General features: G+C 57.2%; 53 protein-coding genes and 1 other RNA gene (1 of these 54 running past the window's edge). 33 read left to right on the forward strand and 21 right to left on the reverse strand.

Features of this window, described 5'->3' with window-relative positions; translation table 11 throughout:
- The 6 genes from rpsI to ACIQYF_RS19995 form a co-directional block, all read left to right on the forward strand.
- A partial coding sequence (gene rpsI / locus ACIQYF_RS19970) for a 30S ribosomal protein S9 (protein ID WP_237501671.1) occupies positions 1 to 339 on the forward strand: 339 nt, incomplete at its 5' end.
- Between the two features lie 254 nt (positions 340 to 593).
- Positions 594 to 1187: a ubiquinol-cytochrome c reductase iron-sulfur subunit gene (gene petA / locus ACIQYF_RS19975; RefSeq protein ID WP_402865271.1), complete on the forward strand. Its 594-nt coding sequence runs from the start codon at positions 594 to 596 to the stop codon at positions 1185 to 1187.
- Positions 1187 to 2398, forward strand: coding sequence for a cytochrome bc complex cytochrome b subunit (locus ACIQYF_RS19980; protein ID WP_402865273.1), 1212 nt, complete (start codon positions 1187 to 1189; stop codon positions 2396 to 2398). The genes petA and ACIQYF_RS19980 overlap by 1 nt, the downstream gene beginning before the upstream one ends.
- Positions 2398 to 3177 carry a cytochrome c1 gene (locus tag ACIQYF_RS19985; protein WP_402865275.1) on the forward strand — a complete coding sequence of 260 codons (780 nt, stop codon included), beginning with the start codon at positions 2398 to 2400 and terminating at the stop codon, positions 3175 to 3177. Before ACIQYF_RS19980 ends, ACIQYF_RS19985 begins: the two co-directional genes overlap by 1 nt.
- Before the next feature lie 188 nt (positions 3178 to 3365).
- Positions 3366 to 3983, forward strand: coding sequence for a glutathione S-transferase N-terminal domain-containing protein (locus tag ACIQYF_RS19990; RefSeq protein ID WP_019408586.1), 618 nt, complete (start codon positions 3366 to 3368; stop codon positions 3981 to 3983).
- Positions 3984 to 4000: 17 nt separating this feature from the next.
- The gene (locus ACIQYF_RS19995; RefSeq protein ID WP_402865278.1) at positions 4001 to 4414 is read left to right on the forward strand and encodes a ClpXP protease specificity-enhancing factor; all 414 of its coding nucleotides are present in this window, start codon (positions 4001 to 4003) and stop codon (positions 4412 to 4414) included.
- 89 nt (positions 4415 to 4503) lie between these two features.
- On the opposite strand, the gene ACIQYF_RS20000 is transcribed toward ACIQYF_RS19995, so the two are convergent.
- The 4 genes from ACIQYF_RS20000 to ACIQYF_RS20015 form a co-directional block, all read right to left on the reverse strand.
- Positions 4504 to 5085, reverse strand: coding sequence for a BON domain-containing protein (locus ACIQYF_RS20000; RefSeq protein WP_402865280.1), 582 nt, complete (start codon positions 5083 to 5085; stop codon positions 4504 to 4506).
- Complete coding sequence (locus ACIQYF_RS20005) at positions 5082 to 5675, reverse strand: phosphoheptose isomerase (RefSeq protein ID WP_019408589.1); 594 nt, start codon at positions 5673 to 5675, stop codon at positions 5082 to 5084. The genes ACIQYF_RS20000 and ACIQYF_RS20005 overlap by 4 nt, the downstream gene beginning before the upstream one ends.
- A 139-nt stretch (positions 5676 to 5814) precedes the next feature.
- Entirely contained in the window at positions 5815 to 6177 is a 363-nt protein-coding gene (locus ACIQYF_RS20010) for a YraN family protein (RefSeq protein ID WP_402865283.1), read from the reverse strand.
- On the reverse strand, positions 6177 to 7949 hold the full coding sequence (locus ACIQYF_RS20015; protein WP_402865285.1) for a penicillin-binding protein activator: 1773 nt from the start codon (positions 7947 to 7949) through the stop codon (positions 6177 to 6179). Before ACIQYF_RS20015 ends, ACIQYF_RS20010 begins: the two co-directional genes overlap by 1 nt.
- A 233-nt stretch (positions 7950 to 8182) precedes the next feature.
- Here ACIQYF_RS20015 and rsmI point away from each other — a divergent pair, with 233 nt between their 5' ends.
- From rsmI to lpxC, 18 genes are all read left to right on the forward strand, one after another.
- On the forward strand, positions 8183 to 9037 hold the full coding sequence (rsmI, locus tag ACIQYF_RS20020) for a 16S rRNA (cytidine(1402)-2'-O)-methyltransferase (RefSeq protein WP_402865420.1): 855 nt from the start codon (positions 8183 to 8185) through the stop codon (positions 9035 to 9037).
- Positions 9038 to 9168: 131 nt separating this feature from the next.
- Positions 9169 to 9417, forward strand: an RNA gene (rnpB, locus tag ACIQYF_RS20025) — RNase P RNA component class A.
- Positions 9418 to 9779: 362 nt separating this feature from the next.
- Positions 9780 to 10235: a division/cell wall cluster transcriptional repressor MraZ gene (mraZ, locus tag ACIQYF_RS20030; RefSeq protein ID WP_019408593.1), complete on the forward strand. Its 456-nt coding sequence runs from the start codon at positions 9780 to 9782 to the stop codon at positions 10233 to 10235.
- The gene (rsmH, locus tag ACIQYF_RS20035) at positions 10232 to 11179 is read left to right on the forward strand and encodes a 16S rRNA (cytosine(1402)-N(4))-methyltransferase RsmH (RefSeq protein ID WP_402865287.1); all 948 of its coding nucleotides are present in this window, start codon (positions 10232 to 10234) and stop codon (positions 11177 to 11179) included. The genes mraZ and rsmH overlap by 4 nt, the downstream gene beginning before the upstream one ends.
- Complete coding sequence (gene ftsL / locus ACIQYF_RS20040) at positions 11176 to 11469, forward strand: cell division protein FtsL (RefSeq protein ID WP_402865289.1); 294 nt, start codon at positions 11176 to 11178, stop codon at positions 11467 to 11469. The genes rsmH and ftsL overlap by 4 nt, the downstream gene beginning before the upstream one ends.
- Entirely contained in the window at positions 11466 to 13214 is a 1749-nt protein-coding gene (locus ACIQYF_RS20045; RefSeq protein WP_402865291.1) for a peptidoglycan D,D-transpeptidase FtsI family protein, read from the forward strand. Before ftsL ends, ACIQYF_RS20045 begins: the two co-directional genes overlap by 4 nt.
- Positions 13214 to 14677 (forward strand): UDP-N-acetylmuramoyl-L-alanyl-D-glutamate--2,6-diaminopimelate ligase, encoded by a 1464-nt coding sequence (gene murE / locus ACIQYF_RS20050; protein WP_402865293.1) that lies wholly within the window; start codon positions 13214 to 13216, stop codon positions 14675 to 14677. Before ACIQYF_RS20045 ends, murE begins: the two co-directional genes overlap by 1 nt.
- On the forward strand, positions 14670 to 16037 hold the full coding sequence (gene murF / locus ACIQYF_RS20055; RefSeq protein WP_402865295.1) for a UDP-N-acetylmuramoyl-tripeptide--D-alanyl-D-alanine ligase: 1368 nt from the start codon (positions 14670 to 14672) through the stop codon (positions 16035 to 16037). Before murE ends, murF begins: the two co-directional genes overlap by 8 nt.
- Entirely contained in the window at positions 16037 to 17119 is a 1083-nt protein-coding gene (gene mraY / locus ACIQYF_RS20060) for a phospho-N-acetylmuramoyl-pentapeptide-transferase (RefSeq protein WP_019408599.1), read from the forward strand. The genes murF and mraY overlap by 1 nt, the downstream gene beginning before the upstream one ends.
- A 5-nt stretch (positions 17120 to 17124) precedes the next feature.
- Positions 17125 to 18471 (forward strand): UDP-N-acetylmuramoyl-L-alanine--D-glutamate ligase, encoded by a 1347-nt coding sequence (gene murD / locus ACIQYF_RS20065; protein WP_402865298.1) that lies wholly within the window; start codon positions 17125 to 17127, stop codon positions 18469 to 18471.
- Positions 18468 to 19682 (forward strand): putative lipid II flippase FtsW, encoded by a 1215-nt coding sequence (gene ftsW, locus ACIQYF_RS20070; protein ID WP_402865300.1) that lies wholly within the window; start codon positions 18468 to 18470, stop codon positions 19680 to 19682. The genes murD and ftsW overlap by 4 nt, the downstream gene beginning before the upstream one ends.
- Positions 19672 to 20742: an undecaprenyldiphospho-muramoylpentapeptide beta-N-acetylglucosaminyltransferase gene (gene murG / locus ACIQYF_RS20075; RefSeq protein ID WP_402865302.1), complete on the forward strand. Its 1071-nt coding sequence runs from the start codon at positions 19672 to 19674 to the stop codon at positions 20740 to 20742. Before ftsW ends, murG begins: the two co-directional genes overlap by 11 nt.
- Complete coding sequence (gene murC / locus ACIQYF_RS20080) at positions 20735 to 22195, forward strand: UDP-N-acetylmuramate--L-alanine ligase (protein ID WP_402865304.1); 1461 nt, start codon at positions 20735 to 20737, stop codon at positions 22193 to 22195. Before murG ends, murC begins: the two co-directional genes overlap by 8 nt.
- Complete coding sequence (locus tag ACIQYF_RS20085) at positions 22192 to 23148, forward strand: D-alanine--D-alanine ligase (protein ID WP_402865306.1); 957 nt, start codon at positions 22192 to 22194, stop codon at positions 23146 to 23148. The genes murC and ACIQYF_RS20085 overlap by 4 nt, the downstream gene beginning before the upstream one ends.
- A 4-nt stretch (positions 23149 to 23152) precedes the next feature.
- Positions 23153 to 24019 carry a cell division protein FtsQ/DivIB gene (locus tag ACIQYF_RS20090; RefSeq protein WP_402865308.1) on the forward strand — a complete coding sequence of 289 codons (867 nt, stop codon included), beginning with the start codon at positions 23153 to 23155 and terminating at the stop codon, positions 24017 to 24019.
- 15 nt (positions 24020 to 24034) lie between these two features.
- Positions 24035 to 25294, forward strand: coding sequence for a cell division protein FtsA (gene ftsA, locus ACIQYF_RS20095; RefSeq protein ID WP_019408606.1), 1260 nt, complete (start codon positions 24035 to 24037; stop codon positions 25292 to 25294).
- Between the two features lie 71 nt (positions 25295 to 25365).
- Positions 25366 to 26580: a cell division protein FtsZ gene (gene ftsZ / locus ACIQYF_RS20100; RefSeq protein WP_402865311.1), complete on the forward strand. Its 1215-nt coding sequence runs from the start codon at positions 25366 to 25368 to the stop codon at positions 26578 to 26580.
- Positions 26581 to 26692: 112 nt separating this feature from the next.
- On the forward strand, positions 26693 to 27604 hold the full coding sequence (gene lpxC, locus ACIQYF_RS20105; protein ID WP_402865313.1) for a UDP-3-O-acyl-N-acetylglucosamine deacetylase: 912 nt from the start codon (positions 26693 to 26695) through the stop codon (positions 27602 to 27604).
- 88 nt (positions 27605 to 27692) lie between these two features.
- Here lpxC and ACIQYF_RS20110 read toward each other — a convergent pair whose 3' ends face one another.
- The 12 genes from ACIQYF_RS20110 to ACIQYF_RS20165 all read right to left on the reverse strand — a co-directional run bounded on the left by ACIQYF_RS20110 (position 27693) and on the right by ACIQYF_RS20165 (position 42440).
- Positions 27693 to 28367, reverse strand: coding sequence for a DUF2931 family protein (locus ACIQYF_RS20110; RefSeq protein WP_402865315.1), 675 nt, complete (start codon positions 28365 to 28367; stop codon positions 27693 to 27695).
- Positions 28354 to 29028, reverse strand: coding sequence for a DUF2931 family protein (locus ACIQYF_RS20115; protein ID WP_402865317.1), 675 nt, complete (start codon positions 29026 to 29028; stop codon positions 28354 to 28356). The genes ACIQYF_RS20110 and ACIQYF_RS20115 overlap by 14 nt, the downstream gene beginning before the upstream one ends.
- Positions 29015 to 29677: a DUF2931 family protein gene (locus ACIQYF_RS20120; RefSeq protein ID WP_402865319.1), complete on the reverse strand. Its 663-nt coding sequence runs from the start codon at positions 29675 to 29677 to the stop codon at positions 29015 to 29017. Before ACIQYF_RS20120 ends, ACIQYF_RS20115 begins: the two co-directional genes overlap by 14 nt.
- Complete coding sequence (locus tag ACIQYF_RS20125) at positions 29674 to 31290, reverse strand: T6SS phospholipase effector Tle1-like catalytic domain-containing protein (RefSeq protein ID WP_402865321.1); 1617 nt, start codon at positions 31288 to 31290, stop codon at positions 29674 to 29676. The genes ACIQYF_RS20120 and ACIQYF_RS20125 overlap by 4 nt, the downstream gene beginning before the upstream one ends.
- Positions 31291 to 31423: 133 nt before the next feature.
- A complete protein-coding gene (locus ACIQYF_RS20130; RefSeq protein WP_402865323.1) occupies positions 31424 to 32929 on the reverse strand; it encodes a diguanylate cyclase in 1506 nt (501 codons plus the stop codon).
- 104 nt (positions 32930 to 33033) lie between these two features.
- Positions 33034 to 34353, reverse strand: a complete 1320-nt coding sequence (locus ACIQYF_RS20135) for an OprD family porin (RefSeq protein WP_402865422.1) — start codon at positions 34351 to 34353, stop codon at positions 33034 to 33036.
- Positions 34354 to 34545: 192 nt separating this feature from the next.
- A complete protein-coding gene (locus ACIQYF_RS20140; protein ID WP_402865326.1) occupies positions 34546 to 34770 on the reverse strand; it encodes a hypothetical protein in 225 nt (74 codons plus the stop codon).
- Between the two features lie 171 nt (positions 34771 to 34941).
- On the reverse strand, positions 34942 to 36123 hold the full coding sequence (locus tag ACIQYF_RS20145; RefSeq protein WP_402865328.1) for a hypothetical protein: 1182 nt from the start codon (positions 36121 to 36123) through the stop codon (positions 34942 to 34944).
- 6 nt (positions 36124 to 36129) lie between these two features.
- A complete protein-coding gene (locus ACIQYF_RS20150; protein WP_402865330.1) occupies positions 36130 to 37509 on the reverse strand; it encodes a heavy metal sensor histidine kinase in 1380 nt (459 codons plus the stop codon).
- A complete protein-coding gene (locus ACIQYF_RS20155) occupies positions 37502 to 38176 on the reverse strand; it encodes a heavy metal response regulator transcription factor (protein ID WP_402865332.1) in 675 nt (224 codons plus the stop codon). The genes ACIQYF_RS20150 and ACIQYF_RS20155 overlap by 8 nt, the downstream gene beginning before the upstream one ends.
- A gap of 8 nt (positions 38177 to 38184) precedes the next feature.
- Positions 38185 to 41280, reverse strand: coding sequence for a multidrug efflux RND transporter permease subunit (locus tag ACIQYF_RS20160; RefSeq protein WP_402865334.1), 3096 nt, complete (start codon positions 41278 to 41280; stop codon positions 38185 to 38187).
- A complete protein-coding gene (locus tag ACIQYF_RS20165) occupies positions 41277 to 42440 on the reverse strand; it encodes an efflux RND transporter periplasmic adaptor subunit (RefSeq protein ID WP_402865336.1) in 1164 nt (387 codons plus the stop codon). The genes ACIQYF_RS20160 and ACIQYF_RS20165 overlap by 4 nt, the downstream gene beginning before the upstream one ends.
- A gap of 113 nt (positions 42441 to 42553) precedes the next feature.
- Between ACIQYF_RS20165 and ACIQYF_RS20170 the strand changes: the two genes are divergently transcribed.
- On the forward strand, positions 42554 to 42964 hold the full coding sequence (locus tag ACIQYF_RS20170) for a hypothetical protein (RefSeq protein ID WP_402865338.1): 411 nt from the start codon (positions 42554 to 42556) through the stop codon (positions 42962 to 42964).
- A gap of 83 nt (positions 42965 to 43047) precedes the next feature.
- Positions 43048 to 43299, forward strand: a complete 252-nt coding sequence (locus ACIQYF_RS20175) for a hypothetical protein (protein WP_402865340.1) — start codon at positions 43048 to 43050, stop codon at positions 43297 to 43299.
- Between the two features lie 275 nt (positions 43300 to 43574).
- On the opposite strand, the gene ACIQYF_RS20180 is transcribed toward ACIQYF_RS20175, so the two are convergent.
- The 3 genes from ACIQYF_RS20180 to norR all read right to left on the reverse strand — a co-directional run bounded on the left by ACIQYF_RS20180 (position 43575) and on the right by norR (position 46583).
- Positions 43575 to 44048, reverse strand: coding sequence for a GNAT family N-acetyltransferase (locus tag ACIQYF_RS20180; protein WP_402865342.1), 474 nt, complete (start codon positions 44046 to 44048; stop codon positions 43575 to 43577).
- A 5-nt stretch (positions 44049 to 44053) separates the two neighbouring features.
- Positions 44054 to 44944 carry a chemotaxis protein CheW gene (locus tag ACIQYF_RS20185; protein WP_402865344.1) on the reverse strand — a complete coding sequence of 297 codons (891 nt, stop codon included), beginning with the start codon at positions 44942 to 44944 and terminating at the stop codon, positions 44054 to 44056.
- 94 nt (positions 44945 to 45038) lie between these two features.
- Positions 45039 to 46583, reverse strand: coding sequence for a nitric oxide reductase transcriptional regulator NorR (norR, locus tag ACIQYF_RS20190; protein ID WP_402865346.1), 1545 nt, complete (start codon positions 46581 to 46583; stop codon positions 45039 to 45041).
- Between the two features lie 156 nt (positions 46584 to 46739).
- On the opposite strand from norR, the gene hmpA reads away from it, so the two are divergent.
- From hmpA to cyoE, 7 genes are all read left to right on the forward strand, one after another.
- Complete coding sequence (hmpA, locus tag ACIQYF_RS20195; RefSeq protein ID WP_402865348.1) at positions 46740 to 47912, forward strand: NO-inducible flavohemoprotein; 1173 nt, start codon at positions 46740 to 46742, stop codon at positions 47910 to 47912.
- Positions 47913 to 48130: 218 nt separating this feature from the next.
- Positions 48131 to 48640, forward strand: a complete 510-nt coding sequence (locus ACIQYF_RS20200) for a disulfide bond formation protein B (protein WP_402865350.1) — start codon at positions 48131 to 48133, stop codon at positions 48638 to 48640.
- 803 nt (positions 48641 to 49443) lie between these two features.
- Complete coding sequence (cyoA, locus tag ACIQYF_RS20205; RefSeq protein ID WP_402865352.1) at positions 49444 to 50382, forward strand: ubiquinol oxidase subunit II; 939 nt, start codon at positions 49444 to 49446, stop codon at positions 50380 to 50382.
- A gap of 3 nt (positions 50383 to 50385) precedes the next feature.
- On the forward strand, positions 50386 to 52410 hold the full coding sequence (gene cyoB, locus ACIQYF_RS20210; RefSeq protein WP_402865354.1) for a cytochrome o ubiquinol oxidase subunit I: 2025 nt from the start codon (positions 50386 to 50388) through the stop codon (positions 52408 to 52410).
- Between the two features lie 3 nt (positions 52411 to 52413).
- Positions 52414 to 53040 (forward strand): cytochrome o ubiquinol oxidase subunit III, encoded by a 627-nt coding sequence (locus tag ACIQYF_RS20215; RefSeq protein ID WP_402865356.1) that lies wholly within the window; start codon positions 52414 to 52416, stop codon positions 53038 to 53040.
- The gene (gene cyoD / locus ACIQYF_RS20220) at positions 53041 to 53367 is read left to right on the forward strand and encodes a cytochrome o ubiquinol oxidase subunit IV (protein ID WP_402865358.1); all 327 of its coding nucleotides are present in this window, start codon (positions 53041 to 53043) and stop codon (positions 53365 to 53367) included.
- A gap of 10 nt (positions 53368 to 53377) precedes the next feature.
- Positions 53378 to 54265 carry a heme o synthase gene (gene cyoE, locus ACIQYF_RS20225; RefSeq protein WP_402865360.1) on the forward strand — a complete coding sequence of 296 codons (888 nt, stop codon included), beginning with the start codon at positions 53378 to 53380 and terminating at the stop codon, positions 54263 to 54265.
- 118 nt (positions 54266 to 54383) lie between these two features.
- Here cyoE and ACIQYF_RS20230 read toward each other — a convergent pair whose 3' ends face one another.
- Positions 54384 to 55736 (reverse strand): spinster family MFS transporter, encoded by a 1353-nt coding sequence (locus tag ACIQYF_RS20230; RefSeq protein WP_402865363.1) that lies wholly within the window; start codon positions 55734 to 55736, stop codon positions 54384 to 54386.
- A 52-nt stretch (positions 55737 to 55788) separates the two neighbouring features.
- Positions 55789 to 57083 carry the 3' portion of an amidase gene (locus ACIQYF_RS20235; RefSeq protein WP_402865365.1) on the reverse strand. It continues 166 nt past the right edge of the window, so 1295 of the gene's 1461 nt are visible here — the last part of the coding sequence; the start codon falls outside the window, past its right edge; the stop codon is at positions 55789 to 55791.

The following is a 57083-nucleotide window of genomic DNA, read 5'->3' on the forward strand; positions in this document are numbered from 1 at the left end:
GTTTTCCTGCGTCCGGGTACTGGTAACATCTCCATCAACAACCGCTCCCTGGATAACTTCTTCGGCCGCGAAACTGCCCGCATGGTAGTTCGTCAGCCGCTGGAATTGACCGAGACTGTCGAGAAATTCGACATCTACGTCACTGTTATAGGCGGTGGTGTAAGTGGTCAAGCTGGCGCAATCCGCCACGGTATCACTCGCGCTCTGATGCAGTACGACGAAACCCTGCGTGGCGCACTGCGCAAAGCTGGCTTCGTAACTCGCGATGCTCGTGAAGTTGAACGTAAGAAAGTCGGTCTGCGTAAAGCGCGTAAGCGTCCGCAGTACTCGAAGCGTTAATTCGCAGCTTCGTTCAAAAAAGCCCAGCTCCTCACGGAGTTGGGCTTTTTTTATGGGCGCAATATTATCGATGTGACAACGTGCCACATCCAGCAAATGCCTACGCTGCAAGGGCTGTAGCCGACTCAGAGCGGTAATTACCTTGTCTTAGTAGGGTCTTTTCATTAACATTCGGCAAAATTTTTATAAAGATAAGTTTGCAACTTAGTAGAGGCCTGATTTAACAGGCCACAAAGCTGATGGGAGAGGACGGAATGAGCAATGACGGCGTTAATGTCGGCCGGCGTCGCTTCCTCGTGGCAGCCACATCCGTGGTGGGTGCTGCAGGAGCGGTGGGGGCGGCGGTCCCGTTCGTGGGGTCGTGGTTTCCCAGTGCCAAGGCCAAGGCCGCTGGCGCACCGGTAAAGGTGAATATTGCGAAGGTCGAGCCAGGCCAGCAAATGATTGCTGAATGGCGTGGTCAGCCTGTATTCATCGTACGTCGCACCGATGAGATCCTGGCAAATCTGAAGAAGATTGAAGGTCAGCTAGCTGATCCTGACTCCAAGCAATCTGATCAACCTACCTATGTAAACCCAGAGCTGCGATCGATCAAACCAGAAATTTTGCTGCTGATCGGTATTTGCACCCACTTGGGCTGCTCGCCCACTTTCCGTCCTGAAGTTGCCCCTGCCGACCTTGGCAAGGATTGGGTCGGTGGCTATTTCTGTCCTTGTCATGGTTCGCACTATGATTTGGCTGGTCGTGTTTACAAGGCCCAGCCTGCTCCGCTGAACCTGCCCGTACCGCCTTATTATTATGAGTCGGACAATATTGTTGTCGTTGGCCTCGATGGGGAGAACGCGTAATGAGCAAGTTCATGGATTGGATTGATGCTCGCTTCCCTGCCACCAAAATGTGGGAAGACCACCTCAGCAAATATTACGCGCCGAAGAATTTCAACTTTTTCTACTTTTTCGGCTCCCTTGCCTTGTTGGTTCTGGTTAACCAGATCGTCACCGGTGTGTGGCTGACCATGAGCTACACGCCGTCGGCAGAAGAGGCGTTTGCTTCTGTCGAATACATCATGCGTGATGTCGAATACGGTTCGATTTTGCGTTTGCTGCACTCAACGGGTGCATCGGCGTTCTTTATTGTGGTTTACCTGCACATGTTCCGTGGCTTGCTTTACGGCTCATATCAGAAGCCGCGCGAGCTGGTCTGGCTGTTTGGCATGATGATTTACCTGGCTTTGATGGCAGAAGCGTTCATGGGGTACTTGCTGCCCTGGGGGCAAATGTCCTACTGGGGCGCGCAGGTCATTATTTCGTTGTTCGGCGCCATCCCAGTGATCGGCAACGACCTGACTCAGTGGATTCGTGGTGACTACCTGATCTCCGGGATTACCCTTAACCGCTTCTTTGCCCTGCACGTTGTGGCCCTGCCCATCGTGATTCTGGGACTGGTGGTGCTGCACATTCTGGCCCTGCACGAAGTCGGCTCCAACAACCCTGACGGCGTCGATATCAAGAAGTACAAAGACGAAAACGGCATCCCGCTAGACGGAATTCCGTTCCATCCGTACTACACCGTGAAAGACATTGTCGGTGTCGTGGTGTTCTTGTTCATCTTCTGTTCAATTGTGTTCTTCTTTCCGGAAATGGGCGGCTACTTCCTCGAAAAGCCTAACTTTGAGCAAGCCAACGCCTTCAAGACGCCAGAGCATATTGCCCCTGTCTGGTACTTCACGCCGTTCTACGCGATCTTGCGCGCAATCCCTGACAAGCTGATGGGCGTTATTGCGATGGGCGCTGCGATTGCCGTGCTGTTCGTGTTGCCATGGCTGGACCGCAGCCCTGTGAAATCCATGCGCTACAAAGGCTGGATGAGCAAAATCTGGCTGTGGGTGTTCTGCATTTCGTTCGTGATTCTGGGTGTGCTGGGTGTTCTGGCGCCGACCCCGGAGCGCACGTTGGTGTCGCAGGTGTGTACGTTCTTGTACTTCGCCTACTTCATTCTGATGCCGTTCTACACCAGGCTTGAGAAGACCAAACCGGTTCCGGAAAGGGTGACTGGCTGATGAAAAAGCTATTTGCTGTATTGATGCTCGCGCTGATGCCTGTGCTGTCCTTTGCGTCCGAACAGGGTGTGCCACTCGACAAAGTCGATATCGATGTCTCTGACAAGGCTGCGTTGCAAGATGGTGCGCGTACGTTCGCCAACTATTGCATGGGCTGTCACAGTGCCAAGTTCCAGCGCTATGAGCGCGTGGCGGACGATTTGGGTATCCCTCATGACGTCATGCTCAATAATCTGGTGTTCACGGGTGCCAAGATTGGCGATCACATGAGCATCGGCATGCAGCCTGAAGACGCCAAGGCCTGGTTCGGTGCTGCACCGCCAGACTTGACCCTGGTGGCGCGTGTGCGTGGCACAGACTGGCTCTACAGTTACTTGCGTTCGTTCTACGAAGACCCATCGCGCCCTTGGGGGGTGAACAACACCGTCTTCCCCAATGTGGGCATGCCAAACGTGCTTGCGCCGCTGCAAGGGCGTCAAGTTATCGGTTGCAAGCAAGTACAGATCGTCGAAGACGGCAAGAAGCAGTATGATCCGCTCACCGGCACACCTTTGACACATGAAGCGTGCGACCAGCTGACAGTATTGCCAAAGACCGGCACGCTGACTGAAGAGCAGTTCGATGAGAAGATCAAGAACCTTGTGACCTTCCTGGCCTACTCGGCTAACCCGGTGAAGCTGGAGCATCAGCGCATCGGTACTTACGTATTGCTCTATCTGGCCTTCTTCTTCGTATTCGCTTATCTGCTCAAGCGCGAATACTGGAAGGATGTGCACTGATACCGTTACAAGCATTGCTGTTAATCGTGCGCGCCCAAGGGTGTCTCTGAAAAGGTAACAGTGCAGGACAGGGGGGAGGGCAAGGTCAAGATGATCTGTTCTCCCCGGGTTCTGCTGTTATTGGAGGCGCTTCTTGGGCGCGTTCGTTTTTCTGCTTCTGATAATTTCTACAAGCGAGGAGGACCGCCATGGGCGTGACCAATCGGTTGGCCTGTTACTCCGACCCCGCCGACCACTATTCCCACCGAGTACGCATTGTGCTCGCCGAGAAAGGTGTCAGCGCCGAGATCATTAGCGTGGAGGCGGGTCGTCATCCGCCGAAGCTGATCGAAGTGAACCCCTACGCCAGCCTGCCAACCCTGGTCGATCGTGATCTGGCGTTGTGGGAGTCGACAGTGGTAATGGAGTATCTGGATGAGCGTTACCCGCATCCGCCGTTGTTGCCGGTCTATCCGGTAGCGCGAGCCAATAGCCGTTTGCTGATTCACCGTATCCAGCGTGACTGGTGTGCTCTGGTCGACTTGATTCTCGACTCGCGCACCAAGGAACCTGCACGTGTGCAGGCGCGCAAAGAGTTGCGAGAGAGCCTGACAGGCGTGTCTGCATTATTTGCAGACAAACCTTTTTTCCTCAGTGACGAGCAAAGTCTGGTCGACTGCTGTCTATTGCCGATACTCTGGCGTTTGCCTGTATTGGGTATTGAATTGCCGCGGCCTGCCAAGCCGCTGCTTGACTATATGGAGCGTCAGTTTGCGCGTGAGGCTTTCCAGGCAAGCTTGTCTGGTGTCGAACGCGATATGCGCTAAGGCTTTAGGAGCCCTTGATGAATTCGAGTCGACCTTATCTGGTGCGTGCGCTGTATGAGTGGATTGTTGATAACGATTGCACTCCGCACTTGCTGGTTAAATCTGACTACCCGAAGGTCCAGGTGCCTCAGGGTTTTGCCAGTGATGGACAAATAGTCCTCAATGTATCGCCAAGCGCCGTGCGCAATCTGCACATGGACAACGAAGCCGTTAGCTTTGACGGGCGTTTTGGTGGTGTGCCACACACGCTGTACGTGCCGATTGCGGCCATTCTGGGTATTTACGCTCGGGAGAATGGCCAGGGCATGATGTTTGACCTTGAAGACGCATTTGAAGCGGATGACGAGGTTGAGCCGGATGATGATGGACCGCCATCGGGTACTGAGCCGCCACGACCTAGTGGTCGGCCAAGCCTGAAAGTGGTGAAGTAACCAAAAAGGCGACCTGAAGAGGTCGCCTTTTTTGTGGGTATTTGAGACCTGTGGGAGCCGGGCTTGCCTGCGGCAGCTCCTGCAGGGGGTTAGTCGATGTATTCGAAGAGTTTGACGATTTTTTGCACGCCGGAAACGCTTTGAACCAGGTTGGTGGCGCGGGCGGCTTCTTGTTTGGTAACCAGACCAAGCAGGTAAACAATGCCATTTTCAGTCACAACTTTGATGCGTGAACCCGGAATGCCATTGTCAGTCAGCATTTGGGTCTTGATCTTGGTGGTCAGCCACGCATCGTTGTTGCGCGCCAGAATCGAGGAGGGCGCCATGACTTGCAGTTCGTTGTTGACCTTTTTTACTCGTTGCACAGCCGCAGCTGCTTGTTCAGCCTGCGCCTTGAGGTCGGCGCGCGGGGTTTGCCCGGCCAGGAGTACGATGCCGTTGTAGCTGGTGACAACGATGTGCGAGCCGTTATCAAGGTCCGGATTAGCTTTGGCGACGTTGACGGCCACTTTGGTTTCAATCAGGGAGTCGTCGATCTTGCTGCCGAACGTGCGAGTGCCGCGATCATCTTCAATCGGTGTGTCGCGGGTGGCGGTCAATACCGAGCTGCAACCAGCGGTCAGGCCGAGGCACAGCGTCAATGCCACTAGGCTAAAGCGATTAAAAGTCATTCTTCACTCCCGAACAGTTGGCTGTCGATCAGATCGCACAAGCAGTGGATCGCCAGCAGGTGGACTTCTTGAATACGTGCGGTGACATTGGACGGGACGCGAATTTCCACGTCTTCAGGCAGCAGTAGCGATGCCATGCCGCCGCCATCGCGACCGGTCATGGCAACCACGATCATCTCGCGATCGTGAGCCGCCTGAATGGCCTGGATGATGTTGGCCGAGTTACCGCTGGTAGAGATTGCCAGCAGCACGTCGCCAGGTTGACCAAGGGCGCGGATCTGCTTGGAAAAAATCTCGTTGAAGCTGTAGTCATTGGCGATCGAGGTAATCGTCGAGCTGTCTGTGGTCAGTGCAATGGCAGGCAGGCTCGGGCGCTCGCGCTCAAAGCGGTTCAGCAGCTCGGACGAGAAGTGCTGGGCGTCGCCTGCGGAACCGCCGTTACCGCACGAAAGCATTTTGCCTTCGTTGAGCAGGGCGTTAACCATCACTTGGCTGGCTTGCTCGATGTGAGGGGCAAGAACCTCCATCGCCTGCTGCTTGGTATCGATGCTGGCCTGAAAAAGCTGGCGAATTCGGGATTGCATGTCCATCTATGTGACCTTAAGTAGGGCGGCTGGTCGGGCGTGAACCAGGTGTTCCTGGGTGACTCCCCGGCACAAAAATGTGCAGCCCGCAAAGCAAAGCAAAATCGTTGAGTAAAAAGGGTGCTGGAATAGGCCAGGCAGCGCTTTAGCTGTCAAAGGCATTCCGTAGCCAGTTCAAATGGGGTGCCGCGCTATCCATGGCTACGACGTCAAATCGACAGGGGTGGTTGGCCCAGCGCGATTCGCGTTGCAAGAAATACTGAGCGGCCAGTATCAGCTTTTGACGCTTGCGTGCGTCAACGCTGGCTAGTGCGCCGCCCCATTGCGCATGTTGTCGGTAACGAACTTCGACGAATACTACTGTATCGCCGTCGAGCATGACCAGATCCAGCTCGCCGCGCTTGCATAGCCAGTTCTGCGCCAGCAAGCGTAAACCGTGTTGCTCAAGATGCCGCAGCGCAGTGCGCTCGGCATCTTTGCCTGTTTGCTGGCTTGAGCGTTCGGGCATCAGTTTGGGGTGTCGGGCAGGCGTTGAACCTGACCATTAACGAACTCAGCCCATGGCAACTGGCGTTGAATATGTTGCTGTTGGCTCATGCTCAGGCTGCCTGACAGGCCGTCAATCCGGTTGTCGGGCAGGGCCTTGAGTTGCTCCAGTCTAGAAGTCAGTCGATAAGCGTCTACACCCATGGCGTACAGGCGGCCCAGGCTACCACCGGCTTGTGGCCATTGTGCGGTCACTTGTTGGCGCAACGGGTTTGCAGTGTCGAGCAGCCAAGGGGTTTCGCAAAAACGGATGCCGTTCATGTCTTTGTACTGGTTTTGGTCGCCGCTGGCACTGAACACGTGAGATGTGGCGTAAACCGGAACGTCACCCGCGTACTGATAGTTGAGCGTTGGCTTGATCTGTTGGGCTTGCTGGGGCGTTGCAGCCAGGAAGATGAACTCCATGTCCTGACGACGCGAAGGCTGGCCAGAACCACCGGCATTTCGCAGTTGCACCAGATCGGCGACTTGCTGGGCCAGTGCAACAGGCTTGTCGATGTGTTCGATGCCAACGACGGTGCCGCCATTGGCTTCCCATTCCTGACGGAACGCCTTGAGTACCCGATCGCCCCATTCGCCTTGCGGCACAATGGCGCCAGCGCGGGTCAGGCCGTCAGCGTGTGCGCGGCGTGCAACTTCGCGTGCTTCGTCTTCAGCGGCCAGGCCAAATTGAAACAATTGCGCAGGGCCTTGTGCGCCTTCGCTGTAGTTAAGGGCCAAGGTAGGAATCGGCAGTTGGGAGCGAGTGTTCAATTGCTTGACCAGTGACTTTTCCAGTGGGCCAACCACCAGTTGCACGCCATCGGCTTGAGCCTTGCGATAGAAGTCGTCCAGCGAGGTCAGGCGTGAGCTGTCATAGAACTGAATGCTCGGCGGGTTCTGGCCGGCTTGCTGTGCTTGATAGTGCGCAGCCATAAAGCCATCGCGCAGTGCTTTGCTCACAGAGGCCAGTTGGCCGTCCTGGGGGAGCAGCAGGGCGATTTTGTTCAGCGGCTGGCTGGCCAGTTCTTTGAGCTTGAGCAAAGGCGCGGGCAACTGGGTAGCTGCCGGGTGCGTCGGGTTTTGCGCGCGCCATTGATCAATAGCGTTTTGTTGATCTTGCAGGCTGGAGGCGCTTTTGACAGCGAGGGCCAAGGACATCCAGCCGCCCATCACGCCTGTATCAGGCGTACGCAGTTGTTCAGCCGGCAGTGCAGCGACCAGTGCCCAAATGGCTTCGTTATTGCTGTTGGCAGCATCGCCGGTCAGGATCTGGCTCATGGCGGCGCGTTCGCGGGCGGCGGCCAGGTTCTGACCGTCGGCCTCCAGAGCGCGTGCATGAACCACATGTGTGCGCACTTGCAAGTCGGCTGGCATCTCATTGAGGCGCGATACGCTTGGGTGGTTCAGGGCGGTCAGCGCGTCTTTGGGCTGGTTACGGCTCATCGCCAGTTCTGCGGCCAGGGTGCTGGCAAAAACCTGTTGTGCAGGTTTGAGTGTGTCCAGCGGGACCTGCGCCAGGATTTGCGCTGCGCGCTGGTTGTCTTTTTGGCGCATTGCAAGGTCGGTTGCGGATAGGCGCAGCAGTGCCGCCTTTTCCGGGTCCTTGCTCGCAGAGGCCTGTTGCAGCAGCTGCTCAAGGCTGGCATCGGGCGTACGTGGGAGTTCGCCAAGGCTGGATGAGGGCGAGCTGGCGCAAGCCGCCAACAAGGCAGCGAGGCAGAGGGCAGTGAACAGCCGCAGGCAAGCGATCATGTAGTGTTCCTGATACTCGATCAAATGAGGGGGGAAGTGTACCCAAGCGCTGGCCGGGGCGCGATGTTACTGGTGATAAAGCTTAAATTTAGATGACTTCTGTCCATTGTGGCGCGGTGTTTTCCAGATTGACGCTTTTGAGCGTGTCTGGAGGGTGCGTTCAGCAGGGTTCTACGCGCTACAATGGCGCCTTTAACTCTAATGAGGTGCGCGTTTTGACTGCTCCAGGTGCTTTGAATTCCGTTGTCGGCTCACTTTATGTGGTGGCCACGCCCATCGGTAACCTGGACGACATCAGTGCGCGTGCGCTTAAAGTGTTGCGCGAGGTGTCGTTGATCGCGGCCGAAGACACGCGTCACTCCCTGCGTTTGATGCAGCATTTTGGCATCACTACCCCGCTGGGTGCTTGTCACGAACATAACGAGCGTGATGAAGGCAGTCGCTTTATTCAGCGATTACTGGCCGGTGAAGATGTGGCGTTGATTTCTGATGCGGGTACGCCGCTGATCTCTGATCCGGGTTACCACCTGGTGCGGCAGGCGCGAGCAGCCGGGGTCAAGGTAGTGCCTGTGCCAGGCGCTTGCGCCTTGATCGCTGCGTTGTCGGCCGCCGGGTTGCCTTCTGATCGCTTTATCTTTGAAGGCTTCTTGCCGGCTAAGGCCGTGGGTCGCCGTTCGCGTCTTGAGCGATTAAAGGAAGAGCCGCGCACCCTGATTTTCTACGAGGCGCCGCATCGCATCCTTGAATGCCTGCAAGACCTGGAGCTGGTGTTTGGCGCAGATCGCCCGGCATTGCTGGCGCGGGAGCTGACCAAGACCTTCGAAACACTCAAGGGCTTGCCGTTGTCCGAGCTGCGCGCTTTTGTAGAATCTGACAGCAATCAACAGCGCGGCGAGTGTGTCGTGCTGGTTGCAGGCTGGACCGCGCCCGACACCGATGAGGTGGTGAGCAGTGAAGCAATGCGCATTCTTGATCTGCTGCTTAAAGAAATGCCACTCAAGCGCGCTGCTGCATTGGCTGCTGAAATAACTGGCGAGCGCAAAAATGTGTTGTACCAAGTTGCACTTGGGAAGCAGAAAACAGAGTAAGCAGTAGTGGCACTTAGCCCTTATTGTTGCAGTCAGGCCTATATGTAAAGGCGCCGAGGTTAGATGTTGAACGTAGTGTGCCGCTTTTAAAGCTTGTTCTATACGCTCTGTACAGTTAATCTTCGCGCCGGAGAGTCGATTGGACAGTCGCTGCCCTCTATGAAAATTAGGGGGGGGAGGAAAGTCCGGGCTCCATAGGGCGAAGTGCCAGGTAATGCCTGGGAGGCGTGAGCCTACGGAAAGTGCCACAGCAAGACCAAATAGGGTCCCAAGGCGTGGCCCGCGCTGGGACCGGGTAGGTTGCTAAAGATGTCCAGTGATGGCCATCGTAGACGAATGACTGTTCAAGACAGAACCCGGCTTACAGATCGACTCTCCACCTTTTTTCTCCTGCTTGTTTCGCAAGCAGATAGGCATTCTTGAAATGCTCGCTCCAATCCCCCCCCCTCGCTTTATTTGCAAGAAGAACGGCAACCTAATGCCAAAAAGTTCTTACTCTTAACAGATCACTTTAAGTTTGAACTCCGAAGCATTGAATTAGCAGCTTATGGCACGTGATCGAACACCTCCGCTTATTGCTGTACGTCTATTTACTCTCCTAAATCTCAGTAATGTAAGGATTTTCCTTGGGGCCGCGCCTTGACGGTGTGGTGGGCGCATTCCTATAGTGTGCACAAGTGGCGAAAAGTGGCAGAAAGTGGGTTTTTTAAACGTAAAACGCTAATTTTTGGAGTGACGCCTCGTGTTTCGCGGAGCCAACGCAATCAGTCTCGATGCCAAGGGCCGTCTCGCAATGCCGAGCCGGTACCGCGACGAGCTGATTTCGAGAAGCTCCGGGCAACTGATCGTGACCATTGATGCGGTGGATCCCTGCTTATGTGTGTACCCGCTCGATGAGTGGGAATTGATTGAAACCAAGCTGCGGGCGTTGCCTTCGTTGCGTGAAGAAAACCGCCGTTTGCAACGTCTGTTGATTGGTAATGCCGTCGACCTCGAACTCGATGGCAGTGGTCGTTTTCTGGTGCCGCCGCGTTTGCGTGAGTATGCCAAGTTGGACAAGCGCGCGATGTTGGTGGGCCAACTGAACAAGTTTCAACTGTGGGACGAGGATGCCTGGGAAGCTGTTTCTGCCGCTGACCTTGCAGCCATTCAACAACCGGGCGCGATGCCTGATGAACTGCGTGATTTAATCCTGTGACTATTGATAGCGACTTCAACCACATCACCGTATTGCTCGATGAAGCCGTAGAGGCTCTCGCCGTACGTCCTGATGGATGCTATCTGGATGGCACCTTCGGTCGCGGCGGACATAGCCGCTTGATACTCCAGAAGCTGGGTCCTGAGGGGCGTCTTCTCGGGTTTGATAAAGATCCACAAGCGATTGCCACGGGGCAAGCGCTAGCGGCCGAAGACGGCCGCTTTGTCATTGTGCAGCGTAGTTTTGCAGAAATGGGAGCCGAAATTTCCGGGCGCGGCCTGGCCGGTAAAGTCAGCGGTGTCCTGCTCGACCTGGGCGTGTCTTCGCCTCAGCTCGACGACCCGCAGCGCGGCTTCAGTTTCATGAACGACGGCCCGTTAGACATGCGAATGAACCCTGCCCAAGGTGTAAGCGCGGCTGAATTCGTTAACACTGCGTCCCGTGAAGAAATAGCCCGAGTCTTCAAAGAATATGGCGAAGAGCGTCACGCATGGCGTATGGCGGGCGCAGTTGTGGATCGGCGTGAAAGCAAGCCATTCGAGCGTACGGCTGACCTTGCAGAAGTCCTGAAGGTAGCCAACCCTGCGTGGGAAAAGGGCAAGAACCCGGCAACCCGTACGTTCCAGGGCTTACGCATTCACGTCAATAACGAATTGGGTGATCTGGAAGCGGGCCTTGAAGCTGCATTGGAATCGCTGGAAATCGGCGGCCGTCTGGTTGTCATCAGTTTTCATTCCCTGGAAGACCGTATCGTCAAGCAGTTCATGCGCAAACTGGTCAAGGGCGAGTCAGACAACCTTCCTCGCGACCTGCCGATTCAGCACGTTGCGTTTGTTCCGAAAATCAAAATTCATGGCAAGGCACTGACTGCCTCCGATAAAGAGCTTAAAGCCAACCCGCGCTCGCGCAGCGCTGTCATGCGCGTCGCGGAGAAGCTTCGTTGAACAAGCTTTACGCTAAACCACTTCCCGGCGGAAGTTTCTTCATGCTGCTGCTGTTTATTGCCGTGCTGATTTCGGCTGTGGGCGTTGCTTACAGCGCGCACTGGAACCGTCAATTGCTCAACACCCTGTACGGGGAGCTGAGTGTACGTGACAAGGCTCAGGCCGAATGGGGGCGTTTGATCCTGGAGCAAAGCACCTGGACCGCGCATAGCCGTATCGAAACCCTGGCCAGCGAACAGCTGAAAATGCACATCCCGGGTGCAGCAGAAGTTCGGATGGTGGCGCCATGATCAAACTCGAAGGCGCACTTTATCCGTGGCGTTTTCGCGTGGTGCTGGCACTGCTGGCACTGCTGGTGGGCGCGATCGCCTGCCAAATTGTCTACTTGCAGGTCATCGACCACGACTTCCTCAAAGGTCAGGGCGATGCCCGTAGCTTGCGTCACATCACTATTCCGGCACACCGCGGGTTGATTACCGATCGTAATGGCGAGCCGTTAGCGGTCAGTACGCCGGTTACCACGCTGTGGGCTAATGCCAAGGAAATGCAGGCCGCTAAAGACCGCTGGCCAGCGTTGGCGCACGCGCTCGGGCAAGACCCGAAGGTGCTGACTGCGCGCCTTGAGCAGCAAGCCAATAAAGAATTCATCTACCTTGTTCGGGGGCTGACCCCTGAGCAGGGCCAAGTCGTGCTCGACCTCAAGGTGCCGGGCGTTTATGGCATTGAAGAGTTCCGCCGCTTCTACCCAGCGGGTGAAGTGACCGCGCACATGGTTGGCTTTACCGACATTGACGACAAAGGGCGCGAAGGCGTCGAACTGGCCTATGACGAGTGGCTGGCCGGCGTGCCGGGCAAGCGACAGGTCATCAAGGACCGACGTGGGCGTCTGATCAAAGACATCCAGGTGACCAAAAACGCCAAGGCAGGGAAGACCTTGGCGTTGTCAATTGACCTGCGCCTGCAATACCTGGCCAACCGTGAGCTGCGCAATGCGCTGGTCGAAAACGGTGCAAAGGCTGGCAGCCTGGTGATCATGGACGTGAAGACCGGCGAAATTCTGGCCATGGTCAACCAACCGACCTACAACCCGAACAACCGTCGTAACCTGCAACCGGCGATGATGCGTAACCGCGCCATGATTGACGTGTTTGAGCCGGGTTCAACGGTAAAGCCGATTTCGATGAGTGCGGCGCTGGAAACCGGCCGCTGGAAACCGACCGACAAAGTCGAGGTGTACCCGGGCACCCTGCAACTGGGCAAATACACCATTCGTGACGTATCGCGTACCGAAGGTCCGGTCCTCGACCTGACTGGCATTTTGATCAACTCCAGTAACGTGGGCATGAGTAAAGTCGCCTTCGATATCGGTGGCGAAGCGATTTTTCGTCAGATGGCCAAAATGGGCCTGGGCCAAGACACCGGTCTGGGGTTCCCGGGCGAGCGCGTCGGTAACCTGCCTAACTACCGTGAGTGGCGCAAGGCCGAAACCGCCACCTTGTCTTACGGCTACGGTGTTTCTGTGACGGCGATCCAATTGGTTCACGCGTTCTCGGCGTTGGCCAACAACGGCAAGTTGGCGCCGCTGACCTTGCTCAAGACGGATAAGGACAAGCCCGTCCAGGCCACGCAAGTCATGCCGGAGCAGGTCGCCAAGACCTTGCAGGGCATGCTTCAGGAAGTGATCGAAAACCCGCGTGGCGTTTGGCGAGCCAAGGTTCCGGCTTACCACGTCGGTGGCAAGTCCGGTACTGCGCGTAAAACATCGTCCGGCGGCGTCAAAGGCTACGCCGTTAACTCTTACCGCTCCCTGTTCGCCGGCTTTGGTCCGATGAGCGACCCGCGTTACGCGATCGTGGTCGTGATTGATGAACCGAGCAAAGCGGGCTACTTCGGTGGTCTGGTATCGGCGCCAGTGTTCAGCAAGGTGATGTCAGGAACTTTGCGCCTGATGAACGTCACACCCGACAACCTGCCAACGGCAGCTGAGCAACAAGCGGCGGCAACAGCTGCCGCAGCCAAAGGAGGGCGCGGCTAATGTCCCTGAGCCTGAACAAGATTTTCCCTCACGCAGGTCACGACTTGCTGATCCGTGAAATGACCCTCGACAGCCGCAATGTACGCGCGGGTGATCTGTTCCTCGCAGTACCGGGTGGCAAGCTTGACGGTCGTGAACACATCAGCGACGCCTTGAAACGCGGTGCTGCAGCCGTTGCCTATGAAGTAGACGGCGCCTCTGTGCTGCCTATTACTCCTGTGCCCTTAATTCCGGTCAAAGGTCTGGCGGCCCAGCTTTCAGACATCGCCGGACGCTTTTATGGCGAGCCGAGCCATCACCTGAACCTCGTGGGCGTCACCGGAACCAACGGTAAAACCAGCGTGACCCAACTGGTCGCCCAAGCGCTGGATTTGCTCGGTCAGCACTGCGGCATCGTCGGCACCCTGGGTACCGGTTTTTATGGTGCGTTGCAAAGCGGTCGCCACACCACGCCAGACCCGATTGCCGTGCAGGCCATGTTGGCCGACCTGAAAAAGGCCGGTGCCAAAGCCGTGGCCATGGAAGTGTCGTCCCACGGTCTGGATCAGGGTCGAGTCAGTGCGCTGGCGTTTGACGTGGCCGTGCTGACCAACTTGTCCCGCGATCACCTGGACTATCACGGCACCATGGAGGCTTACGCCGCGGCCAAGGCCAAGCTGTTTGCCTGGCCAAACCTGCGTTGCCGGGTGCTCAATCTGGACGATGAGTTCGGTCGCCAACTGGCTGCTGAAAAACTCGAATCGCGCCTGATCAGTTACAGCCTCGAAGACAGCAGCGCCTATCTCTATTGCCGCGAAGCGAGCTTTGATGACGAGGGTGTGCGCGCCACCCTGGTGACGCCACAAGGCGAACACCATTTGCGCAGCACCTTGCTAGGCCGTTTTAACCTGAGCAATGTGCTGGCCGCCGTTGGCGCGTTGCTCGGTCTTGACTACGCGCTCGACGAAATTCTTAACGTGCTGCCCAAGCTGGAAGGCCCGGTCGGACGTATGCAACGTTTGGGCGGCGGTGCCAAGCCGTTGGTGGTGGTCGATTACGCCCATACCCCGGATGCGCTGGAAAAAGTGCTGCTCGCACTGCGCCCTCACGCAAAAGGCCAATTGCACTGCCTGTTCGGCTGCGGCGGCGACCGTGATCGCGGTAAGCGCCCATTAATGGCTGAGGTGGTTGAGCGTTTGGCTGACGCGGTGCTGGTAACCGACGACAACCCGCGCACCGAAGACCCAGCGCAGATTTTTACTGATATTCGTGCCGGTTTTACGGATGCCGACAAGGTGGTTTTCGTTGCCGGTCGTGGCGCAGCCATTGCGCAGATCATCGCCAATGCCCGCGCTGAAGACGTCATCGTGCTGGCTGGTAAAGGTCACGAGGACTATCAGGAAATCAACGGCGAGCGCCATGACTTCTCTGACCTGGTCGAAGCCGCCAAAGCCCTGTCTGCCTGGGAGGTTACTCATGCTTAAGCCTCTTCTATTAAGCGAAATCGCTGCCACCCTGAACGGTCGTCTGGTCAGCGCAGACAGCCGATTCAATGGCGTCAGCATCGACAGCCGCGCCATTACTCAGAACCAGTTGTTTATCGCCCTGACAGGTCCGCGTTTTGATGGTCATGACTACTTGAATGAAGTCGCAGCCAAAGGTGCTGTTGCCGCGCTGGTTGAGCGCGAAGTGCCTGAGTCAACGTTGCCACAATTGGTGGTCAAGAATACCCGTGAAGCCTTGGGCCAATTGGGCGCACTGAACCGTCGCGGCTTCGACAAGCCTGTCGCGGCGATTACCGGCTCCAGCGGCAAGACCACCGTTAAAGAAATGCTGGCCTGCATCCTGCGCACCCGTGGCCCGGTGCTGGCGACCAAAGGCAATTTGAATAACGATCTGGGCGTGCCGCTTACCCTGCTCGAACTGACGCTGGAACACACTGCGGCCGTGATTGAACTGGGTGCGTCGCGCATCGGCGAAATCGCGTACACCGTTGCCATGACCCAGCCGCGTGTCGCCGTGCTGAACAATGCCGGCACTGCACACGTGGGTGAGTTCGGCGGGCCTGAGAAAATCGTCGAGGCCAAAGGTGAAATTATCGAAGGGCTGGATGCCGATGGCATCGCCGTTCTGAATCTGGACGACAAGGCATTTGGCATCTGGCAGGCCCGTGCCGCAGGGCGCAAGGTGCTGAGTTTCTCGCTGGACAATGCCCAGGCTGACTTTTACGCCAGCGATCTGGCCCGTGATGCGCGCGGCTGCCAAGGCTTCAAAATGCACACCCCGCTGGGTGTCGAGCAGGTTCAATTGAACCTGCTGGGCAGTCATAACGTGGCCAACGCTCTGGCTGCAGCAGCAGCTGCTTATGCGCTGGGTGTGTCCTTGTTCGGGATCAAAACCGGCCTCGAAGCTGTGTTGCCGGTTAAAGGGCGTGCCGTTGCGCAACTGACTGTCACAGGTTTGCGAATTATTGATGACACTTACAACGCAAACCCCACCTCAATGTGCGCTGCCGTTGATATACTCGCCGGCTTTTCCGGTCGTACCGTCCTGGTGCTCGGAGATATCGGCGAGCTGGGTGAGTGGGCAGAGCAAGGGCATCGTGAAGTAGGCGCTTACGCCGCCGACAAGGTTTCAGCGCTCTACGCGGTGGGGCCACTGATGGCTCATGCCGTCGCAGCATTTGGACACCAAGCTCGTCACTTCGCCAATCAGGCTGACCTGATCAAGGCGCTTCGCACCGAGCAAGAAACAAACACCACTATTTTGATCAAGGGTTCGCGCAGCGCAGCGATGGAAAACGTCGTTGCGGCGCTGTGCGGTTCCAGCGGGGAGAAACATTAATGCTGCTGCTTCTAGCGGAGTATCTACAACAGTTCTACAAGGGCTTTGCAGTCTTCCAGTACTTGTCCCTGCGCGGGATTCTTGGGGTACTGACTGCGTTGTCGTTGTCGCTGTGCCTTGGGCCGTGGATGATCCGCACCCTGCAAAACCGTCAAATCGGTCAATCGGTTCGTAACGACGGCCCGCAATCGCACCTGTCCAAATCCGGCACCCCAACCATGGGCGGTGCACTGATCCTGTCGGCCATTACCGTCAGCACCTTGTTGTGGGCTGACCTGAGCAACCGCTACGTGTGGGTGGTGATGCTGGTGACCCTGCTGTTCGGCGCCATTGGCTGGGTAGACGACTACCGCAAGGTGATCGAAAAGAACTCTCGCGGCCTTCCAAGCCGCTGGAAGTATTTCTGGCAGTCGGTGTTCGGCCTCGCTGCTGCGATCTTCTTGTACATGACGGCGCCCAGCGCAGTCGAAACCACGTTGATCCTGCCGTTCCTTAAAGGCGCCAGCATTCCGTTGGGCATCGGTTTCGTGGTGCTGACCTATTTCGTGATTGTGGGCTCGAGCAACGCAGTCAACCTGACTGACGGTCTCGACGGCCTGGCCATCATGCCAACCGTGATGGTCGGCGGTGCGCTGGGTATTTTCTGCTACTTGTCGGGTAACCTGAAATTCGCTGACTACCTGCTGATCCCGTATGTCCCGGGCGCAGGTGAACTGATTGTGTTCTGCGGCGCACTGATTGGCGCCGGTCTTGGCTTTCTGTGGTTCAACACCTACCCCGCACAAGTATTTATGGGTGACGTCGGCGCACTGGCGCTGGGCGCAGCCTTGGGCACCATCGCGGTCATCGTGCGTCAGGAAATCGTGCTGTTCATCATGGGCGGTGTGTTCGTGATGGAAACCCTGTCGGTGGTTATTCAGGTCGCTTCGTTCAAGTTGACCGGTAAGCGGGTGTTTCGCATGGCGCCGATTCATCACCACTTTGAACTCAAGGGCTGGCCCGAGCCACGCGTGATTGTCCGTTTCTGGATTATCACCGTCATCCTCGTGTTGATCGGTCTTGCCACCCTGAAGCTGAGGTAGAACCTGTGTCTCTGATCGCTTCTGACCACTTCCGCATCGTTGTAGGCCTCGGCAAGAGCGGCATGTCCCTGGTTCGCTTTCTAGCGCGCCAGGGTGTGTCGTTTGCTGTGGCTGATACGCGGGAAAATCCACCGGAGCTGGCCACGCTGCGTCGTGACTACCCGCAAGTGGATGTGCGTTGTGGCGAGCTGGATGTCGAGTTCCTGTGCCGTGCCGATGAGCTCTACGTGAGCCCTGGTCTGGCATTGGCGACCCCGGCGCTGCAAGCGGCGGCTGCCCGTGGCGTGAAGCTGTCGGGTGACATCGACCTGTTCGCGCGTAACGCGAAAGCGCCCATCGTGGCAATCAGTGGCTCCAACGCCAAAAGCACCGTGACCACTCTGGTCGGTGAAATGGCTGCGGCCGCTGGCAAGCGTGTAGCGGTCGGTGGCAACCTCGGTACGCCAGCGTTGGACCTGCTCAGCGATGACGTCGAGCTGTACGTGATGGAACTGTCGAGCTTTCAGCTCGAAACCACCAACCACCTGGGCGCTGAAGTTGCCACAGTGCTCAACGTCAGCGAAGACCACATGGATCGCTACAGCGGCCTGCCAGCGTATCACCTGGCCAAGCACCGGATTTTCCGGGGGGCGCGGCAAGTGGTGGTCAACCGTCAGGATGCGCTGACCCGTCCGTTGATGGGCGAAGGCCTTCCGTGCTGGACCTTCGGCCTCAACGCGCCAGATTTCAAGGCATTCGGCCTGCGTGAAGAACAGGGTGAAAAATACCTCGCCTTCGAATTCCAGAACCTGATGCCTGTACGCGAATTGAAAATACGTGGCGCCCACAATCAGGCCAATGCTCTGGCTGCTCTGGCGCTGGGGCATGCTGTGGGCCTGCCGTTCGACGCCATGTTATCGAGCCTGCGCAATTTCGCAGGCCTTGAGCATCGCTGCCAGTGGGTACGTGAACTCGATGGCGTGAGCTACTACAACGACTCCAAAGCCACCAACGTCGGCGCAGCCCTGGCGGCCATTGACGGCTTGGGCTCAGACATGGACGGAAAGCTGATCCTGATCGCGGGCGGTGACGGCAAGGGCGCTGACTTCAGCGGTCTGCGCGACTCGGTGGCCAAGCATTGCCGCGCGGTGGTGTTGATAGGCCGTGATGCCGACCTGATCAGCGCCGCTTTGGGCGATACCGTTGCGCAAATTCGTGTGGCTTCGCTGGACGACGCCGTTGCCCGCAGCCGTTCGTTGGCCTATAGCGGTGACGCTGTATTGCTGTCGCCTGCATGTGCAAGCTTCGACATGTTCAAGAACTACGAAGAGCGCGGTCACCTGTTTGCTCGCGCAGTGGAGGCCTTGGCATGATCTTCGGCTTCCTGAAACCTTACCCTTCACCGCTGATTACGGGCCGTGGGATTGACCTCGACTTCCCGTTGCTGGCCGGTTGCCTGGCGCTGCTTGGCCTCGGTCTGGTGATGATCACGTCGGCCTCGTCCGAAGTGGCCGCCTTGCAGTCGGGTAACACGCTGTACCACATGATTCGCCACCTGTTTTACATCGTGCTCGGCCTGGGCGCTTGCATCATGACCATGATGGTGCCGATTGCTACCTGGCAGCGTTTGGGCTGGATGTTGCTGCTCGGCGCATTTGCTTTGCTGGTGATGGTGTTGCTGCCAGGCATTGGCCGTGAGGTTAACGGCTCGATGCGCTGGATCGGCTTCAGCTTCTTTAACGTGCAGCCTTCGGAAATCGCCAAAGTCTTCGTGGTGATTTACCTGGCCGGTTACCTGGTGCGTCAGCAGAAGGAAGTTCGCGAAAGCTGGATGGGCTTCTTCAAACCTTTCATCGTGCTGCTGCCAATGGCCGGTCTGTTGCTGATGGAGCCCGACTTCGGTGCCACCGTTGTCATGATGGGCGCGGCGGCGGCCATGTTGTTCCTTGGCGGTGTTGGCCTGTTTCGTTTCGCCCTGATGGTGGCCTTGGCAGTGGGCGCAGTGTTTGTACTGGTACAAGCGCAGCCTTACCGGATGGCGCGTCTGATCACGTTTACCGACCCGTGGTCCGATCAATTCGGCTCTGGCTACCAGTTGACCCAGGCACTGATCGCGTTTGGTCGCGGCGAGTGGTTCGGAGTGGGCTTGGGCAACAGCGTACAAAAGCAGTTCTATCTTCCAGAGGCCCACACCGACTTCGTGTTCTCGGTGTTGGCTGAAGAGTTGGGCGTGGTCGGCTCGCTGCTGACGGTGGCGCTATTCGTGTTCGTCTGTGTGCGCGGTATGTATATCGGCCTGTGGGCTGAGCGCGCCAAACAGTATTTTGCGGCCTACATGGCGTACGGCTTGTCGTTCCTGTGGATCGGCCAGTTCCTGATCAACATCGGGGTAAACGTCGGTTTGCTGCCGACCAAAGGCCTGACCTTGCCGTTCCTCAGTTATGGCGGCAGTTCGTTGGTGATTTGCTGTGTGTGCATGGGGCTGTTGCTGCGCATCGAGTGGGAGAGTCGGACCCACCTGGGCAGCGAAGAGACCGATTTCAAAGAAAGCGACTTCGCAGAGGAGCCGAACCATGGGCGCTAATGTGCTGATCATGGCGGGCGGCACCGGCGGACACGTGTTCCCTGCGTTGGCGTGTGCCCGAGAGTTTGAAGCGCGTGGCTACACCGTGCACTGGCTCGGTACACCGCGTGGTATCGAGAACGAACTGGTTGAACCGGCGGGCTTTACCTTGCACCGGATCAACGTCGCCGGCCTGCGCGGCAAAAGCAAACTGTCGCTGCTCAAGGCGCCGTTTGTATTGCTCAATGCCTTATTCCAGGCGCGCAAGATTATCCGTCAGCTCAAGCCCGTGTGCGTGCTTGGGTTTGGTGGCTACGTTACCGGGCCTGGCGGCCTGGCAGCCAAGATCTGCGGCGTCCCGGTAATCATTCATGAGCAAAACGCGGTGGCCGGTACGGCTAACCGCTTGCTGGTGCCGATGACCCGTCGTGTGTGTGAAGCCTTCCCGCAGACCTTTGCGGCCAGCGAAAAACTGCGCACCACCGGCAATCCGGTGCGTGCCGAGTTGTTCACCCTGGCGCCACGCGCGGCACTCCAAGGGCGCAAGGCGCGCCTGCTGGTGTTGGGCGGCAGCCTTGGGGCCGAGCCGTTGAACACGTTACTGCCGCAAGCCCTGGCCAAAGTACCGGCCGAGGTGCGCCCTGAGGTGTTTCATCAGGCAGGCAGGCAGCACGATCAGATTACCGCCGAGCGCTACACCGCAGCCGGCGTCGAGGCTGACGTACAGCCTTTTATCAAAGACATGGCTCACGCCTATGGCTGGGCCGACCTGGTGGTTTGTCGCGCAGGCGCGCTGACTGTCAGTGAACTGGCTGCGGCCGGTCTGCCTTCGTTGCTGGTGCCATTGCCCCACGCGATTGACGACCATCAGAGCCGTAATGCTGAATTTTTGGCACGTGAAGGCGCGGCCTTTGTGATGCCACAAGCGACAACTGGCGCAGCCGAACTGGCTGCACGCCTGACAGAGGTTTTGATGCAACCGGAACGACTGAACAGCATGGCGACCCATGCTCGCCGCCTGGCTAAACCCGATGCCACCCGTAACGTCGTAGACATCTGCCTGGAGGTGGCCAATGGTTGAGAATCAGAAAGCCATGCCACAACCTGAAATGCGCCGCATCCGTCGTATCCACTTCGTCGGTATCGGCGGTGTGGGCATGTGCGGTATTGCTGAAGTGCTGCTCAACCTGGGTTACCAGGTGTCGGGTTCTGACCTGAATGCATCGGCGGTGACTGAACGTCTTGAATCATTCGGCGCGCACATCTTTATTGGTCACCGCGCCGAAAACGCGGCCAATGCCGATGTACTGGTGGTGTCGAGCGCAGTGAACACTTCCAACCCGGAAGTGGCCAATGCGCTGGAACGCCGTATTCCGGTCGTCCCGCGGGCCGAGATGCTCGCTGAACTGATGCGCTACCGACACGGTATCGCCGTTGCCGGTACTCACGGTAAAACCACCACCACCAGCCTATTGGCTTCGGTGTTCGCGGCCGGTGGCCTGGACCCGACGTTCGTGATCGGTGGCCGACTGAATGCAGCGGGCACCAATGCACAGCTGGGCACCAGCCGTTACCTGATTGCCGAAGCAGACGAAAGCGATGCCAGCTTCCTGCACCTGCAGCCGATGGTTGCGGTGGTCACCAATATCGACGCCGACCACATGGCGACCTACGAAGGTGACTTCAACAAACTGAAGAAAACCTTCGTTGAGTTCCTTCACAACCTGCCGTTCTACGGCTTGGCTGTGCTGTGTCTGGACGATCCGGTGGTGCGTGAAATTCTGCCACTGGTCAAGCGTCCGACCGTGACGTACGGCTTCAACGAAGACGCTGACGTGCGCGCAATCAATGTGCGTCAGCAGGGCATGCAAACCTTCTTCACGGTTCTGCGCCCTGACCGCGAGCCGCTGGATGTGTCGGTGAACATGCCGGGCAATCACAACGTGCTGAACGCCTTGGCCACCCTCTGCATTGCTTCGGATGAAGGCATCAGCGATGAAGCGATCGTTCAGGGCCTGTCGGGCTTCCAGGGTGTGGGCCGCCGCTTCCAGGTCTATGGCGAGCTGCCAGTAGAAGGCGGCAGCGTGATGCTGGTTGATGACTACGGTCATCACCCGACCGAAGTCGCAGCCGTGATCAAAGCGGTACGCGGAGGCTGGCCGGATCGTCGTCTGGTCATGGTTTACCAGCCACACCGTTTCAGCCGCACCCGTGATCTGTACGACGATTTCGTGCAGGTCCTGGCCGATGCCAACGTGCTGTTGCTGATGGAAGTCTACCCGGCGGGTGAAGAGCCCATCCCGGGTGCTGACAGCCGTCAGCTGTGCCACAGCATTCGTCAGCGCGGCCAATTGGACCCGATCTACATTGAGCGCGGCGTTGAGCTGGCGCCGATCGTCAAGCCGCTGCTGCGCGCTGGCGACATTCTGCTGTGCCAGGGAGCGGGCGACATCGGCCGCCTGGCGCCACAACTTATCAAGAGTCCGTTGTTCGCCGGCGCTGTGATGGCCGCCAGCGAGGGGAAGTTGAAATGACTGCTGCCTACGCCAATCTGTTCTCGACCATCGCCCCAGCCGACTTCGGCCGTGTGGCGGTATTGTTCGGTGGTAAAAGCGCCGAGCGTGAAGTGTCTTTGAAGTCGGGCAATGCCGTACTCAAGGCCTTGCAGGATGCGGGCGTCAACGCGTTCGGTATCGATGTGGGCGATGACTTTATCAGCCGCATCACCTGCGAAAAAATTGACCGCGCCTTCATCATTCTTCATGGCCGTGGCGGCGAAGACGGCAGCATGCAGGGCCTGCTGGAATGCCTGGGCATTCCTTACACGGGCAGTGGCATTCTGGCTTCGGCGTTGGCCATGGACAAACTGCGCACCAAACAGGTGTGGCACAGCCTCGGGATTCCAACCCCGCGTCACGCGGTGTTGAGCAGCGAAGCCGATTGTATTTCTGCAGCGAAGGAACTGAGCTTCCCTTTGATCGTCAAACCGGCGCATGAAGGTTCAAGTATCGGTATGGCCAAAGTGAACAGCGCAGACGAGTTGATCGTCGCCTGGACTGACGCCAGTAAGTACGACTCGCAAGTGTTGGTTGAGCAATGGATCCACGGTCCTGAGTTCACCATCGCCACCCTGCGTGACCAAGTGCTGCCGCCGATCGCACTGGGCACGCCGCATACGTTCTACGACTACGACGCCAAGTACGTATCAGACGATACCCAGTATCGGATTCCGTGCGGCCTTGATAGCGACAAGGAACAAGAACTCATGGACCTCACGGCGAAAGCCTGTGAGGCGATTGGTATTGCCGGTTGGGGCCGTCTGGACGTGATGCAAGACACCGATGGCCAGTTCTGGCTGCTCGAAGTCAACACCGCGCCAGGCATGACCGACCATAGCCTGGTGCCGATGGCGGCCAAGGCTGCCGGTCTGGATTTCCAGCAACTGGTGCTGTCGATTTTGGCAGCCAGTGTTGAGCCGCGAGGTTAAGACCATGCAAGGCGCATCGCTTCGTCATCAGCAACCCGTACCCGGCCGCAAGCCGGCGCCACGGGGTGCAAGCCGGATGGTGGCTAAAGAGCCGATGTCGGTGCGTGTGCCAAAAGCCAACTTTGGCTTTTTGAAAGTGCTGTTCTGGCCCGTGTTGCTGGTGGTGCTGGGATTCGCTACGTACGAAGGCGCACAACGCCTGATGCCGTACGCGGATCGCCCGATCACCAACATCAATGTGCAGGGTGATTTGACCTACATCAGCCAGCAGGCCGTACAACAGCGTATTGCGCCGTATATGGCCGCGAGTTTTTTCACGGTCGATCTCGAAGGCATGCGCACCGAGCTTGAACAAATGCCATGGATTGCCCACGCCGAAGTCCGTCGGGTGTGGCCGGACCAAGTGGTGATTCGCCTTGAAGAGCAACTGCCGGTGGCGCGTTGGGGCGATGAAGCACTGTTGAACAACCAGGGCCAGGCGTTCACCCCGCGTGAGCTGGCCAACTACGAACATTTGCCGCAGCTGTTTGGCCCACAACGGGCTCAACAACAAGTGATGCAGCAGTATCAGGTGCTGAGCCAGATGCTGCGTCCAATGGGCTTTTCGATTGCCCGTCTGGAATTGCGTGAGCGCGGTAGCTGGTTCCTGACCACCGGAGCTGGCAGTGCAGGGCCTGGAATCGAGCTGCTGTTGGGGCGCGATCACTTGGTAGAGAAAATGCGTCGTTTCATAGCCATCTATGACAAGACGCTGAAAGATCAGATTACAAACATAGCGCGCATTGATTTGCGTTATGCCAACGGATTGGCCGTCGGCTGGCGGGAACCTGTGGCACCCACGGCAGCCCAACCCGCTGTCGCGAAGAATTAAGAAGAGGCAGGACCCATGGCAAACGTGCAAAGCGGAAAAATGATCGTCGGTCTCGATATCGGCACCTCCAAAGTGGTGGCGCTGGTGGGCGAGGTCGGGGAAGACGGCACGATCGAGATCGTCGGAATTGGCACGCATCCGTCCCGTGGCCTGAAGAAGGGCGTGGTGGTGAACATCGAGTCCACCGTGCAATCGATCCAACGCGCTATCGAAGAAGCGCAGTTGATGGCCGGTTGCCGGATTCACTCGGCGTTCGTTGGCGTTGCGGGCAATCACATCCGCAGCCTGAACTCCCACGGCATTGTTGCGATCCGCGACCGTGAAGTCAGCACAGCCGACCTTGAGCGCGTTCTCGACGCTGCCCAGGCGGTTGCGATTCCGGCTGACCAGCGCGTATTGCACACCCTGGCGCAAGACTACGTGATCGACAACCAAGAGGGTGTTCGTGAGCCTCTGGGCATGTCGGGCGTGCGTCTGGAAGCCAAAGTGCACGTGGTTACGTGTGCGGTAAATGCTGCGCAGAACATTGAAAAATGCGTGCGCCGCTGCGGTCTGGAAGTCGATGACATCATCCTCGAACAACTGGCGTCGGCGTATTCGGTACTGACCGATGACGAGAAAGAATTGGGCGTGTGCCTGGTCGACATCGGTGGTGGCACCACCGACATCGCGATCTTCACCGAAGGCGCGATTCGTCACACGGCCGTGATCCCGATTGCCGGTGATCAAGTGACCAACGACATTGCGATGGCGTTGCGGACACCGACCCAATACGCCGAAGAAATCAAAATCCGTTACGCCTGTGCACTGGCCAAACTGGCCGGCGCCGGTGAAACCATCAAAGTACCGAGCGTGGGCGATCGTCCTCCGCGCGAGCTGTCCCGCCAGGCCTTGGCCGAAGTGGTCGAGCCGCGTTACGACGAACTGTTCACCCTGATCCAGGCGGAGCTGCGTCGCAGCGGCTACGAAGATCTGATCCCGGCCGGCATCGTGCTGACGGGCGGTACTTCGAAAATGGAAGGCGCCGTCGAGCTGGCAGAGGAAATCTTCCACATGCCGGTTCGCCTGGGCGTGCCGCACAGCTTCAAAGGCTTGACCGACGTTGTGCGCAATCCGATTTACTCCACCGCTGTGGGCTTGTTGCTGTACGGGCTGCAAAAGCAGTCAGACGGTATTTCCATATCGGGTATCAGCAACCGCGACAACTACAGCAGTGATGAACAAAAAGCCCCTGTGTTCGAGCGCCTCAAGCGTTGGGTTCAGGGCAATTTTTAAAGCTTGAGCTGTAACAGATTCAAAAGCAGTAGAAGTAGGCGAAAAACTAGAGAACTGAAAGGAGAGGGACCATGTTCGAACTCGTAGACAACATCCCGCAAAGCCCGGTAATTAAAGTTATCGGTGTTGGTGGTGGCGGTGGCAATGCTGTTAACCACATGGTTAAGAGCAACATCGAAGGCGTGGAATTCATCTGCGCCAACACTGACGCGCAAGCGCTGAAAAGCATTGGCGCGCGTACCATCCTGCAATTGGGCACTGGCGTGACCAAAGGCCTGGGTGCCGGCGCAAACCCTGAGGTCGGTCGTCAGGCCGCTCTGGAAGACCGCGAGCGCATCGCAGAAGTGTTGCAGGGCACCAACATGGTGTTCATCACCACGGGCATGGGCGGAGGTACCGGTACCGGTGCTGCGCCGATCATTGCCGAAGTGGCCAAGGAAATGGGGATCCTCACCGTTGCGGTGGTGACTCGTCCGTTCCCGTTCGAAGGTCGCAAGCGCATGCAGATCGCTGACGAAGGTATTCGTCTGTTGTCCGAAAGCGTCGATTCGTTGATCACGATTCCGAACGAAAAACTGCTGACCATCCTCGGTAAAGACGCAAGCCTGCTGTCGGCTTTCGCCAAGGCCGATGACGTACTGGCCGGTGCCGTTCGCGGTATCTCCGACATCATCAAGCGTCCGGGCATGATCAACGTCGACTTTGCCGACGTACGCACCGTAATGAGCGAAATGGGCATGGCGATGATGGGCACTGGCTGCGCCAGCGGTCCGAACCGTGCACGTGAAGCGACTGAAGCAGCGATTCGCAACCCGTTGCTCGAAGATGTGAACCTGGAAGGTGCTCGTGGCATCCTGGTCAACATCACCGCTGGTCCTGACCTGTCTCTGGGTGAGTACTCCGACGTGGGTAGCATCATCGAAGCCTTCGCTTCGGAACACGCGATGGTCAAGGTCGGTACTGTCATCGATCCGGACATGCGCGACGAACTGCACGTGACCGTGGTTGCTACCGGTCTGGGCGCGAAAATCGAGAAGCCGGTCAAGGTGATCGATAACACCGTACAGGCGTCGTACTCGGCTCAATCGGCCCAGTCGGCTCCATCGCGTCAAGAAACTCGTGTAGAGCGTCAGGAGCTACCAGCGGTTAACTACCGTGACCTGGATCGCCCGACCGTGATGCGTAATCAGGCTCAGCATGGCGCTACTGCGGCTGCCAAACTGAATCCACAGGATGACTTGGACTACCTGGACATCCCGGCATTCCTGCGTCGTCAGGCTGATTAATGAAATCAATCAGGGGGATTAAGGTGATTGGTGTTCAGCAAAGGCTCGGTCTGCTATTATCGCCAGCCTTTGTTGATACCAGTTCGCAATTTGCGCTGAAGCGGCCAATGCCATGATTAAACAACGCACCCTGAAAAATATTATCCGTGCCACAGGTGTCGGCCTGCACTCCGGTGAGAAGGTCTATCTGACCCTCAAGCCTGCGCCTGTGGACGCCGGCATCGTGTTTTGTCGTGCAGACCTTGACCCTGTTGTGCAGATTCCTGCCCGCGCGGAAAACGTCGGCGAGACAACGATGTCGACCACGTTGGTCAACGGCGATGTAAAAGTAGACACGGTAGAGCACTTGCTCTCGGCCATGGCTGGCCTGGGGATCGATAACGCCTACGTCGAACTCTCCGCGTCTGAAGTCCCGATTATGGACGGTAGCGCCGGACCTTTCGTGTTTCTGATTCAATCTGCCGGCCTGGAAGAACAGGACGCGCCGAAGAAGTTCATCCGTATCCTGCGTGAAGTGACAGTGGAAGATGGCGACAAGCGCGCCACTTTCGTCCCTTTCGAAGGCTTCAAGGTGAGCTTCGAGATCGATTTCGATCACCCGGTTTTCCGTAATCGCACCCAAAGTGCAACCGTGGATTTCTCAAGCACTTCGTTTGTAAAAGAAGTCAGCCGCGCGCGTACCTTTGGCTTCATGAGTGACATCGAGTACCTGCGCAAGCACAACCTCGCACTCGGCGGCAGCGTGGAAAACGCGATCGTAGTCGATTCCGATGGTGTACTGAACGAAGACGGTCTTCGCTACGAAGACGAATTCGTGAAGCACAAAATCCTCGACGCCATTGGCGATCTCTACCTGTTGGGCAATAGCCTGATTGGTGAGTTCAAAGGCTTCAAGTCAGGCCATGCACTGAACAACCAGCTGCTTCGCAAGCTGATTGAGCAAAAAGATGCGTGGGAAGTCGTGACCTTTGAAGACGCCAGCACTGCACCGATCTCGTACATGCGTCCGGTTGCGGCAGTTTAAGTAAAACTTCTTTCTCTAGTTTTTGAAGGCCACCCTCGGGTGGTCTTTTTTTGTTCGAAAATTTTGTAATGAGGCGCTGCTCTGAGCGCTACCAACTGCCATAGGGAATACCCCAGCGTTCGACGTAGCGTTTGGCGTTTTCATCGATCGGGTAGGCGTAACGCCCTTGATTGCGCCCTTGATATGGACCTAACGGTTCCACTTGGGCTTGGCCATGGTCGACTAAAACATTGTTCAAGCAGTTGTCCTGCACCCAGACCCGAATCACCCCTCCAGGTGCCAACCCTAACGTGAGGGATTGAGAAAAACTGGCTTGCCGCTCAGGTCTGGCCGGGCATCGACGCGCTGTGGAGCCGCGCATGATACTGCGAGCGTCTTCGGAGATAGTGACCCAGCCGGTGTAGGTGATTTGTTCAATGATGGACTGCCAGCGCACGTAAATGCGTTTGGGTAGATCAGCTCCGGTCATAGAGTAGTAGTTGCCTATTTCGCGCTCCCAACCTCTTGCATACTCCTTGTCCAGCCCTTCGTGGTTGGCGCCTAGTCCCCCGCCACTCGGGCCCCCGAGTAATCGGCCTTTCATGTCTTCCACGACAATTAGCTCAAGCCAGCCTTGCATGAAAGACGGCCCCACAAAGTCAATGCTCCAGGTATCACTTTTGGGGTCGTTTGCACCCGACAGAGGGTCGTTTTCACAGGCCGACAGCATCAATAGGCTTAGCAGCACAAACGCTGTTTTGAGCCGTTGCTTACCAACTGCCATAGGGAATGCCCCAGCGTTCGACGTAGCGTTTGGCGTTTTCATCGATCGGGTAGGCGTAACGCCCTTGAGTGCGCCCTTGATCCGGACCTAACGGTTCCACTTGGGCTTGGCCATGGTCGACTAAAACATTGTTCAAGCAGTTGTCCTGCACCCAGACCCGAATCACCCCTCCAGGTGCCAACCCTAACGTGAGGGATTGAGAAAAACTGGCTTGCCGCTCAGGCCAGTCCGGGCATCGGCGCGCCGTGGAGCCGCGCATGATACTGCGAGCGTCTTCGGAGATAGTGACCCAGCCGGTGTAGGTGATTTGTTCAATGATGGACTGCCAGCGCACGTAAATACGTTTGGGTAGATCAGCTCCGGTCATAGAGTAGTAGTTGCCTATTCTCGGGCGCCAGCCTCTTGCGTATTCCTTGTCCAGCTCCAAGTTTCTGGATCCTAGCCCTCCGCCACTCGGGCCCCCGAGTAATCGGCCTTTCATGTCTTCCACGACAATTAGCTCAAGCCAGCCTTGCATGAAAGACGGCCCCACGAAGTCAATGCTCCAAGTATCACTTTTGGGGTCGTTTGCACCCGACAGAGGGTCGTTTTCACAGGCCGACAGCATCAATAGGCTTAGCAGCACAAACGCTGTTTTGAGCCGTTGCTTACCAACTGCCATAGGGAATACCCCAGCGTTCGACGTAGCGTTTGGCGTTCTCATCGACCGGGTAGGCGTAACGCCCTTGATTGCGCCCTTGATATGGACCTAACGGTTCCACTTGGGCTTGGCCGTGGTCGACCAAAACATTGTTCGAGCAATTGTCCTGCACCCAGACCCGTATCACCCCTCCAGGTGCCAACCCTAACGTGAGGGATTGATAAAATCTGGCTGGTTGCTCAGGTCTGTCCGGGCATCGGCGCGCCGTGGAGCCGCGCATGATACTGCGGGTTTCTTCGGAGATAGTGACCCAGCCGGTGTAGGTGATTTGTTCAATGATGGACTGCCATCGCACGTAAATACGTTTGGGTAGATCAGCTCCGGTCATAGAGTAGTAGTTGCTCATTCTCGGGCGCCAACCTCTTGCGTACTCCTTGTCCAGCTCCAAGTTTCTGGATCCTAGCCCCCCGCCACTCGGGCCCCTGAGTAATCGGCCTTTCATATCTTCCACGACAATTAGCTCAAGCCAGCCTTGCATGAAAGACGGCCCCACGAAGTCAATGCTCCAGGTATCATCTTTTGGGTCGTTTGCACCCGACAGCGGGTCTTTTTCACAGGCCGACAGCATCAATAGGCTTAGCAGCACAAACGCTGTTTTGAGCCGTTTCATAACGCACTTCCTGTGCTCACATGGGGGTGGCGAACACGTATTCCGTCCTCCATGGGGGAGTGGAGGTAAAGCAGCTTGATGGCCTGGCCCCTGGCTTTAGCCTTGGGGTGGTTCCAATGGGCCGAGGTGTGGATGTAATGGCGTCGCAGCAATCTCTCTTCTACTGGGGGGATGCTGTAATCGCCCGCGACAAACCTGTTGCACAGCGGTTGAAGTTCCTCGGGTATCTGGAATTCAGTTTTTTCCGGAATGTCTTCAAAGGGCACTTTTTTTGCGCGTGCGAGCGCATGCATGACTCGGCAATAAACCCGTGATAACTCACCTCGCACTTCTCTGCGGATTTGCAGTCCGGCATAGACCCTTTTTCTTGGAGCGGCCAGACGGTCCTCACTGTCGGGTGGGAGTTGTTCTGCCTCGGGGGTGACAATATGCAGCGCGTCAGCGGGCCAGCCCTCGGCGATCCACTGTGCTTTGGCGTCGATGGCATCACGATAAATCGACGTTGCAGTGACGTCCTGATCAAGCGCTACATCGAGCGATTGCAGGGGCGTGACCATCAGTGCCTCTTGCATCAGTGCTCGATACCCCCCGCCGATGTCCGAGTGCACGCCTGGCAGGGTTATTTCCAGATGGTCGGGGCTGACCCGGCTTAAGGCGAAGTTAAAGCGCTTTTCATCTCGGGCGGCCAACTGCACCACGTTGCCTATTACATTTCGATTTAAGTAGAGCTGCAGGTTGGGGATATGCCTGCTGCTTAAATTGCCAAAATTGTCCCACCCAACGATTGATGCGACGGTGTCAAACAGGCCGACAAATCCCAGCTGAACATCCTTATAAGGCGCAAAGGAAGGGCTGAGTTTGAGTGCGGAGCGGTCTATCAATTCACGCCAGTAACCCCGAGTGCCGCTGGTGACATGATTGGCAAAGTGGCGGGCAGCGGCTGCGCCACGGCTAAAGCCGAACACGTCGAAGGTCACGGAGCTGATCTCGGCATCCAGATGTAACTCACTAAGACCTTGCATCCATTTGAGGAGCTCTTGAAACATTTTCCCAACCCGCTCCTCGACTCCGGTTTCGCCGCGACCTGTACCAGAGCCGAACCTGCTGTCCTTTTCACCGCGCACCGTGCCTATGCCATCCATGTAAAAGCTACGTTGCAGGCTTCTGCTCTTTCCGCTGCCCTTTAGCTCGTCATCAGACGTATACAAACGCGATAACTTGGCCACATTACTTAGATCATTCCCATAACTGCTCTCAGGATCGGCCATGTACTCCTTGCAGCTACCGTCCAGATCTTCCGCCCGCACGGGGTGATGGGCACCGCAGCGCATGCCGTCGAAGGTGTTGCTGGCGTTGTTGCCGGTGCCGTCGAAGAAAACGCCGATGCGCAGGCTCAGGTCGAACTTTCTGGCGCGTTCTTCGCGCTGTTGTTGCTCGTAATACTCGAACCCCCTTTGATAGCTGGCCGCATCGGCCGCCGCAATACGCTCGTATCTGCGGTGTTCTGCCTCTTGGTCGGCCAGCTCTTTAGCGGTCATGTCGTCGAGGTATGTGTAGCCCCCTTCGCCACCCACATGGCGCCAGATTTGGGTGGGCACGTTTTTGTTAGCCATGTGAGTCCTTTCGCAGATGAAAAGTCTGGACTCTAGGCAGGTGAGGCGAAGATGGCTGTAGGAGGGAACAGGCAAGTTTCGAAGGATGAAGATGGTTTTGTCGTAGGAGCTGCTGAAGGCTCCTACAGCGGGATTAGCTGGCAGACTTGGGCTTCAGCGCATTCAGCCCCGTTTCATTGATGTTCACCACCCTGTTTCGTCCGGCTTTCTTGGCCTGATACAGCGCTTTATCGGCAGCACTGAGCAGGGTGTCCTGATGCTCCCCCGGTTTGGCATAACGGGTGCAGGTGCCCACGCTGACAGTCAGTGTTCGATGGCCTGGCATTACGGGCGCCATGTGCTCAACCGCCAGGCGAATCTTCTCTGATAGCTGCCGTGTGCCAGGCGCGTCAGTTTCCGTCAGCACCAGCGCGAACTCTTCACCCCCGTAACGGGCGGTAAGGTCTGCTGGACGGCGTACGTGGGCTTTGATGACCTGGGCCACTTGGCGTATCGCCTCATCACCTGCTTGATGCCCGTAGCTGTCATTGAAGGATTTGAAGTGGTCTATATCAATCATGATCAGCGAAACCGGGTGGCCCGTGCGTTGTGCTCTGCGCCACTCCAAATCAAGGGTCCGGTCCAGGGTGCGGCGGTTAGCCAGCCCGGTCATCGGGTCGGTCGATGCCAGGGCTGCGAGTTCTCGCTCTGCAGAATGGCGCAGATGCAATTCGCGAAGCAGCAGCCAGGTCAGCCATAGCAAACCGAGGCACAACAGCAGCGTTGCGCTGCCGATCAGCAGGGCGGTGTGCTGCCAGTTGTTGAAAATGCTGGAGGCCGAAATGGCCGCCACCACGATGAGGGGCAGATCGTGGACCTTCGCGAAATTAAACAGGCGCTCATGGTGATAGATTCCGGACATGGCCATAAAGCTGCCAAACGGCTCATTCAGGATCCGAATAAAGTTGGGCGCCTGGCTGAGGTCCTGGCCGATGGAAATCTTGCTCGTTGGCGGGTATTGCATCACGAGTGTGCCGTCAGTCCCGAGCAGGCTGATATTGCCGCTCGGACCAATGTCCAGGCCTCGGAACAGGCTCTGGAAGTAGGCCAGTTTTAATTGCCCGACAGCCACGCCAGCAAAAGTGCCGTCCGGCGCCGATATTCTGCGGCTGAGGATGAGCACCCAGTCTTGGCTGTGCGGGTTCGCGAGATAAGGCTGGCTGATATACAGCTCATCGTTGATCGGATTTATCTGCGCCGTGAACCAGGGTTGCAGGCTGGCGTTGTCTGGAGCGCGCACGTGGGGGGTGGAGCGGCTAATCAGTTTGCCTTGAGCGTCCAGTACATAGAATCCGGCATTGGAGGGGGTCTCATTGGACCTGTCAAAGAGCAATGCCTGCTGGATCTGCGGCGTTAGCGTGGACAAGGCCTGGGTTTGCAGCAATTCGATCAGGTTGCTGAGCGCCGAATCATAGATCGAGAACGTGTTGCGAATATCACGATTGATTAACTGCACGATGTTCAGCGTTGAGCGCTTGGCATCTTCTTCGGTATTACGGTACTCGCGGACCAGTAAATAGCTGACGATGCTGAGAATGACAACCACCGAGCACGCAGTCGCCCAAATCAGCATGCCCCGGGTAATGATGGGTGTACGCAAAGAATATTTAATGGCATTACCCTCGCGGCTGTAAATCGTACACGCCCTAAGGTAGAGCCCTCTAGGCATAAGGCCAGCTTAAAAGCTGGCCTTATGGTCACGATTTAAAATACATCGAGAGGATAGTCAATAATTACTCGGTACTCGTCGACATCGTGGTCGACTGTTTGATAAACCGCATTGCCCCGGTTGGTTGCCCAGCGCAGTGTCAGGCCCAGGTCTTTGGCCTTACCTTCCTGAACCACATACTTAAGCCCCAGGTCACGTTCCCAGTGATGGGCGTTTTTGCCGTCCGGGTTGTACCAGTTGCTGTAGCCGATGCTGTTGGGGTCGGCTTTGGTCAGATCCAGTTCACCGCGTGAGTAGGAGGCTGTGCTGGTCAGGCCGGGAATACCGATGCCTGCAAAATCATACTCGTATTGCAGTTTCCAGGAGCGCTCGTTCGGGCCGTTGAAATCGGAATACTGCTGCGAGTTGTCGAGGTAAACACTGTCACCTTGGTTGATGTAGTCAAACGGTGTATTACCGTTGACCCGTTGATACACCGCCGTCACTTTGTGCCCGTCAATCCCCACCGCCATGTGCAGGCTGAAGGTGTTGTTATCAATGTCACCCAGAAGCGCCTTGCCGCTGTCCTGCGTGTGATAGAAATGCAGGCCGGGGTTCAGGGTAACGCTGTCGCTCAGGGTGTGGGTGTAGTCCAGATCGTAGTAGTACTGGTTCCAGACATCCTTGAGCTGTGCGGCGTACAGGTTGCTGGTGATCTCTGGGATACCGCTGAACGACGCGCCCGCCCAGGTCAGGTGTTTGCTGGTCTGGTCGCCTAAATCGCCGTAGGTCGTGGTCAGGCGCTTCATGCCGCTCTGGTTGTAAGGTTTGTCGAAACTCACCTGGCCGCCTTCTAACATCCACCCGGCGAAGCTGTGGTTGGTCAGGCTAATGCCCTGGAAGGTCTGCGCCAGCATGCGGGTCTCACCGCCTGCAATTACCGGGTTGGTTAGAAAAATGTCCCCGGCTTTGAGTTCGGTATCAAACGCACGCATCTTAAACGCGGCACCGCCCGACGAAAAATCGGTGGGCGCTTTGCCGTTGCCACTGCCGACCGGCAGGATGCTGCTGCCATCTGTGCCGCCACCGCCGTCCAGTTTCAGGCCCAGCATGGCATAGGCATCCAGGCCAAAACCGACCACGCCGGGGGTGAAGCCTGACGAGAACTTGGCGATGAAGCCTTGGCCCCACTCTTTGCTGTCATCCAGATGCGAGCTGTGGATGTCGTGGTTCATGTAGTAGTTGCGCAGGTGCAGGTTCAGGCTTGAACCGTCGATAAACCCGTCTTTGGAGGTGTCGTCGTCAGCGTGAGCAAATACCGGGATCGTTGCAGTTAATGCGATGAATAAGGGACTGAGTTTGAGTGAGTGCTTCACCATTGGGAGGCTCCTTGATAGTGGCGGCAGTTTTTATTTTCTTTAAGTCTTCAGTTCTTATTTGAAGGCGCCAGCACGGTGGTGATGCCTTTTTTCGAAACAAAAAAAAGCCGCTAGCATAGCGGCTTTTGAAACAATCAGTCACATATGAATCTTGAGACTGACTGGGTCGGGAAGTTTTTGCACGTGAAATCAGCTGTCTTTTGATTCATTCGACACGCTGGCTTTAACCTGCGTTTGCTGGGGGTTAGCGTCATTTTGATGGCTGGCTGCGAGTTCCGTTTGGTGCTCTTCAAAGGCAGCTGCGCGGGCTGCATTTTGCGCGACGAACGCAGGCGATTCTTCCGCCATGGCCAAGGGCGACAACAACAAAGACGACAAAACGAAAACGCTAGCCATACCCATACTGGTGGACATTTTTGAGACCTTCTTGCAAAGCAAGTGCTGTGTGATGGGCTAAATCTACAGCGCATGCCGCGACTGAAAAAGGGCCTTTCTGTACAAGGACTGTTGCGTTTTAAGTAACAACGCGCTTGGGGTGACAGCCGGGTAAAACCCGGCTGAATCAAGACCTGCGGCGTGAGTCGTTTACACTGAAAAAGAATCGTTTTTGTGTTGGCGATTTTCTCCATAGCTGTTTGTGCCATACATTTCGATTAAGTAATTCGTGTCATGCTGGAGATTCGATACCGCCACACCTTGGTACGTACCCGTTAGTCGTATGAGTTGCGTGTTTGAGCCGTCCAGCTCTTTGATTATGAGGGGTAATGATTCTGCGAAGTGTATGTAGTTCCACATGAACATGACATTGTCATTAATGTCGCGATAAATTCTCGCTATTTGTGGAGTGTGAGGCGTTACGTTTTGTGTGTCCTTATTGGAGGTGGTTCCATCGAACCAAGCTGACCGCGATCGGTTGCCGTTGACCTCAACCGCATAAGCCAGTACTTGATACGTTATATCTTTAGCCAGCGGGATAATTAACTCCAAAGCGCCCGAGATCGGAGACTCCGTTATCTTGAATAGTTGGTTATTAATGGTGACTGCGTAGTGACTGATTCCAATGTTGTCTGTAGAGGCGTTCCAATAAACATAGAGTTTACCTTCCCGGTATCGATAACAGGCCATGAGATGTGATGGCACGGTGGGGTATTCCTGATCCCAGGCGGGATTAGCGTGCGTATAGGTAAGTTCGCTACCCGAGTAAAGCACGTGGCGCAGTGGGCCTCCGATAATCTTTCCGTCCACCCCACCTTCACCGCCTTCAATATCCTTGGTGTCGTACAGGTGGATTTTGTACTGGGCAATGTTATCAGCGCCCTTCCAGCGGATAGAGCCTTTATCCAGTTCTTCACGAAGTACTGTCTGCTCATGAATTTCTTCGGGATCGTAGCGCCCGTTTTCTTTTGTCGTGTCTTCCAGAGTGATCGAGGGGGAGACATTGTTATCTTGATCTGTGGCGTAAAGCGTCAGGGTATAGTCCACTGAGCGAGCCATGGGTATAACGTGATCGCTATAAACAGGTTCGTACGTTGATTCGATGTCAGTTTTAACAATCAAGGTATGGGTAGCGCCCCCGACGTGAGCTTCACCCTTGGTAAAAGTAACCGTTAATTGTTGAATGATCGGGTCATAAGCGGTTTTCAGGTTTGACGGTGCGGTAGGTGGAATAACCGTCGGCCGATACTCATCTACGTACTTGATCAAGTAATCACTCGCCAGCTCGAAACTGTATTCGCTCTTCAGAAACACACATTGCGTCTGTTTCATCATTCATTACATAGGCAAGTGGAAACCAAACGTATTCTTGCCTGCGCTGCTGCGAACAAATACTTCGCCGCCATGCATCTGAGCAATGGCTTTGACAATAGCCAGTCCCAGGCCGTGATTGGCGCCGCTGTTGTGCCGGGCGGCATCTACCCGATAGAAACGCTCAAACAAGCGCGGCAAATGCTCTGCGCTGATCGGTAGCCCAGGGTTGCTGATGCTGATGCTTGCCCGGTTCCCGGTTTGCTCAATCAATACCTCAATCTGCTGCCCGGCCTCGGTATGCTGCACGGCATTGCTCAGCAAGTTGATCAACGCCCGGCGCAATTGGGCCGTTTCGATGTTGACCTCGGCATCGCCGCTCACGTGCACCGCGACCTGCGCGTCTTCAAGGATGAACTCAAGATAATCCAGGGTCGTCGCGACCTCATCTGCCAAGCAGACCCGTTTCAATTTGCTAGCCTTGCTGCCCTGATCCGCGCTGGCCAGAAACAGCATGTCATTGATGATGCTGCGCAGCCGTTCCAGCTCTTCGAGGTTGGATTGCAGCACTTCAAAATAATGCTCGGCCGAACGTCCGCGGGTCAGCGCAACTTGGGTCTGGCCGATCAGGTTGGTCAGCGGTGAACGTAATTCGTGGGCGACGTCGGCATTGAACGATTCAAGGCGCATGTAGGCCTGTTCAACGCGGTCCAGCGTTGAATTGAATGCACTGACCAACTGCTCCAGTTCAGGCGCCAAGGGCGATAACTTGAGCCGTCCGGACAAGCGCGGCGGCGTCAGTTCTTGCGCTTCCTGCGACAGTTTGATCAAAGGCTTGAGGCCGATATGCGCCACCCAATAACCCAGGGCGGATGCCAGCAGTACACCAATGATCGCCAGGCTGATCAGGGCAACCAGCAAATGGTGTTGAGTCTGATGAAAGGTTTGGGTGTTGATGGCAATCAAAAAACGCAGCGCCGGGCGTTGTTCCTTGGCCGGAATCTGATTGATCAGCACCTTGTAGGGGGCCGCTTCGCCGGGCAAGTACAGGTCTCGAACGCCTGTCGGACCTTGGGCAAATGCGCGTATTTGCGCATCGGGCGCACCATACTCGTAATGAGGATCACCGCTCACGGCCCAGAATCGGATGCGCTTGTCTTCTTCGCTGAGCAAGGTGAGTTTTGAGGTGATCTTGGCCCAGTGATCCGGGTTGCCAAAACGGTTGATCGACGACTCCAGCACGCTGAACCGCGCATCCAGTTCGGCTTCGGGTAACAGACCGATGCCCTTGTCGACCTGCTGATACAGTGCCCCGCCGATCAACACAAACACCAGCAAGGCCACCAGCGTGAACATTGCACTCAGACGCAGCGCGATGGAGTTCAAACCGTTGGGCCGCTTAAACACTGCGCCGCTCCAGCACGTACCCCATGCCGCGAATGGTGTGCAGCAACTTGTGCTCGAAAGGCCCGTCCAGCTTGGCGCGCAGGCGCTTGATGGCGACTTCGACTACGTTGGCGTCACTGTCGAAATTGATGTCCCAGACCATCTCGGCAATCGAGGTCTTCGAGAGGATCTCGCCCTGACGCCGCGCCAGGACGCTGAGCAATGCGAACTCTTTGGCGGTCAGGTCCAGGCGAGTACCGGCGCGACTGGCCTTGCGGCTGATCAAATCTATCCACAGGTCATCGACGGTCACTTGCACCGGCTCATGACCGCCACTGCGGCGGGTCAAGGCTTGCAGGCGGGCGACCAGTTCCAGAAACGAAAACGGCTTGCCCAGATAGTCGTCGGCGCCTTCACGCAAGCCACGAATCCGATCTTCAACCCGCTCGCGGGCGGTCAGCATGATCACCGGTGTTTGCTTGCGCGCGCGCAAGGCCCGCAGCACACCAAAGCCATCCAGGCCCGGCAACATCACGTCGAGCACAATGACGGCGTAATCGCTTTCGAGCGCCAGGTGCAAACCCTCGACGCCTTCGCGTGCCACATCCACCGTATACCCTTGTTCCGTCAGCCCGCGGTGCAGGTAGTCGGCGGTTTTTTCTTCATCTTCAATAATTAGAACGCGCATAAACCGCCTCAGTGATCCGCCGCCAGTGAACTGGCAGGTTGGGATCGATGGAACAATCGTTCGAGCCACAAGTATATGACGGGCGTGGTAAACAGCGTCAGCGCCTGGCTCACCAGTAAGCCGCCGACCACGGCAATCCCCAGAGGCTGACGCAGTTCGGCGCCGGTGCCGTAGCCGAGCATCAGCGGCAGAGCGCCGAGCAAGGCGGCGAGGGTGGTCATGATGATCGGTCTAAAGCGTGTGATACAGGCTTCATAGATCGCCTCTTCGGGGCTCAGGCCGCGCGTGCGCTGTGCGTCGAGGGCAAAGTCGATCATCAGAATGCCGTTTTTCTTGACGATCCCGATCAGTAGGACCAACCCGATCAGGGCCATGATCGAGAAGTCCTGGCCACATATCCACAGCATCAACAGCGCCCCCAGCCCCGCCGAAGGCAAAGTCGAGATGATCGTCAGCGGGTGCACAAAGCTTTCGTACAGCACCCCCAGAATGATGTACACCGCCACCAGCGCCGCCAGAATCAGCCACGGCTGGCTGGCCAGTGAGCTTTGAAAGGCTTGCGCGGCGCCCTGGAAGTTGCCGCTGATGGTGCTTGGCATGCCGATTTCATTCTTCGCCTGATTGAGCATCAGCACCGCATCGCCCAAGGCCACGCCGGGAGCCAGGTTGAATGACAGATTGGCCGCCGGGAACATCCCGTCATGACTGATCGACAGCGGGCCGCTGGTGGGCGCATCGACCTTGGCCACGGCCGACAGCGGCACCATTTCGCCGGTCAGCGGTGAGCGCAGGTAGAAGTAGTTCAGGCTTTCGGCCTTGCCGCGCTGCTGGGTATCGACTTCCAGAATCACGTTGTACTGGTTGATTTCGGTCTGGAACTCATTGATCTGGCGCTGACCGAAGGCGTCGTACAGCGCTTCGTCGACGTCGGTGGCGGTCAGCCCAAAGCGTGCCGCGGCTTTGCGGTCGATGTTGATGTGAGTGATGCTGCCGCCCAGTTGCAGGTCGTTGGACAGGTCGCGAAAGGCCGGGTTGGCGCGCAGTTTTTCTGTCAGGCGCTGGGTCCAGGTATTGAGCGTCGGGCCGTCGTTACTCTTGAGCACGTACTGATACTGGCTGCGGCTTGGCCCGGAGCTCAAGTTAATGTCTTGACCCGCGCGCAGGTACAGCACGATGCCCGGCACCTTGGCCAGTTGCGGGCGGATACGGTCGATAAACTCGCTGGCCGACACATCGCGATCACCGCGGTCCTTGAGGGCAATCCAGAAGCGTCCGTTGGCGATGGTCTGGTTGCTGCCGGTAACGCCCACCGAGTGAGAAAAGGCCTGCACGGCCGGGTCATCACTGACGATTTTGGCCAGCGCCAAGTGTTTTTGCGTCATGTCCGCGTATGAAATATCAGAGGCCGCCTCGGTGGTGCCCAATACAAAGCCGGTGTCTTGTACCGGAAAAAAACCCTTGGGGATCAGCACATAGCCGGCAATGGCCATGGCCAGCGTCACGCCGAAGATCCCCAGCATCAGCCGCTGATGGGCCAAAGCACGCTTCAAGCCTTTTTCATAGCGTGCCAGCAAGCGTTCGCCAAAGCCGGGTTTGGCATCGGCGTGATGCACGGGCGAGCGCATAAACAGCGCGGCCAGGGTGGGCGCGAGGGTCAGCGACACCAGCACCGAAATCACGATGGTCGAGGTCGCGGTCAGGGCGAACTCTTTAAACAGCCGCCCGACCACGCCGCCCATAAACAGCAGCGGGATAAAGGCCGCCACCAGCGAGAAGCTGATCGAGACCACGGTAAAGCCAATTTCGCTGGAGCCCTTGATCGCCGCATCGCGCATGCTTTCGCCGGCTTCGAGATGGCGGTGGATGTTCTCCACCACCACAATCGCATCGTCGACCACAAACCCCACGGCCACCACAATCGCTACCAGCGTCAGGTTATTCAGGCTGAACCCGAGCACGTACATCAGGGCGAAACTGGCGATCAGCGACACGCCGAGTACCGCGGACACAATCAAGGTGGCCGACCATTGACGCAAGAACAACGCCATTACCGCGACCACCAGCAGCACCGCGATCAGCAGGGTGATTTCCACTTCATGCAAGGAGGCGCGAATGGTTTTGGTTCGGTCGCTCAGTACCGTTACCTCAACCGAGGCCGGGAGCATGGCTTGCAAGCCGGGCAGGGCGGCTTGAATCCGGTCCACGGTGTCTACGATGTTGGCTCCCGGCTGGCGTGAAATCACCAGGTTGAGCCCCGGCTGGTGCCCGGACCAGGCTTGCACGTAGTCGTTTTCTGAACCGTTGATCACCCGCGCCACGTCGCGTAGCTGCACCGGCGCGCCGTCCTTGTACGAGACGATCAACTGACCGTACTCCTGGGCATCGAACAACTGGTCGTTGGTCGACAGCGTGGAAATACTCGACGGCCCGTACAGCGCGCCCTTGGCCAGGTTTAGGCTGGTCTGTTGCAGGGCCAGGCGAATGTCGGCCAGGGTCAGGCCGATGGCGGCCAGTTTGTCGGCTGAGGCTTGCACCCGAATTGCCGGGCGCTGCTGGCCGGTGATGTTGATCAGGCCCACGCCGTCGATCTGGCTGATTTGCCGGGCGAGCAGGGTTTCAACGTAATCACTGAGTTCGGTGCCGGGCATTTGCAACGAACTGATGCTCAGGATCAGTACCGGGCTGTCCGCCGGGTTGACCTTCTTCCAGGTCGGCAGCGTCGGCATGTCCTTGGGCAGTTTGCCGGACGCGGTATTGATTGCGGCCTGTACTTCTTGAGCGGCGGTATCGATGCTTTTTTCCAGGGTGAATTGCAGGGTCAGCGTAGTCGAACCCAGCGCACTGCTAGACGTCATCTGGGTCATGCCGGGGATGGCGCTGAATTGCACCTCCAGCGGCGTTGCGACCGACGACGCCATGGTGTCCGGGCTGGCGCCGGGCAGTTGTGCCGATACCTGGATGGTCGGGAACTCCGCCTCGGGTAGCGGAGCAACCGGCAAGCGTGGAAAGGCAATCAACCCTAGCAACACCAGGGCAAACGTCAGCAGGACCGTGGCAACCGGGTGGTCAACGCACCAGGCTGAAAGTGAACGGCTCGTGGTCATGGTTGCACCGGCTTGACGCTGTCTGCGTTAGCCTGGGCCGGCTCGCTTAAGGTTTCAATCCGCGAGCCGGGTTTCAGTCGCGACTGGCCATCGCTGACCAGGGTATCGCCCACATTCACGCCGTTGACGATAGTCAGCTCGGTGTCCTGATACACCACCTGCACGGGCACCGTTTCCACCCCATCACCGTTGACCCGGTACACGAAATAATTGTCCAGCCCGCGCTGCACCACTTGCGGCGGCACGACCAGCGCGTGTTGATCGAGTCCGGTCTGTATCTCGACATTCACCAGTTGCCCCGGCCACAGCGTGTGTGTGGGGTTGTCGAACTGGGCTTTGACCTTGATCGTGCCGGTGGTGGCGGACACCTGGTTATCAATCAGACTCAAGCGGCCTTCGCCCAGCGGCGTGCCATTGAGATCGGCGTCACCGAGGAAGGCCTTGACCCGCGCAGGGTCTTTGGCGGCGAGTAATTCGTGCAAGGTTGGCAGCCATTGTTGAGGCAACGAAAACTCAACGGCAATCGGATCGAGCTGGGTCACGGAAAACAGGCCTTGGGTGTCACTGACCCGCAGGAAATTGCCCGGATCGACCGCACGAATCCCCACACGGCCCGTCACCGGGGAATGAATCTGCGTATACGACAACTGCACTTGGGCGGCTTCAATGGCGGCCTGATTGCCCTGCGCGGTGGCTTTTAGTTGATTAACCAGCGCTTGCTGTTGATCGAGTGTTTGCTTGGAGACACCGTTGTCGACGCTCAGCAACTGGTAACGCTTGAGATCGATCAGTGCGCCTTGCAACTGCGCTTGATTTTGTCCCAGTTGCGCTTTGGCCTGATCGAGGCTGGCTTTGATCGAGCGATCATCCAGGGTGGCCAGCAAATCACCCGCGTTGACGGTTTGACCTTCCTTGACCAGCAGTTGAGTAAGGATGCCGTCGATCTGCGGGCGAATCACCACACTGTGCAACGACAGCACGGCGCCGATCCCGCTGACATAGCGCGGCACATCTTGTTGCACCACTTGAATGACGCGCACCGGGACTGGCATGCCCGTGACAGTTTTGCTCGGCGCGGGGCGCTTGAACTGCCATATGGCGGCGCCAATCAGGAGTACAACCAACGTGCCCACTATTATTTTTTTAGTTTGAATGCGCATGCCGTCAAGACACCGTGTGCGTGGAAAAGGGATGGGGGGGGTTATAGCGTTTAAACCCGGTCAGCAAGGTGACAGCAAACTGACATTACGGACAGCTGGGTAAAAATAGTGTCATGGGCATCAAGAAAGCGCTGCCTGCGTCGATAGCCTCTAAAGGGAATGCTGACGCGTTTGCTTTAAAGAGGATGGGGCGTATGACGAACTGGGCGCTGGGTTTTGCGGTTTGCACGATTTTTCTGTTCTCGAGTGAAGTGAACGCACAATCGATGATGAGTGGTGGCGTGATTCACTTTCGCGGTGCAATTACTGAGCCGTCTTACGAAATAATGCCGGCCAATGCCGTGACTTTAGGGCGGGCAACAAAACTTATCGAAGTGGTTCCAGGCGTCGTGATTGCCGTGAACATGGCCTTCGCCGGTTCCCGTGGCAGCGAGCCGCTGATTGACACCTCCTTTTACGAGCTGAAAACCAGCGCCAACCCGTCTGGCGGCAAAAGAGGCGTATTGACTATTTCCTACCGGTGAGTGCTCCGCGGGGTGGATCGGGCAGGTATACTGCGCCGCCTTGTGCCAACTGGCCTGATCCTTACCCGTAATCCGGAGCTTTCATGACTACTCCTACACAACCGACTGCTCCCGATGCCGTGAGCGCTGAGCAGGCTGAACACCAAGCCGCTGTGAACACCCCGCAAAAGCCGGTGATTCCAGCGTTCACGTTCCCGTTCAAACCTTCTGAGTTTGCTAAAGCCAAGGCCAGCACCGAAGGGCAGACGCATTACAAAAAGGGCGAAGGCCACGGCCACCGTAAAACCCCAGGCGCAGCGCCTGCTGGCACGCGTCGTTCGATGGGTAAACGCTGATTAAATGCGCTCAAAAGTGGCCCAATGCCGCTATTGTTTGTTTAGGGCGAATTAATCTCTTTTGATGGGTGCCAGGGCCTGTTCCCGTTTCATTGCAGCCGCGACGAAAGCCCATGTGTGCAGGGCTCGGCGTGTTCAGTGAAGGCATCAATCGCCACAGTGCACATATTCGCAGTACCGGGCAGTAAAGCCATCGCAACTTTGGCGATGCGGCTGACCGGACGGCGAGTTTGCGCTCGCTGGTGCAAGCGTTCGGCAGACTCGCCGCTTGCGTTTTACAGGGGTTCGCGGCGGATCAACAGCATGCCGTGCCGCTGGTAAAGGCGCCGGGCAGGGTGATTGTGTTCCATGACCTTCAGGTCCATGCAGGGTTCACCGCGTTGTTGGAACACGCTGAACACATGGTTGAGCAATGCACCGCCCAGGCCGCGACCCTGCAAGCGCGGATGCACCACCAGGTCTTTGAGATAAGCGCTGGTCCAGGCCTGCGCCACGCCCACCACGTTATTGTCGAGCAGGCCGACAAAGCACAATTGCGGGTCATATTCGGCGTCATGCCGCAGGGCGTGCTGCCAGTCCAGTAGCGAGTCAACACTGCCCTGCCCGGTGGCATAACCCTGTTCGAGCAATGCGTGCGCGCGGGGTAACAGTTCCTCGCTCAATGGGCTGAGCTGGATGCCTTCCGGCCACTGCGCAGGGGCCAGGGCCTGGCGCAGGTCTTTGCGTAACAGCAGGCAATATTCGCTCATCGAGGTCAGTAACCTTGCTCTGTCACCGTGCGTGCGGCCAGGATCAGGCATTGCGTCAGCTCAGGCGACGAAAATTTGGTCAACACCGCATTGGCCCCGGCCAGACGGGCTTTTTCGCTGTTCATCGCACTGTTGAGCGAGGTGTGCAGCAGCACATACAAATGCGCAAAGTCCGGGGTTTCGCGCACGGTACGGGTGAAGGCGTAGCCGTCCATCTCGGACATTTCGATGTCTGAAACCAGCACATTGATCTGCTCCGGCGTACCGTGCAGTTCCAGCAGCCGGTCGATGGCTTCCTTGGCGCTGCGGGCGGTGTGGCAATGCAGGCCGAGATTGCGCAAGGTCAGCACCGATTGTTGCAGCGCCACCTGGCTGTCATCGACCACCAAAATCCGTGCGTTGGCCAGCAGTTGGGTGTCTTCGCGGCTGAGGGTTTCGGTGTGCTGTTCAATGCGGGCGGGGGTGATGCCGTGAATCACTTTTTCGATATCCAGCACCTGTACCAGGGCGCCATCGACTTGGGTAACGCCAGTAATGTAGGAGCGCTTGCCGGAGCCGTAGGGGGGCGGACGAATATCGGTGCTCAGGCAATGCACGATCTTGCTTACGGCCTGCACATGCAAGCCCTGCTTGGAACGGCTGACGTCGGTCACGATCAGGCAACCGCCGTCGGGGTCCAGCAAAGGTTGCTCCCCAATGGCGCGACTCAGATCGATGACCGACAGCGACGCTCCGCGCAGCACGGCTATGCCTTTCACGTGCGGGTGCGACTCGGGCATTTTGGTCAAGGGTGGGCAAGGAATGATCTCACTGACCTTCAGCAGGTTGATTGCCATCAGCTTGCCGCTGCGCAACGTGAACAGCAGCAAAGACATCGAGTCGGCAGGGGACGACATAAAAACCTTCCATCGTAGGGGGCTGTGGTAAAGGGTTATCGACCTGAATCCCGATTCCTGTAGGCGCTGGCGAAGGCTGCGCCTACAAAGTGTTTTACTTCAGGCCCAGTCTCTTGGCCATCCGTCCAAGATTTGCCCGGTCCAGCCCCAGCTCCCGAGCGGCGCTGGCCCAGTTATGCTGATGGCGTTCCAGGCAGGCGCTGATGAGCTGACGCTGGTAATTTTCAGTGGCCAAGCGCAAGTCGCCCACGGCAAGCGGCATGACTTCGGGCTCAGTTACGGCTGCGTCATGAGGGGTGGCGGGCAAATCCAGGTCCGCCGCAGTCAAGGTCAGGATGCGTGGCCGGGTTTTGCAGCTGCCTAATGCCTTGAGGGCACTGCGGCCGATCAAGTGCTCCAGTTCACGCACATTGCCTGGCCATTCGTAATGCGTCAGCGCGGCCTGTGCGTCCGGACTCAGGCGCAAGCTGCCCAGGCCCATGCGCGAGCGGTTTTGCTCCAGAAAGAAACCGCTCAACAACAGCACATCGCGGCCGCGCTCGCGCAGGGCGGGCACTTTGAGCGGGTACACGCTCAGTCGATGGTAAAAGTCCGCGCGGTAGCGACCACTGCGCACTTCTTCGGCCAGGTCGCGGTTGGTCGCGGCTATCAGGCGCACATCCACTCGATGTTCCTGATCAGAGCCCAGGCGCTGCAACTGCCCGCTTTGCAGTACCCGTAGCAATTTAGCCTGTACGGCCAGTGACAGCTCGCCCACTTCATCCAGAAACAGCGTGCCGCCGTTGGCCAGTTCGAATTTGCCACGCCGGTCGCTGGTTGCGCCGGTAAAGGCGCCCCGTACATGGCCGAACAACTCGCTTTCAACCAAGGTGTCGGGCAGGGCGGCGCAGTTGAGGCTGATCATCGGTTTGTCCGCACGCGGCGATGCCGCATGAATCGCTTGCGCCACCAACTCCTTGCCGACCCCGGTTTCGCCGGTGATCAATACCGTCAGGTCGCTGCTGCCCACCAGGGCAATTTCTTCGAGCAAGCGTTTATGGGCTTTGCTTTGGCCGATCAGCTCTTTATTAGGCGTGTGATGGGCTTGTCGGTAGAGCTCGGCTTTTTGCTGTTCGTCGGCCACCCGCAACGCTAAGCGCTCAATACGCTGTGCCACGTTGACCGTGGCAGCCGCGAGGCTGGCAAAGGCTTGCAGCGCATCCAGTTCAATCGGCTCAAAGCGTTTTGGGTCCAGCGCATCAAGGGTCAGCAGGCCCCAGGGGCGCTCGTCGACAAACAGCGGGCAGCCCATGCAGTCGTGAATTTCCAGGTGCTCGGCCAGCCCGTCGACCAGTCCGTCATACGGGTCTGGCAGCTCGCAGTGGTTGGGGAAGCGCGTCGGGCCGGGGCTGCTCAGCAACACTTCAAAGCGCGGGTGCTCGCTGACCTTAAAGCGCCGCCCCAACGTGTCGAGGCTCAAACCGTCTACCGCCAGTGGCACCAGCCATTCGCCGTCAAGACGCAGCAATGCGGCAGCATCGCAGGGGAGTACGGCACGCATGGCTTCAAGCAAGCGTCGGTAGCGCTCGCTCTCGGGCAGTTCGCGCGACAAGTCTGCGACCAAGGGCAGCAGGGCTGTAAGCAGTAGTTTTGCAGTCATTTTGACCTCATATAGTCGAAATGACTATAGATCAGCTTGAGTCATAATGACTATATTTTTCCTAAGATACTGTTTTTAAAGGGTTTTAAAGTTGGCATGAAAACTGACTACTCATTAGGTCATTAGCTTTTATCTCTACGCTTAGGAGTCAACCTTATGCTTACCGCTCAGGATCGTGCCATCGTTAAATCCACCGTGCCGCTGCTTGAGAGCGGTGGCGAGGCGTTGATGACGCACTTTTACACCCTGATGCTCACTGAATTCCCACAGGTTAGACCGCTGTTTAATCAGGCCAACCAGGCCAGTGGCGACCAGCCACGGGCATTGGCCAATGGCGTGTTGATGTATGCGCGGCACATTGACCAGTTGGACCAATTGGGAGACCTGGTGGCACGCATTATCAACAAACATGTCGCGCTGCAAATCCTGCCTGAGCATTACCCGATTGTCGGCGGTTGTCTGCTGCGTGCCATTGAGCAAGTGCTGGGCAGTGACATAGCGACCCCGCAGGTGCTGGCGGCCTGGGGCGCGGCCTATAACCAGTTGGCGGATATTTTGATCGGCGCTGAAGGGGCCATTTATGACGAAAAAGCCGCAGCACCTGGCGGCTGGCGCGGAGGGCGAGCATTCCAGCTGGAGGCCAGGCACGAAGAAAGCGCCGAAATTACCTCGTTCTATTTCCGCCCGGTCGATCAGCAACCGATCCTCGATTTCGAACCCGGCCAATACATCGGCATCAAACTCAACATTGATGGCCAAGAAGTACGCCGCAACTACTCGTTGTCGGCATTGGCCCAAGCCGGTCGCTACCGCATCAGCGTTAAGCGCGAGGCGGGTGGCCAGGTCTCGAACTATCTGCATGACCGCCTGCACGTGGGCGACATTGTTGAACTGTTCCCGCCAGCAGGTGAGTTCACCCTCACGGCCAGTGAAAAACCGTTGGTGCTGATCAGTGGCGGCGTGGGTATTACTGCGACCCTATCGATGCTGGAAGCCGCGCTGGCCACGCAACGTCCGATTCGTTTTATCCACTGCGCGCGCAATGCCCATGTGCATGCATTCCGTGGCTGGATCGATGAGTTGGCCGCGCAGCACCCACAACTGCAGCGGTTCTACTGCTACCAGGAACCCGACGCTCAGGCAGACCATGTGGGCCTGCTGTCCGAGCCATTGCTGGGCGAATGGCTGGGGCAAGAGCGCGATGTGGACGCTTACTTCCTGGGGCCTAAAGGCTTTATGGGTGCAGTCAAACGCCATTTGAAAGCACTGGGCGTACCTGAGCAGCAAAGCCGCTACGAGTTCTTCGGCCCGGCCGCAGCCCTGGAATAACCCGCGGCCCCCCGTAAGCAATGGGTGCTAGGGTGGTGTGTCGAATATGAAAACTCGGCAACCTAGGCCCATCGCGCGGCAGTCGTTAATTCTGTATTAATCGCCCTGCGACACTTTCCCTACACGGTTTCCTACATCCAGATCAAAGGCCTGGGTGTAAACTGCGCGCCTTGTGACAGCGGCTTAACTCCATACATAACCTGGCAAAGGGAAGCGGGATGACAGATGAAATGATACGACTGAGCCGTGAGAAGCGCTTTTTAGTCTTGCTCGGGCTTATCTGTCTGGCACTGATTGGCGGCGCGTTGTACATGCAAATCGTGCTCGGCGAAGCGCCTTGCCCGCTGTGCATCCTGCAACGCTACGCATTGTTGTTGATTGCGATCTTTGCCTTTATAGGCGCCGCAATGCCGACACGGCGCAGCCTCACGGTGTGTGAGGTGCTGGTGGTGCTGAGCGCCATTGGGGGGGTGGTCGCCGCTGGACGTCACGTCTTCATCCTCGCGAACCCGCAGGTGAGCTGCGGTATTGATGTGCTGCAGCCGATCGTTGACGGCTTGCCACTGGCGACGGTTTTCCCGTTGGGCTTTCAGGTCGACGGCTTCTGCTCCACCCCTTATCCGCCAGTGTTCGGCCTGTCGTTGGCGCAATGGGCACTGGTGGCCTTTGTGCTGACCAGCGTGCTCGTGCCGTTGGGAATCTACCGCAATCGGAAAAAACACAGCTGAGCGGTTAAATTTGGCTTGAGCCGCCCCGCACTTTTCCTGAGAATGCGGGGCGTTTTTTTGGCCTCGCAAAAATGTCAACAGGATGTCGAACCACGCACTAAAATCAGAGGGTGGTTGTGCGACATATTGTCACGCACAAAGTGTCGCAGAGGGCGTTTTCTGTAGGACACAAGCGCACAAAACGTTTTAGTCGGGTTTTATCGGCTACGACTTTTTTTTGCGGATCAGGCGCTTGAAAGTGCTCTTTGCCGGCTCCATGCAAATCGGCTGTAAGCCTCTTTGTTTGGGCGTTTGCAGGGTTTTGCGCCCCAATATGGTGCGCTAAAAAGGGGCGTATCAGCTTCGGGGGTTCGACGTGCTACAGGCTTTTTAAGGAGCATATCGGCCCGCGATACGTAACAATAGTGAGGGATTGTTACTGGAACCGAGAAGAATTATTTCTGGATGAGACATGGTGTGTAGAGAGCTTCCTAACTACAATCGCATGCACTGAACGTCCAGCCTGCTCGTCCCTGAGCCCAAGCGGGTAGTTGGCGGTCGCCTGGGCAGTTCATGACAGGTGTCCCGTGCGGCTTCCAGGTACTGGCAACCCTTCTAAGTTCTGCACCAAATGGAATTGGTCTGTGACAAGGCCATTGACCACGTATCGAATAAGAAATCACTGCTAACCCGGGATTTGCGAATTCACCTCATGGTGATGAGCAGGCATTTATTCAAGCCCGGAAAAGAGCCAACCCTTGGTAGGGCGAAGTGTTGGCGAAAAAAACCAACTGCATTGTGCAAGCTGTTTTAGAGGTCGTGAGATGACTAAAAAAAGGTACCCCAGACTCCTTGGCTTATTGCCACTTTTCGGCACGTTGCTGCTGGGAGGCTGCAATATGACATTGCTCGATCCGGTGGGGCAGGTAGGGATCGAAGAGCGGAATCTGATCATCACTGCAACATTGCTGATGCTTCTGGTCGTGGTTCCGGTCATCTTGATGACCCTGATCTTCGCGTGGAAATATCGTGCGTCGAACAAAGACGCCACCTACGCACCGAAATGGTCGCACTCCACCAAGATCGAAGTTGTGATCTGGACTGTGCCAATTCTCATCATCATCGCCTTGGGCGTGATTACCTATAAGTCGACTCACGCGCTGGACCCATATCGTCCGCTCGAGTCCGACGTTAAGCCGATTACCATTGAAGTGGTTTCTCTGGACTGGAAGTGGGTGTTCATCTACCCGGAACAGGGCATCGCCACGGTCAACAAGATTGTGTTCCCGGCTAACACCCCAATCAATTTCCGCATTACCTCTGACGCTGTGATGAACTCGTTCTTCATCCCGGGTCTGGGCGGCCAGATCTACGCCATGGCCGGCATGACGACCAAGCTGCATTTGATTGCCAACAAAAACGCCGAAATGGATGGCATCTCTGCCAACTACAGCGGCGCCGGTTTCACTGGCATGAAATTCAAAGCGATCGCCACTTCTCAGGCTGACTTTGACGCCTGGGTAAGTGAAGTCAAAGCGTCACCTAAACAGCTTGATAACGCTGAATACGCGGCCTTGACCAAACCTAGCCAGAACAACCCTGTTGAACTCTATTCTTCTGTCACACCGAACCTGTTCCAGACCATCATCGACAAGTATGAAGGGATGAACCCAGGCAAGCCTGTGAAGCACGAGAAGAAAGAAGTGTCCGGGACCGCAGGTTTGGACAACACCTCGAATTCAGCTGCCGGGGCAGAGGAGTAAACGATGTTTGGTAAATTAAGTCTGGACGCCATACCGTTCCACGAGCCGATAGTGATGGTTACCGTCGCTATGATTCTGCTCGGCGGGTTGGCGCTCGTAGCCGCAATCACGTATTTCAAAAAGTGGACCTACCTGTGGACCGAATGGCTAACGTCAGTCGACCACAAGAAGATTGGCGTGATGTACATCATCGTCGCCATGATCATGTTGCTGCGCGGCTTTGCCGACGCCGTCATGATGCGTACCCAGTTGGCCATGGCCACCGAGGGTTCGCCGGGCTACTTGCCTCCTGAGCACTATGACCAGATCTTCACCGCTCACGGTGTGATCATGATCATCTTCATGGCGATGCCATTCTTCACCGGCCTGATGAACCTTGCAGTGCCGCTGCAGATCGGCGCACGTGACGTTGCCTATCCATTCCTGAACTCCCTGAGCTTCTGGCTGCTGGTGTCCGGTGTGGTACTGGTTAACCTGTCGCTGGGCGTCGGCGAGTTCGCCAAGACCGGTTGGGTTGCGTATCCACCGTTGTCGGGCTTGCAGTACAGTCCGGGCGTGGGTGTCGACTACTACATCTGGGCGCTACAGCTATCGGGGCTAGGTACGACGTTAACCGGGGTTAACTTCCTGGCGACCGTGCTGAAAATGCGTGCTCCAGGCATGAAACTGATGGACATGCCGATCTTCACCTGGACCTGCACCTGGGCAAACGTTCTGATCGTGGCTTCGTTCCCGATCCTGACCGCTACCCTGGCGTTGCTGACACTTGACCGTTACATGGATTTCCACATTTTCACCAATGAACTTGGTGGCAATCCAATGATGTACGTGAACCTGTTCTGGGCGTGGGGTCACCCTGAGGTATACATCCTCATCCTGCCGGCGTTCGGGATCTTCTCTGAAGTCATTTCGACCTTCACTGGCAAGCGTCTGTTCGGTCACCACTCGATGGTCTACGCCTCCGGCGCGATCTCGGTGCTGGGCTTCATGGTTTGGCTGCACCACTTCTTCACCATGGGTTCGGGTGCAAGCGTCAACGCCTTCTTCGGCCTGGCGACGATGCTGATCTCCATCCCGACGGGTGTGAAGCTATTTAACTGGCTGTTTACCATCTACCGTGGCCGTCTGCGTTTCACCAGCCAAGTTCTCTGGACCCTGGGCTTCATGGTGACCTTCGCTATCGGTGGTATGACCGGCGTACTGCTGGCCATCCCAGGTGCTGACTTCGTACTGCACAACAGCCTGTTTGTAATTGCTCACTTCCACAACGTGATCATCGGCGGCGCAGTGTTCGGCTACATCGCTGGTTTCAGCTTCTACTTCCCTAAAGCGTTCGGCTTCAAGCTGCACGAAGGTTGGGGCAAGGCAGCATTCTGGTTCTGGATCGTCGGCTTCTTCGTTGCCTTCATGCCGCTCTATGCACTGGGCTTCATGGGCATGACGCGTCGTCTGAACGCCACGACCAACCCTGAGTGGGTGCCTTACCTGTACGTTGCTGCGGTCGGTGCGGCACTGATTGCCGTAGGTATCGCTTGCCAGTTGATCCAGCTGTACGTATCGGTACGTGACCGTAACAAACCAGAGAACGCCTGCGAATTTGGCGATCCATGGAATGGCCACACTCTGGAATGGTCGACTTCGTCGCCACCTCCGTTCTACAACTTCGCTGTTGTGCCAACCGTAAACGGCATTGACCCGTTCACCGAGGCCAAAGAAGAAGGAACTGCGTACAAGGCTCCAGCCAAGTATTCGCCGATCCACATGCCTAACAATACCGCTACCGGTTTGGTCATGGGCATGCTGCTGACCGTATTCGGTTTCGCAATGATCTGGCACATCTGGTGGTTGGCGATCATCAGCCTGGTTGGCACCGTAGGGTATTTCGTCCTGCACGCTGCCCGTGATGACCAAGGCTACATGGTGCCGGTGGAAACCATCGAACGCATCGAAGCCGAGCAGCACAAGCGTCTGTTGGCCGCCAAAGTAATACCGGCCGACCGTGTTGAAACCAAGTTGGGACAGGCATAAACCATGTCGAATATAGCGACCAATGCTGGACACGCTCATGGCCACGACCATGAGCACGATGAGCACCACCACGACGCGGGCGAGACAACCGTATTTGGTTTCTGGCTCTACCTGATGACCGACTGCATCATCTTTGCATCGCTCTTCGCGGTATACGCAGTACTGGTAGGTAACGTAGCCGGTGGCCCGTCGGGCCACGACATCTTCGAACTGCCGTACGTGCTGGGTGAAACCGCACTGCTGTTGTTCAGTTCGATCACGTATGGCTTTGCCATGCTGGCGTTCTACAAAGGTAACAAGAGCCAGGTTCTGGCCTGGCTGGGCATTACCTTTCTGCTGGGTGCCGGCTTCATCGGCATGGAAATCAACGAGTTCCACCTGTTGATCTCCGAGGGCTACGGCCCGCACCGCAGCGGCTTCCTGTCAGCGTTCTTCACCCTGGTCGGTACCCACGGTCTGCACGTGACCTGTGGTCTGATCTGGATGGCGATCATGATGTATCAGGTCCAGAAAAAAGGCCTGACCTCGACCAACAAAACGCGTCTGAGCTGCCTGAGCCTGTTCTGGCACTTCCTGGACGTGGTGTGGATCTGCGTATTCACCGTTGTTTATCTGATGGGGACTCTGTAAATGGCTAACGCACATTCTGACGGCGCGAACCACGGCAGCGTGAAGTCCTACGCAACTGGCTTCATTTTGTCGGTGATCCTGACCGCAATTCCGTTTTGGCTGGTGATGAACCCGATCCTGGCTAAATCGACCACCCTGGCGATCGTGCTGTTGACCGCAGTGATCCAGGTGATTGTTCACCTGGTGTACTTCCTGCACATGGACCGTTCGCCAGAACAACGCAACAGTGTTGCAGCGCTGGTGTTCTCGGCGCTGGTGATTGTCCTGCTGGTGGGCTTGTCCCTGTGGATTATGTTCAGCATCCACGCTGAAATGATGGCGAAGTGAGGTAAACCCGATGTCCTTTAAGCACTTTATCCAAATCACCAAACCGGGGATCATTTTCGGTAACGTGCTTTCTGTGGCAGGCGGGTTCTTCCTGGCCTCGAAGGGGCATTTTGATCTTGCCCTCTTCCTGGCCGCGGTGATCGGCACCTCCTTGGTGGTTGCGTCTGGTTGCGTGTTCAACAACTGCATCGACCGTGACATCGACATCAAGATGGACCGCACCAAAAATCGCGTACTGGTTCAAGGTCTCATCTCCCTCAAAGTGGCGTTGATGTACGCCACCTTGCTGGGGGTTGCAGGGCTTGTGCTGCTGTATCGCGTGGCCAACCCGCTGGCGGCCCTGTTCGCCGCGATTGGCTTCGTGATCTACGTTGGTTTGTACAGCCTGTACTTCAAGCGCAAGTCGGTTCACGGCACGCTTATCGGCAGTCTGTCTGGTGCAATGCCGCCCGTCATTGGTTACGTTGCAGTGAGCAATCACTTCGACATGGCCGCACTGACCTTGCTGGTGATGTTCAGCCTGTGGCAGATGCCGCATTCCTACGCCATCGCGATCTTCCGCTTCAACGATTACCTGGCCGCATCGATTCCGGTGTTGCCAGTGAAGCGCGGAATCAAGGTTGCCAAGAAGCACATCCTGCTCTACATCCTCGCGTTCATGATCGCGACCCTGATGCTCACTCTCGGCGGATACGCCGGCATGAGCTACATGGCCGTGGCAGCCGCGATGGGCATGTACTGGCTGTACATGGCGTGGACTGGCTACAAAGCTGTCGACGACAAGGTGTGGGCACGCAAGTTGTTCGTGTTCTCCATCTTCACCATCACCGCCCTGAGCGTCATGATGTCCCTGGACTTCAAAGTGCCGACCGAGTTGTTACTGACCTACGCGCACTAAGACAGCCAGACTAAAAAACCCCGCCTTGGACACAAGCGCGGGGTTTTTTTATGGCTGGCATTCCTGAAACAACCCCCATCAACTGTGGGAGCGAGCTTGCTCGCGATCTGTTGAAGATTTAAAAGTTCGCGGCCTTCGGGCGGTGTTCTGAGTACGCAACTTCGACGGGTATGGGCACGCTCGTCGTAATGGCATAAGGGCGTAGCACGCTGACCAACAACCCGCTCGCCAGCAGATAACCCGCCGAGCAAATCACCAGCGACCAGCGCAAGGCGTCGTTGCCCAGTGCAGGCGTTAAATGATCGCTCAGCACGCCCACGGCCAACGGCCCGAAGCCTGCACCCAAGGCCATGATCCCGAAGTTGTACAACGCGATCATAGTCGCGCGGCGCTCAGGTGCCACCAGTTGTGTGATAGCGGCGTAGCTAGGGGCCATCCACCACATGCCGAACACGGACATGCCGAACATGAAGATGGCCGCATGTGGCACCTGTAGTGCGCCCAGCATCCAGGGATTGCCCGCCGGGTACAGCGCAAAGGTTATCGCCATCGGGCAGGCGATGAGTGCGCCGACAATCGGTACGCCCAGTTGCCAGCGGCTGTCGCGCTGCGCCAGGCAGGCGCTTAACCAGCCACTCGATAACGAACCGATAATGGCGCCCGGTCCGGCCGCCAAACCCATGATCATGCCTGCGTCCTTGAGGCTCAGGCCGTGGCTGCGCACCAGAAACGCAGTGCTCCAGATGCTGAAGGCGTAACTGGCGAAGGCCAGCAGCGCGCCGGCCACGGCAATCCGCACGAACGTCTGCGATTGCCAGGCCACGCGCATCACTTGCATCACGCTTTCGTGGGGCAGGACCGGGCGTGATTGCTGGGCTTTTTCCCACAGACCGCGCAGTGGCTCGACAGCGGTCAGGCGCAGCAATAACGCTGCCAGGATGCCCGGTAGCGCCATCCAGATAAATGCCTCGCGCCAACCGTGGTAATAGGCGATGTAAGCCCCAAGACTCATGCCCAGCAGGGCGCCGATAGGCGCAGCGAGCATGAACACGCTGATGGCTTTGGAGCGCTGATGCGCAGGGTAGAGGTCGGCGATCATCGACATGGACGCCGCGCCGCTGCCGGACTCGCCCACGGCCACGCCGATGCGGGCCAGGGCTAGTGTCCAAAAGTGAGTCGCAAAGCCACAAAGCATGGCCATCACGCTCCAGAACGCACAGCACCAACCGATCAGGTTGCGCCGATGACCACGGTCGGCGAAACGTCCCAGCGGGATTGCAAACAGGCAATAGACCAACGCAAAAGCCAGCCCGGTGAGCAAGCCTATTTGAGTGTCGGAGACGTGAAACTCAGCCTTGATCGGCTCAATCACCACGCCCATCACCTGGCGATCGATCAAGCTGACCGCCGAAATCAGGAACAACACAAACAAGGTGTAATGACGGCGAAATCCGCAGATTTGGGTGTTCATCATTTCAATCCTATTCAGCACAGTTCAGAGGAGCAGGGCTCAAAGGGGGGCGTTACCGCGGCGCACGCCGATCAGCCCAGGGGCTGGCCTGTTCGAGTTGTCCGGCGAGTTGAAACAACAGGTCTTCGCGGCACAAAGCGGCGCTGAACATCATGCCAATGGGTAGCCCGTCGCGGCTGGAGCCCAGCGGCACCGACATGGAAGGCTGGCCGCTGACATTGGCCAGCACGGTGTAGCCAATGCTGCCGATAACGCCCTGGATATAGTCCTCGTAGCTGTTGTCCAGGCTGGCCCGCGACAGCCGCGGGGTGACGCTCGACGTGACCGGGCTCAGCAGCACGTCGAAGTCATCGAACACCTGTTCCATACGGCTGCCAATCAGTTCAAAGCTGCGTCGGGCACGGTATAGGTTCTCGGCGCTGGCGTAAGTGGCATTGTTGAGCACATTGCGGCTGACCCTTTCCAGTTCGTCCTCCTCAAAGGGGCGGCCAAGGGCGGCTTCGCGATCACGTACCGCAGCCACTAAAGCGGCAGCGCCCACCGCGCCATGAGCGCTGTAGAGCTGCTGCGGGTCAATCGGCAGGCTTAAAGGCTCCAAGTGGTGACCCAGTTGCAACAGCAAATCAACAGTGCTGTTCAAAACCGTGCGTATATCTGCGTCCATCTCCAGGCCGGTCATGGCCTGCTCGATGACCCCGATGCGCAGCGCCTTGGGTGCGCGCTGCACAGCGTCACTGAAGCTGGCGATCTGTGGCGCCAGCCAATAGGTGCTGCCTTTTTCGTGACCGTGGCTGATGTCCAGCAACAGCGCCGAATCGCGTACGCTGCGCGACACCACATGCCCGCAACTGGCACCAAACCAGCCTTCAAAGGTGTTCGGGCCTTGCGGGTTGCGGTAGCGCGTGGGCTTGAGGCCGAACACCCCACAGTAAGACGCCGGGATGCGGATCGACCCCCCGCCGTCAGTGGCATGGGCCACGGGCACAATGCCTGCGGCCACTGCCGCAGCGGCGCCGCCGGATGAGCCGCCCGCGCTGTGGGCCAGGTGCCAAGGGTTGCAGGTTTTACCCCACAACGAGGACTCTGTGGTGGTTGTCAGGCCGAACTCGGGGCTCGCGGTTTTGCCGAAAATCAGCATGCCCGCCGCTTCGTAACGTTGCACGATGGTGCTGGTGTACTGCGAAGCCGGGGTATCGGCCAGCAGGCGTGAGCCGTTGGTGGTCACAGTGCCCGCCAGGTAGGTGTTCAAATCCTTGAGCAGCATCGGCACTCCGGCCAGGGCGCCCAAACGTTCGGTGCCCGTCTCGTGTTGGGCGGTGAGCGCAGCCTGTGCATGTGCGTCATGGC

The organism is Pseudomonas sp. NPDC096917 (genome assembly GCF_044762555.1).
GTDB lineage: Bacteria > Pseudomonadota > Gammaproteobacteria > Pseudomonadales > Pseudomonadaceae > Aquipseudomonas.

What these genes read in the sequence shown, in the direction of transcription:
- ftsW (WP_402865300.1), top strand. Translation starts at nt 18,468, where the DNA reads ATGATCTTCGGCTTCCTGAAACCTTACCCTTCACCGCTGATTACGGGC.
- ACIQYF_RS20185 (WP_402865344.1), bottom strand. Translation starts at nt 44,944, where the DNA reads ATGTCGTCCCCTGCCGACTCGATGTCTTTGCTGCTGTTCACGTTGCGC.
- murC (WP_402865304.1), top strand. Translation starts at nt 20,735, where the DNA reads ATGGTTGAGAATCAGAAAGCCATGCCACAACCTGAAATGCGCCGCATC.
- ftsZ (WP_402865311.1), top strand. Translation starts at nt 25,366, where the DNA reads ATGTTCGAACTCGTAGACAACATCCCGCAAAGCCCGGTAATTAAAGTT.
- ACIQYF_RS20200 (WP_402865350.1), top strand. Translation starts at nt 48,131, where the DNA reads ATGACAGATGAAATGATACGACTGAGCCGTGAGAAGCGCTTTTTAGTC.
- ACIQYF_RS20230 (WP_402865363.1), bottom strand. Translation starts at nt 55,736, where the DNA reads ATGAACACCCAAATCTGCGGATTTCGCCGTCATTACACCTTGTTTGTG.
- ACIQYF_RS20045 (WP_402865291.1), top strand. Translation starts at nt 11,466, where the DNA reads ATGATCAAACTCGAAGGCGCACTTTATCCGTGGCGTTTTCGCGTGGTG.
- lpxC (WP_402865313.1), top strand. Translation starts at nt 26,693, where the DNA reads ATGATTAAACAACGCACCCTGAAAAATATTATCCGTGCCACAGGTGTC.
- ACIQYF_RS20005 (WP_019408589.1), bottom strand. Translation starts at nt 5,675, where the DNA reads ATGGACATGCAATCCCGAATTCGCCAGCTTTTTCAGGCCAGCATCGAT.
- murG (WP_402865302.1), top strand. Translation starts at nt 19,672, where the DNA reads ATGGGCGCTAATGTGCTGATCATGGCGGGCGGCACCGGCGGACACGTG.
- cyoA (WP_402865352.1), top strand. Translation starts at nt 49,444, where the DNA reads ATGACTAAAAAAAGGTACCCCAGACTCCTTGGCTTATTGCCACTTTTC.
- ACIQYF_RS20160 (WP_402865334.1), bottom strand. Translation starts at nt 41,280, where the DNA reads ATGACCACGAGCCGTTCACTTTCAGCCTGGTGCGTTGACCACCCGGTT.
- ACIQYF_RS20175 (WP_402865340.1), top strand. Translation starts at nt 43,048, where the DNA reads ATGACTACTCCTACACAACCGACTGCTCCCGATGCCGTGAGCGCTGAG.
- ACIQYF_RS20115 (WP_402865317.1), bottom strand. Translation starts at nt 29,028, where the DNA reads ATGGCAGTTGGTAAGCAACGGCTCAAAACAGCGTTTGTGCTGCTAAGC.
- murE (WP_402865293.1), top strand. Translation starts at nt 13,214, where the DNA reads ATGTCCCTGAGCCTGAACAAGATTTTCCCTCACGCAGGTCACGACTTG.
- ACIQYF_RS20010 (WP_402865283.1), bottom strand. Translation starts at nt 6,177, where the DNA reads ATGCCCGAACGCTCAAGCCAGCAAACAGGCAAAGATGCCGAGCGCACT.
- norR (WP_402865346.1), bottom strand. Translation starts at nt 46,583, where the DNA reads ATGACTGCAAAACTACTGCTTACAGCCCTGCTGCCCTTGGTCGCAGAC.
- cyoD (WP_402865358.1), top strand. Translation starts at nt 53,041, where the DNA reads ATGGCTAACGCACATTCTGACGGCGCGAACCACGGCAGCGTGAAGTCC.
- ACIQYF_RS19990 (WP_019408586.1), top strand. Translation starts at nt 3,366, where the DNA reads ATGGGCGTGACCAATCGGTTGGCCTGTTACTCCGACCCCGCCGACCAC.
- mraY (WP_019408599.1), top strand. Translation starts at nt 16,037, where the DNA reads ATGCTGCTGCTTCTAGCGGAGTATCTACAACAGTTCTACAAGGGCTTT.
- ACIQYF_RS20125 (WP_402865321.1), bottom strand. Translation starts at nt 31,290, where the DNA reads ATGGCTAACAAAAACGTGCCCACCCAAATCTGGCGCCATGTGGGTGGC.
- ACIQYF_RS20180 (WP_402865342.1), bottom strand. Translation starts at nt 44,048, where the DNA reads ATGAGCGAATATTGCCTGCTGTTACGCAAAGACCTGCGCCAGGCCCTG.
- ftsA (WP_019408606.1), top strand. Translation starts at nt 24,035, where the DNA reads ATGGCAAACGTGCAAAGCGGAAAAATGATCGTCGGTCTCGATATCGGC.
- ACIQYF_RS20155 (WP_402865332.1), bottom strand. Translation starts at nt 38,176, where the DNA reads ATGCGCGTTCTAATTATTGAAGATGAAGAAAAAACCGCCGACTACCTG.
- ACIQYF_RS20110 (WP_402865315.1), bottom strand. Translation starts at nt 28,367, where the DNA reads ATGGCAGTTGGTAAGCAACGGCTCAAAACAGCGTTTGTGCTGCTAAGC.
- cyoE (WP_402865360.1), top strand. Translation starts at nt 53,378, where the DNA reads ATGTCCTTTAAGCACTTTATCCAAATCACCAAACCGGGGATCATTTTC.
- cyoB (WP_402865354.1), top strand. Translation starts at nt 50,386, where the DNA reads ATGTTTGGTAAATTAAGTCTGGACGCCATACCGTTCCACGAGCCGATA.
- ACIQYF_RS20120 (WP_402865319.1), bottom strand. Translation starts at nt 29,677, where the DNA reads ATGAAACGGCTCAAAACAGCGTTTGTGCTGCTAAGCCTATTGATGCTG.
- ACIQYF_RS20015 (WP_402865285.1), bottom strand. Translation starts at nt 7,949, where the DNA reads ATGATCGCTTGCCTGCGGCTGTTCACTGCCCTCTGCCTCGCTGCCTTG.
- ACIQYF_RS20090 (WP_402865308.1), top strand. Translation starts at nt 23,153, where the DNA reads ATGCAAGGCGCATCGCTTCGTCATCAGCAACCCGTACCCGGCCGCAAG.
- ACIQYF_RS20170 (WP_402865338.1), top strand. Translation starts at nt 42,554, where the DNA reads ATGGGCATCAAGAAAGCGCTGCCTGCGTCGATAGCCTCTAAAGGGAAT.
- ACIQYF_RS20145 (WP_402865328.1), bottom strand. Translation starts at nt 36,123, where the DNA reads ATGAAACAGACGCAATGTGTGTTTCTGAAGAGCGAATACAGTTTCGAG.
- ACIQYF_RS20000 (WP_402865280.1), bottom strand. Translation starts at nt 5,085, where the DNA reads ATGACTTTTAATCGCTTTAGCCTAGTGGCATTGACGCTGTGCCTCGGC.
- petA (WP_402865271.1), top strand. Translation starts at nt 594, where the DNA reads ATGAGCAATGACGGCGTTAATGTCGGCCGGCGTCGCTTCCTCGTGGCA.
- ACIQYF_RS19985 (WP_402865275.1), top strand. Translation starts at nt 2,398, where the DNA reads ATGAAAAAGCTATTTGCTGTATTGATGCTCGCGCTGATGCCTGTGCTG.
- hmpA (WP_402865348.1), top strand. Translation starts at nt 46,740, where the DNA reads ATGCTTACCGCTCAGGATCGTGCCATCGTTAAATCCACCGTGCCGCTG.
- ACIQYF_RS20165 (WP_402865336.1), bottom strand. Translation starts at nt 42,440, where the DNA reads ATGCGCATTCAAACTAAAAAAATAATAGTGGGCACGTTGGTTGTACTC.
- ACIQYF_RS19995 (WP_402865278.1), top strand. Translation starts at nt 4,001, where the DNA reads ATGAATTCGAGTCGACCTTATCTGGTGCGTGCGCTGTATGAGTGGATT.
- ACIQYF_RS19980 (WP_402865273.1), top strand. Translation starts at nt 1,187, where the DNA reads ATGAGCAAGTTCATGGATTGGATTGATGCTCGCTTCCCTGCCACCAAA.
- ACIQYF_RS20215 (WP_402865356.1), top strand. Translation starts at nt 52,414, where the DNA reads ATGTCGAATATAGCGACCAATGCTGGACACGCTCATGGCCACGACCAT.
- ACIQYF_RS20140 (WP_402865326.1), bottom strand. Translation starts at nt 34,770, where the DNA reads ATGTCCACCAGTATGGGTATGGCTAGCGTTTTCGTTTTGTCGTCTTTG.
- murF (WP_402865295.1), top strand. Translation starts at nt 14,670, where the DNA reads ATGCTTAAGCCTCTTCTATTAAGCGAAATCGCTGCCACCCTGAACGGT.
- ACIQYF_RS20085 (WP_402865306.1), top strand. Translation starts at nt 22,192, where the DNA reads ATGACTGCTGCCTACGCCAATCTGTTCTCGACCATCGCCCCAGCCGAC.